Source organism: Nonomuraea sp. NPDC049607 (assembly GCF_040675375.1).
Classification (GTDB): Bacteria; Actinomycetota; Actinomycetes; order Streptosporangiales; family Streptosporangiaceae; genus Nonomuraea.
In genome coordinates, this window is sequence record NZ_JBFAOV010000026.1 from 56,969 (window position 1) to 113,060 (window position 56,092).

At 71.2% G+C, this 56,092-nt stretch carries 53 protein-coding genes, 2 tRNA genes and 1 pseudogene (2 of these 56 cut by a window edge); 17 read left to right on the forward strand and 39 right to left on the reverse strand.

Annotation, left to right across the window (positions count from 1 at the left end):
• A protein-coding gene (locus AB0J97_RS36760) for a cystathionine beta-synthase (protein WP_357708791.1) crosses the window boundary here: on the reverse strand, positions 1-569 show its 5' portion. It extends 802 nt beyond the left edge of the window; the window shows 569 of its 1,371 coding nt (coding positions 1-569); it begins with the start codon at positions 567-569; its stop codon lies off the left edge, out of view.
• Between the two features lie 126 nt (positions 570-695).
• Here AB0J97_RS36760 and AB0J97_RS36765 point away from each other — a divergent pair, with 126 nt between their 5' ends.
• The 3 genes from AB0J97_RS36765 to AB0J97_RS36775 all read left to right on the forward strand — a co-directional run bounded on the left by AB0J97_RS36765 (position 696) and on the right by AB0J97_RS36775 (position 4,447).
• Positions 696-1,679 carry an SGNH/GDSL hydrolase family protein gene (locus AB0J97_RS36765; protein ID WP_357708793.1) on the forward strand — a complete coding sequence of 328 codons (984 nt, stop codon included), beginning with the start codon at positions 696-698 and terminating at the stop codon, positions 1,677-1,679.
• A gap of 147 nt (positions 1,680-1,826) precedes the next feature.
• A complete protein-coding gene (locus AB0J97_RS36770) occupies positions 1,827-3,155 on the forward strand; it encodes a PQQ-binding-like beta-propeller repeat protein (RefSeq protein WP_364097610.1) in 1,329 nt (442 codons plus the stop codon).
• A 74-nt stretch (positions 3,156-3,229) separates the two neighbouring features.
• Positions 3,230-4,447, forward strand: a complete 1,218-nt coding sequence (locus AB0J97_RS36775) for an acetyl-CoA C-acetyltransferase (RefSeq protein WP_364097613.1) — start codon at positions 3,230-3,232, stop codon at positions 4,445-4,447.
• Positions 4,448-4,510: 63 nt separating this feature from the next.
• Here AB0J97_RS36775 and AB0J97_RS36780 read toward each other — a convergent pair whose 3' ends face one another.
• The 20 genes and pseudogenes from AB0J97_RS36780 to AB0J97_RS36875 form a co-directional block, all read right to left on the reverse strand.
• The gene (locus AB0J97_RS36780; protein ID WP_357708800.1) at positions 4,511-4,918 is read right to left on the reverse strand and encodes a PPOX class F420-dependent oxidoreductase; all 408 of its coding nucleotides are present in this window, start codon (positions 4,916-4,918) and stop codon (positions 4,511-4,513) included.
• Between the two features lie 55 nt (positions 4,919-4,973).
• Positions 4,974-5,207 (reverse strand): DUF4287 domain-containing protein, encoded by a 234-nt coding sequence (locus tag AB0J97_RS36785; RefSeq protein WP_357708803.1) that lies wholly within the window; start codon positions 5,205-5,207, stop codon positions 4,974-4,976.
• Between the two features lie 158 nt (positions 5,208-5,365).
• Positions 5,366-6,157, reverse strand: a complete 792-nt coding sequence (locus tag AB0J97_RS36790) for a Bax inhibitor-1/YccA family protein (protein ID WP_357708806.1) — start codon at positions 6,155-6,157, stop codon at positions 5,366-5,368.
• A gap of 366 nt (positions 6,158-6,523) precedes the next feature.
• Positions 6,524-6,599 (reverse strand) — tRNA-Leu (locus tag AB0J97_RS36795).
• A gap of 49 nt (positions 6,600-6,648) precedes the next feature.
• Complete coding sequence (locus AB0J97_RS36800) at positions 6,649-7,173, reverse strand: peptide deformylase (protein WP_357708809.1); 525 nt, start codon at positions 7,171-7,173, stop codon at positions 6,649-6,651.
• Positions 7,170-7,682 (reverse strand): ACT domain-containing protein, encoded by a 513-nt coding sequence (locus AB0J97_RS36805; RefSeq protein ID WP_357708812.1) that lies wholly within the window; start codon positions 7,680-7,682, stop codon positions 7,170-7,172. Before AB0J97_RS36805 ends, AB0J97_RS36800 begins: the two co-directional genes overlap by 4 nt.
• Before the next feature lie 80 nt (positions 7,683-7,762).
• Positions 7,763-9,079 (reverse strand): NAD(P)/FAD-dependent oxidoreductase, encoded by a 1,317-nt coding sequence (locus tag AB0J97_RS36810; protein WP_357708814.1) that lies wholly within the window; start codon positions 9,077-9,079, stop codon positions 7,763-7,765.
• 95 nt (positions 9,080-9,174) lie between these two features.
• Entirely contained in the window at positions 9,175-9,969 is a 795-nt protein-coding gene (locus AB0J97_RS36815) for a uracil-DNA glycosylase (RefSeq protein WP_357708817.1), read from the reverse strand.
• A gap of 18 nt (positions 9,970-9,987) precedes the next feature.
• Complete coding sequence (locus AB0J97_RS36820) at positions 9,988-10,914, reverse strand: hypothetical protein (protein WP_364097620.1); 927 nt, start codon at positions 10,912-10,914, stop codon at positions 9,988-9,990.
• Complete coding sequence (locus tag AB0J97_RS36825) at positions 10,911-11,237, reverse strand: PadR family transcriptional regulator (RefSeq protein ID WP_357708822.1); 327 nt, start codon at positions 11,235-11,237, stop codon at positions 10,911-10,913. The genes AB0J97_RS36820 and AB0J97_RS36825 overlap by 4 nt, the downstream gene beginning before the upstream one ends.
• A gap of 87 nt (positions 11,238-11,324) precedes the next feature.
• Positions 11,325-12,746 (reverse strand): hypothetical protein, encoded by a 1,422-nt coding sequence (locus tag AB0J97_RS36830; protein WP_364097623.1) that lies wholly within the window; start codon positions 12,744-12,746, stop codon positions 11,325-11,327.
• Between the two features lie 187 nt (positions 12,747-12,933).
• Positions 12,934-13,881, reverse strand: coding sequence for a Ppx/GppA phosphatase family protein (locus AB0J97_RS36835; RefSeq protein ID WP_364097626.1), 948 nt, complete (start codon positions 13,879-13,881; stop codon positions 12,934-12,936).
• Positions 13,872-14,360, reverse strand: coding sequence for a DUF501 domain-containing protein (locus AB0J97_RS36840; protein WP_364097629.1), 489 nt, complete (start codon positions 14,358-14,360; stop codon positions 13,872-13,874). Before AB0J97_RS36840 ends, AB0J97_RS36835 begins: the two co-directional genes overlap by 10 nt.
• Entirely contained in the window at positions 14,350-14,760 is a 411-nt protein-coding gene (locus AB0J97_RS36845; protein ID WP_357708832.1) for a septum formation initiator family protein, read from the reverse strand. The genes AB0J97_RS36840 and AB0J97_RS36845 overlap by 11 nt, the downstream gene beginning before the upstream one ends.
• Positions 14,761-14,831: 71 nt before the next feature.
• Positions 14,832-16,109, reverse strand: a complete 1,278-nt coding sequence (gene eno / locus AB0J97_RS36850; protein ID WP_357708834.1) for a phosphopyruvate hydratase — start codon at positions 16,107-16,109, stop codon at positions 14,832-14,834.
• Positions 16,110-16,315: 206 nt separating this feature from the next.
• Entirely contained in the window at positions 16,316-18,190 is a 1,875-nt protein-coding gene (locus AB0J97_RS36855; RefSeq protein ID WP_364097633.1) for a protein kinase, read from the reverse strand.
• Positions 18,191-18,265: 75 nt separating this feature from the next.
• Positions 18,266-19,201: a MazG family protein gene (locus AB0J97_RS36860; RefSeq protein ID WP_364097636.1), complete on the reverse strand. Its 936-nt coding sequence runs from the start codon at positions 19,199-19,201 to the stop codon at positions 18,266-18,268.
• A gap of 4 nt (positions 19,202-19,205) precedes the next feature.
• Positions 19,206-19,805 (reverse strand): annotated as a pseudogene (locus AB0J97_RS36865) (SurA N-terminal domain-containing protein); the annotation flags it as partial.
• A gap of 23 nt (positions 19,806-19,828) precedes the next feature.
• Positions 19,829-23,329 carry a transcription-repair coupling factor gene (mfd, locus tag AB0J97_RS36870; protein ID WP_364097639.1) on the reverse strand — a complete coding sequence of 1,167 codons (3,501 nt, stop codon included), beginning with the start codon at positions 23,327-23,329 and terminating at the stop codon, positions 19,829-19,831.
• A 75-nt stretch (positions 23,330-23,404) separates the two neighbouring features.
• Entirely contained in the window at positions 23,405-23,776 is a 372-nt protein-coding gene (locus AB0J97_RS36875; RefSeq protein ID WP_357708844.1) for a signal peptidase I, read from the reverse strand.
• A 62-nt stretch (positions 23,777-23,838) separates the two neighbouring features.
• Here AB0J97_RS36875 and AB0J97_RS36880 point away from each other — a divergent pair, with 62 nt between their 5' ends.
• The 3 genes from AB0J97_RS36880 to AB0J97_RS36890 are packed head-to-tail and all read left to right on the forward strand — an operon-like array spanning position 23,839 to position 26,734.
• Entirely contained in the window at positions 23,839-24,558 is a 720-nt protein-coding gene (locus AB0J97_RS36880) for a methyltransferase domain-containing protein (RefSeq protein WP_357708846.1), read from the forward strand.
• A gap of 59 nt (positions 24,559-24,617) precedes the next feature.
• Positions 24,618-25,844 (forward strand): adenylyl-sulfate kinase, encoded by a 1,227-nt coding sequence (gene cysC / locus AB0J97_RS36885; protein WP_357708848.1) that lies wholly within the window; start codon positions 24,618-24,620, stop codon positions 25,842-25,844.
• A complete protein-coding gene (locus AB0J97_RS36890; protein WP_364097644.1) occupies positions 25,832-26,734 on the forward strand; it encodes a sulfite exporter TauE/SafE family protein in 903 nt (300 codons plus the stop codon). The genes cysC and AB0J97_RS36890 overlap by 13 nt, the downstream gene beginning before the upstream one ends.
• Positions 26,735-26,745: 11 nt before the next feature.
• On the opposite strand, the gene AB0J97_RS36895 is transcribed toward AB0J97_RS36890, so the two are convergent.
• Positions 26,746-27,765 carry a hypothetical protein gene (locus AB0J97_RS36895; protein ID WP_357708853.1) on the reverse strand — a complete coding sequence of 340 codons (1,020 nt, stop codon included), beginning with the start codon at positions 27,763-27,765 and terminating at the stop codon, positions 26,746-26,748.
• A gap of 356 nt (positions 27,766-28,121) precedes the next feature.
• Between AB0J97_RS36895 and AB0J97_RS36900 the strand changes: the two genes are divergently transcribed.
• Genes AB0J97_RS36900 through AB0J97_RS36925 form a run of 6 tightly spaced genes read left to right on the forward strand, consistent with a single transcriptional unit; the run spans position 28,122 to position 34,572 of the window.
• Complete coding sequence (locus AB0J97_RS36900) at positions 28,122-29,438, forward strand: Wzz/FepE/Etk N-terminal domain-containing protein (RefSeq protein ID WP_364097648.1); 1,317 nt, start codon at positions 28,122-28,124, stop codon at positions 29,436-29,438.
• Entirely contained in the window at positions 29,435-30,700 is a 1,266-nt protein-coding gene (locus tag AB0J97_RS36905; RefSeq protein ID WP_357708857.1) for a hypothetical protein, read from the forward strand. The genes AB0J97_RS36900 and AB0J97_RS36905 overlap by 4 nt, the downstream gene beginning before the upstream one ends.
• Entirely contained in the window at positions 30,697-31,593 is an 897-nt protein-coding gene (locus AB0J97_RS36910; protein ID WP_364097651.1) for a hypothetical protein, read from the forward strand. The genes AB0J97_RS36905 and AB0J97_RS36910 overlap by 4 nt, the downstream gene beginning before the upstream one ends.
• Complete coding sequence (locus AB0J97_RS36915; protein WP_364097654.1) at positions 31,590-32,444, forward strand: sulfotransferase; 855 nt, start codon at positions 31,590-31,592, stop codon at positions 32,442-32,444. The genes AB0J97_RS36910 and AB0J97_RS36915 overlap by 4 nt, the downstream gene beginning before the upstream one ends.
• On the forward strand, positions 32,432-33,685 hold the full coding sequence (locus AB0J97_RS36920; RefSeq protein WP_364097657.1) for a polysaccharide biosynthesis C-terminal domain-containing protein: 1,254 nt from the start codon (positions 32,432-32,434) through the stop codon (positions 33,683-33,685). The genes AB0J97_RS36915 and AB0J97_RS36920 overlap by 13 nt, the downstream gene beginning before the upstream one ends.
• Positions 33,682-34,572: a sulfotransferase gene (locus tag AB0J97_RS36925; RefSeq protein WP_364097660.1), complete on the forward strand. Its 891-nt coding sequence runs from the start codon at positions 33,682-33,684 to the stop codon at positions 34,570-34,572. Before AB0J97_RS36920 ends, AB0J97_RS36925 begins: the two co-directional genes overlap by 4 nt.
• On the opposite strand, the gene AB0J97_RS36930 is transcribed toward AB0J97_RS36925, so the two are convergent.
• The 12 genes from AB0J97_RS36930 to AB0J97_RS36985 all read right to left on the reverse strand — a co-directional run bounded on the left by AB0J97_RS36930 (position 34,562) and on the right by AB0J97_RS36985 (position 46,115).
• Positions 34,562-35,608, reverse strand: coding sequence for a WecB/TagA/CpsF family glycosyltransferase (locus AB0J97_RS36930; protein ID WP_364097663.1), 1,047 nt, complete (start codon positions 35,606-35,608; stop codon positions 34,562-34,564). The two genes, AB0J97_RS36925 and AB0J97_RS36930, sit on opposite strands and share 11 nt — an antisense overlap.
• Positions 35,605-36,510: a glycosyltransferase gene (locus tag AB0J97_RS36935; RefSeq protein WP_364097665.1), complete on the reverse strand. Its 906-nt coding sequence runs from the start codon at positions 36,508-36,510 to the stop codon at positions 35,605-35,607. Before AB0J97_RS36935 ends, AB0J97_RS36930 begins: the two co-directional genes overlap by 4 nt.
• Positions 36,507-37,406: a sulfotransferase gene (locus AB0J97_RS36940; protein ID WP_364097668.1), complete on the reverse strand. Its 900-nt coding sequence runs from the start codon at positions 37,404-37,406 to the stop codon at positions 36,507-36,509. Before AB0J97_RS36940 ends, AB0J97_RS36935 begins: the two co-directional genes overlap by 4 nt.
• A gap of 141 nt (positions 37,407-37,547) precedes the next feature.
• On the reverse strand, positions 37,548-38,810 hold the full coding sequence (cysN, locus tag AB0J97_RS36945; protein WP_357710106.1) for a sulfate adenylyltransferase subunit CysN: 1,263 nt from the start codon (positions 38,808-38,810) through the stop codon (positions 37,548-37,550).
• On the reverse strand, positions 38,810-39,724 hold the full coding sequence (gene cysD / locus AB0J97_RS36950; protein WP_357710103.1) for a sulfate adenylyltransferase subunit CysD: 915 nt from the start codon (positions 39,722-39,724) through the stop codon (positions 38,810-38,812). Before cysD ends, cysN begins: the two co-directional genes overlap by 1 nt.
• Positions 39,725-39,742: 18 nt before the next feature.
• Positions 39,743-40,507: a 3'(2'),5'-bisphosphate nucleotidase CysQ gene (locus AB0J97_RS36955; protein ID WP_357710100.1), complete on the reverse strand. Its 765-nt coding sequence runs from the start codon at positions 40,505-40,507 to the stop codon at positions 39,743-39,745.
• The gene (locus AB0J97_RS36960; RefSeq protein WP_364097730.1) at positions 40,507-41,883 is read right to left on the reverse strand and encodes a sugar transferase; all 1,377 of its coding nucleotides are present in this window, start codon (positions 41,881-41,883) and stop codon (positions 40,507-40,509) included. Before AB0J97_RS36960 ends, AB0J97_RS36955 begins: the two co-directional genes overlap by 1 nt.
• A gap of 227 nt (positions 41,884-42,110) precedes the next feature.
• Positions 42,111-42,695 (reverse strand): aminoacyl-tRNA hydrolase, encoded by a 585-nt coding sequence (gene pth, locus AB0J97_RS36965; protein WP_364097673.1) that lies wholly within the window; start codon positions 42,693-42,695, stop codon positions 42,111-42,113.
• A gap of 59 nt (positions 42,696-42,754) precedes the next feature.
• Positions 42,755-43,384 (reverse strand): 50S ribosomal protein L25/general stress protein Ctc, encoded by a 630-nt coding sequence (locus AB0J97_RS36970; protein ID WP_357710094.1) that lies wholly within the window; start codon positions 43,382-43,384, stop codon positions 42,755-42,757.
• Between the two features lie 97 nt (positions 43,385-43,481).
• Complete coding sequence (locus AB0J97_RS36975; RefSeq protein WP_125636621.1) at positions 43,482-44,459, reverse strand: ribose-phosphate diphosphokinase; 978 nt, start codon at positions 44,457-44,459, stop codon at positions 43,482-43,484.
• On the reverse strand, positions 44,456-45,907 hold the full coding sequence (glmU, locus tag AB0J97_RS36980) for a bifunctional UDP-N-acetylglucosamine diphosphorylase/glucosamine-1-phosphate N-acetyltransferase GlmU (protein WP_364097677.1): 1,452 nt from the start codon (positions 45,905-45,907) through the stop codon (positions 44,456-44,458). The genes AB0J97_RS36975 and glmU overlap by 4 nt, the downstream gene beginning before the upstream one ends.
• Positions 45,908-46,043: 136 nt before the next feature.
• Positions 46,044-46,115: transfer RNA gene (locus AB0J97_RS36985), tRNA-Gln, on the reverse strand.
• A 305-nt stretch (positions 46,116-46,420) separates the two neighbouring features.
• Here AB0J97_RS36985 and AB0J97_RS36990 point away from each other — a divergent pair.
• The 4 genes from AB0J97_RS36990 (at position 46,421) to AB0J97_RS37005 (ending at position 51,243) form a co-directional block, all read left to right on the forward strand.
• A complete protein-coding gene (locus AB0J97_RS36990; protein WP_364097680.1) occupies positions 46,421-47,359 on the forward strand; it encodes an acyl-CoA desaturase in 939 nt (312 codons plus the stop codon).
• 79 nt (positions 47,360-47,438) lie between these two features.
• Complete coding sequence (locus AB0J97_RS36995; RefSeq protein WP_357710114.1) at positions 47,439-48,305, forward strand: TetR family transcriptional regulator; 867 nt, start codon at positions 47,439-47,441, stop codon at positions 48,303-48,305.
• A 54-nt stretch (positions 48,306-48,359) separates the two neighbouring features.
• A complete protein-coding gene (locus AB0J97_RS37000; protein WP_357710085.1) occupies positions 48,360-50,420 on the forward strand; it encodes an RNA degradosome polyphosphate kinase in 2,061 nt (686 codons plus the stop codon).
• Positions 50,413-51,243, forward strand: a complete 831-nt coding sequence (locus tag AB0J97_RS37005) for an NUDIX hydrolase (RefSeq protein ID WP_364097683.1) — start codon at positions 50,413-50,415, stop codon at positions 51,241-51,243. The genes AB0J97_RS37000 and AB0J97_RS37005 overlap by 8 nt, the downstream gene beginning before the upstream one ends.
• 4 nt (positions 51,244-51,247) lie before the next feature.
• Here AB0J97_RS37005 and AB0J97_RS37010 read toward each other — a convergent pair whose 3' ends face one another.
• The 4 genes from AB0J97_RS37010 to AB0J97_RS37025 are packed head-to-tail and all read right to left on the reverse strand — an operon-like array spanning position 51,248 to position 55,065.
• On the reverse strand, positions 51,248-52,423 hold the full coding sequence (locus tag AB0J97_RS37010) for a cytochrome P450 (protein WP_364097686.1): 1,176 nt from the start codon (positions 52,421-52,423) through the stop codon (positions 51,248-51,250).
• Complete coding sequence (locus AB0J97_RS37015; RefSeq protein ID WP_364097689.1) at positions 52,420-53,895, reverse strand: CYTH and CHAD domain-containing protein; 1,476 nt, start codon at positions 53,893-53,895, stop codon at positions 52,420-52,422. The genes AB0J97_RS37010 and AB0J97_RS37015 overlap by 4 nt, the downstream gene beginning before the upstream one ends.
• Positions 53,896-53,947: 52 nt before the next feature.
• A complete protein-coding gene (locus AB0J97_RS37020) occupies positions 53,948-54,298 on the reverse strand; it encodes a VOC family protein (RefSeq protein ID WP_364097692.1) in 351 nt (116 codons plus the stop codon).
• Positions 54,295-55,065 (reverse strand): trans-aconitate 2-methyltransferase, encoded by a 771-nt coding sequence (locus AB0J97_RS37025; protein ID WP_364097695.1) that lies wholly within the window; start codon positions 55,063-55,065, stop codon positions 54,295-54,297. Before AB0J97_RS37025 ends, AB0J97_RS37020 begins: the two co-directional genes overlap by 4 nt.
• A 56-nt stretch (positions 55,066-55,121) precedes the next feature.
• On the opposite strand from AB0J97_RS37025, the gene AB0J97_RS37030 reads away from it, so the two are divergent.
• Positions 55,122-55,625, forward strand: coding sequence for a MarR family transcriptional regulator (locus tag AB0J97_RS37030; RefSeq protein WP_357710067.1), 504 nt, complete (start codon positions 55,122-55,124; stop codon positions 55,623-55,625).
• 37 nt (positions 55,626-55,662) lie between these two features.
• Here the strand turns inward: AB0J97_RS37030 and AB0J97_RS37035 are convergent, their stop codons facing one another.
• Positions 55,663-56,092, reverse strand: the end of a protein-coding gene (locus AB0J97_RS37035; RefSeq protein WP_364097698.1) for an ABC-F family ATP-binding cassette domain-containing protein. It continues 1,388 nt past the right edge of the window; the window shows 430 of its 1,818 coding nt (coding positions 1,389-1,818); its start codon lies beyond the right edge, outside the window; it ends in the stop codon at positions 55,663-55,665.

The window sequence follows — 56,092 nt, forward strand, 5'->3', positions numbered from 1 at the left end:
CCGGTGCCGCTGATCGTGCCGCCGGTGCCGATGCCCGCCACGAAGTGCGTGATCCGGCCGTCGGTCTGCTCCCACAGCTCGGGACCGGTGGAGTGGTAGTGGGAGTCGGGGTTGTTGACGTTGGAGTACTGGTCGGGCTTCCAGGCGTTGGGGATCTCGCGGGCCAGCCGGTCGGAGACCGAGTAGTACGACTCCGGGTGGTCGGGCGAGACGGCGGTCGGGCAGACCACGACCTCGGCCCCGTACGCGCGCAGCACCGCGATCTTGTCCTGGGCCACCTTGTCGGGCACCACGAACAGGCACCGGTAGCCCTTCTGCTGGGCCACGATGGCCAGGCCCACACCGGTGTTGCCGGACGTCGGCTCCACGATGACACCGCCCGGCCGCAGCGCGCCCGACGCCTCGGCGGCCTCGATCATGCGCAGCGCGATGCGGTCCTTGACCGAACCGCCGGGATTGAAGTATTCGACCTTGGCCAGCACCTGGGCGGAGATCCCCGCCGTGACCTTGTGCAGCCGGACGAGCGGAGTGTTCCCCATGAGATCGACCAGGGAATCGTAAACGCGCACCGAGGTGTTCACCTTCTTTGCCGAAGCTTGATCAGCTTGCCCGAGGCCGAGATCCATTGGGGGTGGCAGGCCCTCGGCTAGTTTTCAAGCAAACGCTACCGCCGAGTTCGACCGGGAGGACACTACGTGGTCTGGGCAGCAGGCATGGCACGCGCGGCCAGGAGGATCGCCATGGCGGCCGCGCTCGGAGGTGGCGGGCTGACGGCGCTCGGAGCCACGGCGTACGGCCTGCTGATCGCTGAGGGACTGCTCGCACGCAAGGCCATCGGCCGCCCTCACGGTCTGGACGGACCGCCCTCGGACGGCATCTACGGCGATTTCCACGGAATCCCCCTCAACATGGTCATGCTCGGCGATTCAACCTCGGTGGGCCTGGGCATGACCGATCCCAGCCACACCCCCGCCGTACTCCTGGCCAACGGCGTGGCGGCCGTGGCCGAGCGCCCGGTGCACCTGCTCGTCGCGGGCAAGTCCGGCGCCCCCTCCGCGGAGCTGCCCGAACAGGTGGACGCCGCCCTCGCCATGCGCCCGGACGTGGCGGTGATCTTCGTGGGCGCCAACGACATCATCACCCAGACGCCGCCGGCCGTCGCGGTGCGCCATCTGGCCAAGGCGGTGCGGCGGCTGCGCGAGGCGGGCGTCGAGGTGGTCGTCGGCACCTGCCCCGACCTGGGCACGGTGCGGCCCATCGCCCAGCCGCTGCGCTGGGTGACCCGGCGGTGGAGCCGTCAGCTCGCGGCGGCCCAGACCGTCGCCGTGGTGGACGCGGGCGGCCGGACGGTGGCGTTCGCCGACGTCCTGGGGCCGGAATTCGATACAAATCCGACAGAAATGTTCGGACCGGATCGTTTCCATCCATCTGACCGAGGTTACGCGCAGGCCGCTTACGCGGTGCTACCGTCGGTGTGCGCTGCGTTGGGGCTGTGGCCTGAGCCGCGGCCCGCGCGGGGCGAAGGACTGCAACCGATCTACCTTGCGGCGGCAACGGCCGCGGAGGAGCCCGGCACCGAGGTCAGCGCGACCCGGGTCGACGGGCGGGCGACGGGGCTCCACGGCAAGTGGGCCACGCTGTTCCGCCGGCGACTCGGCGAGACGCCCACCGACGCCTGAGCGCGCCCGGCGGACGACTCGACGCCCCCCACCGACGCGTGAACGTGCGTGGCGGAGGGCTTGACGACCCCTGATCCGGTCACCCTCCGAGCCCTAGCCGTCACTCCTCGTTCTCTTTGGAGTGAATTGTCTGTGCTCCGGCCCCTCATGAAACCTTCCCTGGCCCTCGCGGGGACCCTCGCCCTGACCGCCTGCTCCGGCAGCGACGCCGCCACGGCGAACTTCCCCTCCTGGCAGAACACCCAGGTCAACGCGGTCAGCCGGATCGTGTCCGCGGCCGGTGTGGTGACCACGACGTCCATGAAGCCCGACGGCACGCTGGAGACCGTGGCGCTCGGCCTCGACAACGGGCGGCGCCTGTGGGCGTACCCGGCGACCATGGCGGGCCGCCTGCCCGGCATGGGCGTCTCGGCCCCCGCGATCGTGGAGACGGCCAAGGGCCAGGGGGTGATCGTGGCGCTCGACCCGACCAGGAAGGGGCGCTGGAACGCCACCCTCATCGCCCGCGACGCCCGGTCCGGGGCGCAGAAGTGGACCCGGCCGATGCACTCCACGTTCGGGCCGCAGCGCTGCGGCCCGTACCTGTGCGTGTCGGAGCACACCGCCCTGGCCCACGCCCGCATGGTCGTGCTCGATCCCGCCACCGGCCGGGTGATGTGGAAGCTGCCCGGCATCTCCGAGGTCGAGTGGTCCGACCCGGCCCGGGTCCTGCTGCTGCGGATGGCCGCCAACCCCATGATCGAGTCGTACGACGTCAAGACCGGCAAGCTCCAGTGGCAGCAGCCGATCGAGCAGGCGCTCGGACCGGGCATCGACCTGTCGGGCGGGTGGGCGTTCGGCTCGACCGGCGACAACCTGGTCGGCTACGTCGCCCCCTACACCAACCCCCAGACGAAGAAGGTCTCCACCTTCGGCCTGTTCTCCATCCGGATCGGCGACGGCACGGTCAACTGGATGCGTCCCTCGGTCGTGCGCGTCTACCCGAGCGGCAGCCCCGGCTACGCGCCCGTCGTACGCCCGGTCGACCGCCAGGGCGCCTACGGCGGTTTCGCCAGGCTCGACTCCGAGACCGGCCGGGTGGTCGGCCAGATCACCGCCTCCGACGTCCCCGGCTCGGGCTGGTGGCTGGCCTTCCCCGACCGCATGGACAAACTGGGCTTCCTCAAGCACGACGCCAAGGGCAGCGCCTTCGACCTGGTCTCGGGCAAGCCCGCACAGGTGGGCGAGGAGCGGGGCTGGTCCTTCTGCGTCACCGACCCCAAGCCGCTGCCGCTGCGCGGCCAGGCCCCCGGCTTCTACTCCACGGCCGCCGTCTGCGAGTACGACCTCGGCAGCGGCACCCGCGTCTCCCCCATGAGCGCCCCGCCACCCTGGTTCACCGGCAGCCAGGACGGCTGGCGCCTGTGGCGCGACGAGAAGGGCGCCGTGCACGCCGTCAACGACCACACCGCCACCGCCCCCGGCATGTACGGCTGACGCGGGGCCCCGGGGTGCTTGCGAGGAGGACTGGAATATAGTTCTAATATCAGCGCCGGACACAAGGAGGGGCCATGCCCGAGGCAGTCATCGTCGCAACCGCGCGTTCCCCGATCGGACGAGCCTTCAAGGGGTCGCTCAAGGACATCCGTCCCGACGATCTGACCGTACAGATGATCCAGGCGGCGCTGGCCAAGGTGCCCCAGCTCGACCCGAACACGATCGACGACCTCATGCTCGGCTGCGGCCTGCCGGGCGGCGAGCAGGGCTTCAACATGGCCCGGGTGGTGGCGGTGCTGCTCGGGCTCGACACCGTGCCGGGCACGACCGTCACGCGTTACTGCTCCTCCTCGCTGCAGACGACGCGGATGGCCTTCCACGCGATCAAGGCGGGTGAGGGTGACGTGTTCGTCTCGGCCGGCGTCGAGACCGTCTCCCGGTTCGCCAAGGGCAACTCCGACTCGCTGCCCGACACCCACAACCCGCTCTTCCTCGACGCGCTGGGCCGCACCAAGCAGGCGGCCGAGGGCGGTCAGACCTGGCACGACCCGCGCGAGGACGGCGCCGTCCCCGACATCTACATCGCCATGGGGCAGACCGCCGAGAACCTGGCCCAGCTCAAGGGCGTCAGCCGCCGCGAGCAGGACGAGTTCGGCGTGCGCTCCCAGAACCTGGCCGAGAAGGCGCTTGCCGACGGGTTCTGGCAGAAGGACATCACCCCCGTCACCCTCCCCGACGGCACCGTGGTCGCCAAGGACGACGGCCCCCGGGCCGGCACCACGTACGAGGGGGTGGCCTCGCTGAAGCCGGTCTTCCGCCCCGACGGCACGGTCACCGCCGGCAACTGCTGCCCGCTCAACGACGGCGCGGCGGCCCTGGTCATCATGAGCGACGTCAAGGCGGCCGAGCTGGGCATCACGCCGCTGGCCCGGATCGTCAGCACCGGCGTCAGCGGGCTCTCGCCCGAGATCATGGGCCTGGGGCCGGTGGAGGCCTCGAAGCAGGCGCTGTCCCGGGCCGGGATGGCGGTCGAGGACATCGACCTGGTGGAGATCAACGAGGCGTTCGCGGCGCAGGTGATCCCGTCGTACCAGGACCTCGGGATCGACCTCGACCGGCTCAACGTCAACGGCGGGGCCATCGCCGTGGGGCACCCGTTCGGGATGACCGGCGCGCGCATCACCTCGACGCTGATCAACAGCCTGCGTCACCACGACAAGAGCCTCGGTCTGGAGACCATGTGCGTGGGCGGCGGCCAGGGCATGGCGATGGTGCTGGAGCGCCTGTCCTAGATCGTGCCAGGCGGCCCTGTACCGGTCTCACGGCCGGTGCGGGGCCGTTTCGCGTGGTGCGGGTCAGCCCTGACGGTCCGGGCCCGCCTGGAGCGGGGTCACGCGGACGATGACGCGCCGATCGCGGACCATGGCCTCGCGGTAGCCGTCCCAGTCGGGGTGTTCGCCGGAGATGTCGCGGTAGTAGGCGACGAGCTGGTCCATCGCCTCCGGCAGGGAGACGATCTCGGCCGTCCCGTCGACCTGGAGCCACTGGCCGAAGAAGCCGTCGGCGAGCACGCAGAGGGAGACGCGGGGATCACGGCGGATGTTGTGCACCTTCATCGCCGTCTCGCGCGTGCTGACGACGATGCGACCGTCGGCCACGCCCGCCAGCACCGGCGACATCTGCGGGTGCCCTCCGCGACGGCTGGTCAGCAGGACTGCGTGGTGGTTGGTCTCGATGAAGCCGAGTGCCTTGTCCAGATCCATGTGTTCATGATGACGCGCCCGTGCGGCGAGCACGGGCGCGGGGTGGGGAAGAGCTCTAGATCGAGCCCATCCGGGTACGGCGGTGCCGCTCGTGCTCCAGCACGATCGCGGCGGCGTAGCCGTGGGTCAGCCCGTGCTCGTCGGCGAGCCAGTTGGCCCGCTCGTCACACCTCAGGAAGGACGGGCCGTTGTCGATGGCTTGGAACCACTCGGGGAGTTCGCGTCCCGTTATCGTGGGGACCCTTGCGATGAGCTTCGTCTGCGTCTCCGGTGAGTGGTTCAAGGACATGGGCACCTCCGCGGATTAAGGTCCTTTGCTCGACACTGCAACACCGCGCTGCGAATGGCAACCCCCAAGCCAGGCATCATTCTGTGACGGCAGGTAGATTTCCGGTCGCACAAAGAGAGGGCCCCGCCGTTACGGCGAGGCCCCCAGGAGGTGAACGATCAGTCGTCGCCGGTGAAATAGCTGATGAAGCGGAGCACCTCGAGGTAGATCCAGACCAGGCTCAGCGTGAGGCCGAACGCGCACTGCCAGGCGAACTTCTCCGGAGCGCCCTGGCGCACGCCCTGCTCGATCGAGTCGAAGTCGAGGAGCAGGAAGAAGCAGCCGACCAGGATCATGACGAGGCTGAAGATCCAGCCGATCGGGCTGTCGGTGCGCAGGCCGAGCCCGACGCCGTTGAAGATCCCGACGATCAGGTTGACCAGCACCAGCCCGACCACCGCGATGGCGGCCGCCATGCCGAACTTGACCAGCTTGGGCGTGACGCGTACGACCCGCAGCGAGTAGACGGTCAGCACCGCGCCGAAGGCGAAGGCCGTGCCGAGCACCGCCTGGAAGACGATGCCGCTGATGGCCCCCTCGAAGACCTGGCTGATCTTGCCCAGGAAGACGCCCTCGAAGACCGCGTAACCCAGGATGAGCGCCGGGTTGGTGCTCTGGGTGAACGAGGCGATCAGGCCGAGGATCAGGGCCACGACGGCGGCGCCGATGGCCAGCCCCGGGGGGACGTTGAGCACCCAGGCCGCGGCCGCGGCCACGACGAGCGCTCCGAGGGTGAGGAAGCCCCGGACCACGACGTCGTCGAGGGTCATCGCCCGGTGGGCGGGCGGGGCCGGGGGTGCGTACGACGGGGCGTCGTACATGTTCCGCAGGGTGTCGGGTGACGGGGCGGGGCCGGCCCATCCCGCGTGCTGCTGACGCGTCCTGCTGAAAACGGGGTTCTTGCTCTCCATCGCTGCCTCCTGTGGCGCCGAGCCTACGGGGCCTGGCGGCACCTAGGTCAACTCACGCTGAGATCGAAGTTCGTCGGGGGACTTCGGCAGCGAGGACAACGAACGTGGCCGGGCGGGAGTTCCCAAGGTCGCCGCGGCCGTCCCGGGGGCCGGCGGCCGGGCGGCCAGTAAGTCCGGCGCGGGCAATTGAAACAGTGTTCTGTTGGGTTTCGTGATGAAAACGGAATCTTCCCGACGCCTCACCACACCGGGTCTTCCCGGCAAACGAGAGGAAGCATTGTGTGACGGGTTGATAGCAGTAGTGAACCATCAGCCGCGACAAGATGCTTCACTCGGAGAAAACCCCAGGTCGGGGACACTTAAGAATGGTGCCCCCGGCGGGATTCGAACCCGCACTACAACCCTTTTAAGGGGTTTGCCTCTGCCATTGGGCTACGGGGGCGCCGCAATCATACGAAACGGACCATGCTTCCGAGGAGCACAACTTCGCATCAGGCGTCACAAGTGTGAAGTCTGCGGTGAAGTGATAGCGCCCCTGACACTCTGTCCAAGAAGAGTAGACCGTCCAGATGGTCCAGTTGGTGCTGAATGCAGCGGGCCTCGAACGCGTCCGCCTCGACGGTGACCGGCTCCCCCGTGCCCGGCAAATGCCCATGTACGGTGATACGCGTCGCCCGCCGTACGTCCGCGGTGAGCCCCGCGATGGACGCGCACCCCTCGCGCCCGCCGTCCCAATGGGAGGCACTCGTGAGGCGAGGGTTGACCAGGACGAGCTCACCGGCCCACGACCGGGCCCGGGGGTGGGCCCAGGCGTTGAAGGCGATCAGCCGCCAGCTCAGGCCGATCTGGGGGGCGGCCAGCCCGGTCATGGCGATCTCGCCGCGCAGGGTCGCGAGGAGGTCGGCGGCGGCCGTCACGGTCTCGGGGGCCGCCGGATCGACCGGCTCGGCCCTGGCCGACAGCGCCGGGTGGGGCGCGCCGAGCACCCGGCGCGGGGTGCCTCTGGCGCCCGTCACAGCAGGTCCGGCTCGACGGGACGGAAGGTGATCTCCGAGTCGAGCCCCGCCCCGACGGCCGCCAGCCGGCGCATGAGGGCCGCGACGTCGACGTCCTTGGGCAGCTCGACGTCGGCGATGAGCACGTAGAGGCGGCCGGTGAGCCGGGTGCTCATGCCGGTGATGTTGCCGCCGTCGGCGGCGAGCACGGCGCTGACGGCCGAGATGATGCCCGGCCGGTCGGGGCCGTGCACGGTCAGGACGTAGCCGTGGCCGCCGCCGTCGTCGCAGAAGTGCCGCCGCGCCTCGATCGCCGAGGCGGAGACCACCAGCTCGGGGGCGCACAGCCGCTTCGTCAGCTCGTCGGGTTCGAGATCGCCGGAGACCAGCAGCATCATCGCCACGTAACCGCCGAGCAGCGTCATGGTCGAGTCCTGGATGTTCGCGCCGCAGTCGGCCAGCGAACCGGTGACGGCGGCGATCACGCCGGGCCGGTCCACGCCGAGCACGGTCACCGCTGAGAGCCCCACCCGTGGTACCCCTTCCGCATTTAGTTCAGGGGTGCCGAAAACGCCCCGGCGATGTTCGCCGGGGCGCTGCCGTGCCTGGGCTAGCGGCGGGTCGTCGCCACCGCGGCCCTGAATCCGTCGCGCGGATGCTCCATCTCACCGAGTGAGATGGTCTCTCGCTTGAAGAACAGGGCCAGGGTCCAGTCGACGACGACACGGACCTTGCGGTTCAGCGTCGGCACCCGCGACAGATGGTAGGTGCGGTGCATGAACCACGCAGGGAAACCGCGCAGCTTCACGCCATAGACATTCGCGACGCCCTGATGCAGGCCCAACCCGGCGACCGATCCGACATACTTGTGCCGGTAATCGACCAGTTCCTCGCCACGCAGGTGACGGACGATGTTGTCGGCCAGCACCTTGGCCTGGCGCACGGCGTGCTGGGCGTTGGGGGCGCAGTACTGGCCCGGGTTCGTCACGTCGGGCACACCGGCCGCGTCGCCGGCGGCGAAGGCGTCGCGGGTGCCGGCGACGGTCAGGGCGGCGGTGGTCTTGATCCGGCCGCGCTCGTCCAGGGGCAGGTCGCTGTCGTTGACGACCGGGCTCGGCTTGACGCCCGCCGTCCACACCAGGGTCTCGGCGTCGAACTCGGTGCCGTCGCTGAGCACGACGTGGCCGCCCTCGCACGACTCCAGCCTGGTGTCCAGCTTGACCTCGATGCCGCGCTCGCGGAGCTGCTCCAGCGTCCACTTGCCCATCTCGGGGCCGACCTCGGGCAGCACCCGGTTCGTGGCCTCGACCAGGACCCAGCGCAGGTCGGCCGGGGTGATGTTGCGGTAGTAGCGGGTGGAGTCCTTGGCCATGTCCTCAAGCTCGGCCAGCGCCTCGACGCCCGCGAAGCCGGCCCCGACCACGACGAACGTGAGCGCCCTGCGCCGCACCTCGGGATCGACGGTCGACTCGGCCACGTCGAGCAGGTGCAGCACGCGGTTGCGCAGGGCGATGGCCTCGCCGACGGTCTTGAACCCGATCCCGATGTCGGTCAGCCCGGGGATCGGCAGCGTTCGCGAGATGGACCCGGCGGCCATCACGATCAGGTCGTAGGCCACCTGACGCGGCTCGCCCTCGGCGGGCTGGAAGGTGACGACGCGCTCGGCGTGGTCGACCTTGGTGACCGTGCCGTTGAGAATGCGCACCTTGGGCAGGATCCGGCGCAGCGGGGCCACCATGTGCCTGGGCGAGAGGTTGCCCGCCGCCGCCTCCGGCAGGAACGGCTGGTAGGTCATGTAGGACTGGGGGTCGATGATCGTGATGCTCGCCTCGCCGCCGCGCAGCTCGCTGCGGAGCCGGCGCTGCAGCCGGAGCGCGGTGTACAGGCCGACGTAACCGCCGCCGACGATCAAAATGTGCTTGTTCATCCTGAGGCCCCATCCCTCGTGGAATGCTTGTGAAAGCATTCACAAGCTTACGTCGGGGTCTTCCGGAGAGTCCAACCCGGGGATGGTGGGACGCGTCACACCGCCAGCGACCTGGCCCGGAGGAAGACGTCGTCCAGCATCTGGGCGGTGACGCGGCCGGTGAAGGTGTTCTGCTGGCTCGGGTGGTAGCAGCCGATCAGGGTGACGGGGACGGAGTCGTACCGGACCTCGACCTCGACGCCGTGGCCGAACCGGGGCCGCACGCGCGGCAGCTCGTAGCCGGCGTCCTTGAGCGCGGGCCACATGGCCTGCCAGGCGAACCCGCCGAGCGCCACCACCGCCCGTACGCTCCCCGCCACCATCGCCACCTCGCGCGCCATCCACGGGAAGCAGGCGGCCTTCTCCTCGGGGGTGGGCTTGTTGGCCGGAGGCGCGCAGCGCACCGACGCCACGACCCGGGTGTCGATGAGCTCCTGGCCGTCGCCGGCGTACGTGCTGGTCTCCTTGGCCGCCAGGCCGCAGCGGTGGAGCGAGGCGAACAGCCAGTCGCCGCTGCGGTCGCCGGTGAAGATGCGGCCGGTCCTGTTGCCCCCGTGGGCCGCCGGCGCCAGGCCCACCAGCAGCACCTTCGGCCGCTCGGCCCCCCAACCCGGGACGGGACGGCCCCAGTACGTCTCGTCCGCGAACGCGCGCCGCCTCACGCGCGCCACCTCCTCGCGCCACTCCACCAGACGCGGGCAGGCGCGGCAGACGGACTGCTCGGCCGTGAGCTCCGCGAGGGTGCCGGCGGTGGAGGCGAGGCGGCGCACGTCCGCGGGGTCGTGGGCCACCGGGGTGTCAGGGGTGGCGGGGTCGCCGGGCCAGCCGGTGCCGGGTGGTACGAAGCTCATGACACCGATGGTGCCCGATCATCCGGTCTTCTTCGGCGCGGGCGTGACGGTGGTCGGCGTGGGCGTAGGGGTGGGGGGTGCCGTGGAGGCCGTCGGGCACGCGCTGGGCGGGGCCGTGGGCATGCCGTTCTCCGCCATCAGCTCCTGCTCCTGGATCAGCGGCAGCGGGTAGCGGTTGAGCACCGGCTCCCCGCACGACCGGTCGACCCTGTAGCCGCGGCTCTCGGGGTCGAGCGTGATCGGCTTGCCGTCCTGGTCGTAGAGGTAGACGTCGGTCAGCGGGCTGCCGTCCTTGGCGTACGGCTTGATGTTGTAGATGTCGAGGCCGCCCCCGACGAGCATCACGTCGGCCGGCGCCGACATCATGACCGGCTGGTCGTCCCCGTCGGAGGCCGCCGCCATGCCGGCGAGCAGCGCCAGCCCCGCCAGCACGTTGACGCCCGTCGCCAGCAGCGCGACCAGGCGCCCCCCGCGGGCCCGGCCGAACCACACCGAGACCCATACGGCCACCGCCACGAGCGCCCACTCCGCCGGGTTCGCCGGGACGACGCCGCCGCGCGCCGTGATCGCCAGCAGCAGCATGGCCAGCAGGTAGCCGCGCAGCACCCACCAGCCGGGCCGCAACTCCGGCAGGAAGGCCGCGAAGCTCCGGTACGGCTTGTGGCGCAGCAGCTCCGCGTGCGCCCGCGCCGCCCACACCCCCGGTCGCGGACGGCGCCTCTGACGGCTCTGGGGACGCCCTCCGTAGGCGGCCACCAGTTCCTCCGCGTACGCGGCGGGCGGCCCGAGCCGATCCTCCAGCGGCAGGTCCGACTCGGCCGCGATCTCGGCCAGATGGTCGTCGAGGTCCTCGATCAGCTCGTCCCGGTCGGGGTGACCGGCCAGGGCGTCGCGGACGGCCTGCGCGTACTGTTCCGGCGTGATCGGTGTGATCGGCGCGGTCATGCGTGCCCCTCCTTGAGCAGGGAATCCATGGTGGCCGCGAACGACGTCCACCGCTTGGCGGAGGCGGCGTACAGGGTACGGCCGACCTCGTTGAGCCCGTAGTACTTGCGGTGCGGGCCCTCGTCGGAGGCCACGACGTAGGAGTTGAGCGCGCCGGCCTTGAACAGGCGGCGCAGCGTGCCGTAGACGGAGGCGTCGCCCACGTCCTCCAGGCCCGCCTCCCTGAGCCTGCGCACGACGTCGTAGCCGTAGCCGTCGCGCTCGTCGAGCACGGCGAGGACGGCCAGGTCGAGCACGCCCTTGAGCAGTTGACTGCTATCCACGCAAAGAAGAGTACTGCGCAAAGCGCAGTAGTGGCAACAAGAGAACCGGGCGGCTCCCCTAGGGTGCCGCCCGGTCACATGATCAGCTTAGGCGTCGACCTTCGGGCAGGTCGCCGAGTAGTTGGCGACCCCCGACGAGGCGGCGTTCGGGCTGACGACGACGAGCTCGATGGTGCCCTTCGTCTCCTTGCTGTTGTGCGTGCCACCGACACCCCAGGTCACGGCGACGTCGCCGTTGACCTGACGCTCCAGGACGTTGACGTCCTTGACGCCGTTGACCACCCAGTAGTACTTGACGGTGGTGGGGCCGGTGCTGTGCAGGGTGGCCGAGAAGTCCACGCCGGGACCACGGTTGTCCGCGCACATGTCGTTGCGGTTACCGGTGACCGACACGGCCGACACGGACGCGGTGGGCTTGGGAGCCTCGCACGCCGCGTACGACTGCGTGATCGAGTCGTTGTTGTTCGGGCCGGTGACCGTCAGGGTGATCTTGCCACCCTTGGCGGCCTCGCCGGTCAGCGCCCGCTCGGGGAGCTCGACGGTCTTCGAGCCGCTGCCCGAGAAGTAGCTCTCGCCCTTGGCGACGGACTCGCCGTTGAGGGCCCAGGTCCACTGGACGCGCGCGGCGCCGGTCGCGTTGACGTTGGCGTGCGCGCCGACCTTGCAGCCGTTGTTGTTGGTGGCCGTCACCAGGTCGGTGGCCGACACCTTCGCAGCGGGAGCGGGGGTCGAGTCCTTGCACCACACCTTGTAGTAGGCGCGGTTGGAGCGGGCGCTGTCGGGGCCGACGATCTCAAGCTGCGCCCAGCCACGCTGGCTGTGACGCGGGGAGATGCCGAAGCCGACCTTGCGCTTGCTCGAGACCCTGACCTTGCCGTAGTCGACGACCTCGCCGTTCAGGATCCAGCGGTAGCGGACCCAGCTCGGGTGGTTGACGCTGATCAGACCGGTGAAGTCGATCTTGTCACCAGGGGTGCAGACGCCCTCGTAGGACGAGGGGTTCGCCCAGGCGCGCGCCGAGACCGACACGTCCTTGTCCGTACGGACATCACCGAGGTCGACACACGAGACCGAGAAGTAGCCCTTCTTGGACGTGACCTTCTTCGGACCGAGGACCTGGACGGCCTCCCAGCCCTTGACGTCACCCTTGAAGGTCACCGACTCCTTGACGGTGACCGACTTGGTGCCGTGGCCCTTGAGCTTGACAACCTGGACCTTGCCCTTGGACCCGTCACCGTGGAGCCAACGGTAGGCGAGCTCGGTCTTGCCCTTGACCGGGACCTTGATCTTGGCCGAGAAGTTGACCTTGACCGGGCAGGAACCCTGGTAGTCCTGGTCGGACGCCTTCGGCGCCGTGACCGACACCTTGGCGGACTTGGCCGCGGTGGCCGTGGTTGCCTTGCCGGCCGCGGACGAGGTCGCCGCCTGCGCGGGACTGGCTACCAGGCCCGCCGCCATGGCGGCCAGCACGGCGGCGGAGGCGCCGAACGCCGCCGCCTTACGTGCCAACCCAACAGACATCATGTGAGAGTGCTCCATTCCGTGAGGGAAAAGACGCGCTCGGGAACGGTCGCCACGCCGGCACCTTCCGTGCACAGCAAAATGGCAAAGCCCCCGTTTTGCGCCTTTACCTAATCACAATAGTGATTGCACACTCAACACGGGACATAGATCGGAAATGTCCGGATTTGGTGGTCTAGCCGGCGAGAGACCAGGCGATTCCGTCCAAGATGTCGTGTTCGCTGACGACGACCTGCGAAAACGCGAAACGGCGCACGATCCGGTCAAGAATAAGGGCACCGGCACCAATCACGTCAACACGTCCGGGATGCATCACCGGAACCCGGGCGCGATCACCATGGGTCATCGCGAGCAGCCGCCGCGTCACCTCGTGGACCTGTTCGGCGGAGATCCTGGAGTGATGGATACGCGTGGAGTCGTAGGCCGGCAGGTCGAGCGCGATGCCCGCGATCGTGGTCACCGACCCGGCCAGACCGACCAGCGTGTGCGCCCGCTCGACGGGCACCGCCTCCGCGACCCGGTCGAGGGCCGCCTCGATGTCGGCGACGACGGCCTCCAGCGCCGGGGCCGGCGGCGGGTCGCCGGCGTCGCGCAGGTGGCGTTCGGTCAGGCGTACGCAGCCGATGTCCACCGACAGCGCGGCCTCGGCGTGCTCGGAGCCGACCACGAACTCCGTGGAACCGCCGCCGATGTCCACCACCAGGTACGGGGGCAGCGGGCCCTGCGGCAGCTCGGTCTCCGGCGAGATGCGCAGCAGGCCCCTGGTCGCCCCCGTGAACGACAGCTCGGCCTCCTCCGCCCCCGTCGCCACCTCGGGCGCCACGCCGAAGATCTCGCGGACGCCGTCGACGAACTCCTGCCGGTTGCCGGCGTCGCGGGTCGCGCTCGTGGCCACCACCCTGGTCGCGACCGCGCCATGCCGGTCGATCAGCTCGCGGTAGGAACGCATCGCCTTGAACGTGCGCTCCAGCGCGTCGGGCGCCAGCATGCCGGTGCGGTCGACGCCCTGCCCCAGGCGGACGATCTCCATCCGCCGCTCGACGTCGTGCAGCAGGTCGTCGCGGACGTCGGCGATGAGCAGGCGCACCGAGTTGGTGCCGCAGTCGATGGCCGCTACACGCATGGTCCGTCACTCCACCAGTCGGGGAGCGCGTCGAGCGCCTCCCTGCCGAACGGGTTGCTCCCCGGCACCGCCAGCTCGTGCGCGACCAGGGCGTGCAGGCACTTCACGCGCAGCGGCATGCCGCCGGTGCTCTGCATGTCGCGGGGCAGCGGCTCCATGCCCTCGTCGTGGGCCGCCTTGTCGCGCCTGGCGACGTAGTCGTCGTGGGCTGCCTGGTAGGCGGCCGCCAGGTCGGGGTCGGTCGCCAGCCTGGCCTGCATCTCGCGCATCAGGCCCGAGCCTTCGAGCGTGCCGATGGCCGAGGCGGCCTTGGGGCAGGTCAGGTAGTACAGGGTCGGGAACGGCGACCCGTCGGGCAGCCGCGGCGCGGTCTCCACCACGTCGGGGTTGCCGCACGGGCAGCGATGGGCCACCTCGCGCAGACCTCTGGGCGGACGGCCGAGCTGCCGCTGGACCGCCTCGACGTCGTCACTTTCCACTGCTGCTCTCCACCGCTCTGCGGCCCGTGCCCTTGTCGGCCGCCTCCACCGACTCCCACAGCGTCTGGTACCACGGGGGCACCTCGACGGGCTGCTTCACGGCCGTCTGCTCCTTGCCCTGGTCGGGCTCCATCACCACGTAGCACTTCTCGCCGGGGCCGCAGAAGTGCAGCCGCTCCTTGGCGGTGCGTTTGATCCAGTTGGGATCGTCGCTCTGTCTGTCGCGCGCCAGCAGGGTCTGCCGCTCGGCCTCGACCCTGGCCTTCTCCGCCTGCAGCTCGGCGATGCTGCGGCGCAGGCTGATGTACTCGCGCACAGGGTAGGCCAGGCTCATCGCGATCGCGCACACCACGACCGCGAGGATGGCGGCCCGCCCGGTCAGCTGCGGCCTCTTCGCCAATGCTGCACACCCCCTTCGACGTACGGCTCGCGGCCGTCAGACCTTCCCCGGCCGCGAGCCGTCAGTCGAAACTAGCGTCGGAACCGCGGAAAAGCCGCGCGACCCGCGTAGCGGGCGGCATCGTCGAGAAGCTCCTCGATGCGCAGCAACTGGTTGTACTTGGCCACACGGTCGGACCGCGCCGGGGCGCCGGTCTTGATCTGGCCGCAGTTGACCGCCACCGCCAGGTCGGCGATCGTCGTGTCCTCGGTCTCGCCGGAACGGTGGCTCATCATGCACCGGTAGCCGTTGCGGTGGGCCAGGTCGACGGCGTCGAGGGTCTCCGACAGCGTGCCGATCTGGTTGACCTTGACCAGCAGGGCGTTGGCGGTGCCCTCGTCGATGCCGCGCGCCAGCCGCTCGGGGTTGGTGACGAACAGGTCGTCGCCGACGAGCTGGACCTTGTCGCCGAGAGCCTCGGTGATGGCCTTCCAGCCCGACCAGTCGTCCTCGTCGAGGGGGTCCTCGATGGACACGAGCGGGTAGTTGGCGACCAGGTCCTCGTAGAAGGCGATGAGCTCCTGCGCCGAGACGCCCTTGCCGTCGATCGTGTAGACGCCGTCCTTGTGGAACTCGGAGGCGGCCACGTCGAGGGCCAGCGCCACGTCTTCGCCCGGCACGTAGCCGGCCCGCTCGATCGCGACCAGGATCAGGTCGAGGGCGTCGCGGTTGGAGGGCAGGTTGGGGGCGAAGCCGCCCTCGTCGCCCAGGCCCGTCGCGTAGCCCTTCTCCTTCAGCACGCCCTTGAGCGCGTGGTAGACCTCGGTGCCCATGCGCACGGCCTCGCGGAACGTCTCCGCGCCGATCGGCGCGATCATGAACTCCTGGATGTCGACGTTGGTGTCGGCGTGCGCGCCACCGTTGAGGATGTTCATCATCGGGACGGGCAGCACGTGGGCGTTGGGGCCGCCGACGTAGCGGAACAGGGGCAGGTCGGCGCTGTCGGCCGCGGCCTTGGCGACGGCGAGCGAGACGCCCAGGATGGCGTTGGCGCCCAGCTTGGCCTTGTTGGGCGTGCGGTCGAGGTCGATCATGATCTGGTCGATGATGCGCTGGTCCTCGGCCTCGACCCCGTTGATCTCCTCGAAGATCTCGTCGGTCACCGCGAGCACGGCCTTCTCCACGCCCTTGCCGCCGTAGCGCTTGCCGCCGTCACGCAGCTCGACCGCCTCGAACTGGCCGGTGGACGCCCCGCTCGGCACGGCGGCCCGGCCGCTGCTGCCGTCGTCGAGCACGACCTCGACCTCGACCGTGGGGTTGCCCCGGGAGTCGAGGATCTCGCGAGCGTAAACGACCTCGATGGTAGCCACGGGTAGCGCTCCTTAAGCGAAAGGCAATATGCCATCAGAGCCTATCGGTACCCCGGTGCACCGGTACGGCACGGTCGCCCCCACGGCCCGGCCGCCGGAACGCGAGCTCGGGCCCGTCGCGGGTCAGCCGGTCTGAGCCCCGGCGCGGACCGGGCGGTCCGTCGCGGGTCAGCCGGTCTGAGCCCCGGGCGCGGGCCCGTCGTGGGTCAGCCGGTCGAGGACAGGCTCCAGGCCTGGAGGCGGCTGCCCGTCGCGACGACCAGCAGCCCGTCGCCCACCGCCAGCCCGGTGACCTTCCGGCCCGGCGCCAGGTCGCCCAGCCGCTCGCCGCGGTCGGCGTTCCACACGGTCACCCCGTCGCCGCCGCCGGCGATCATCCGGCGCCCGCCCGCGGCCGTGACGCCGACGTCCGCCGCGCCCGTGCTGAAGCCGCGCTCGAAGGCGCCGCTGTCCAGGTCGTACACGGCGGTCGAGCCGCCCGTGGTGACGGCGGCCCGGCCGTCGCCCAACGCGGCGACCGAACGCACCTCGCCCTTGCCGAGCAGCCCGGCGGGCGCCCCGACCAGGCCCCGGCCGGTGCCGACGAGGGCCTTGCCGGTGGACTCGTCCCAGGCCAGGGCGGTGACCGGGCCGGTCGCGAGGCGGTCGCTGGCGACGATGCGGTTGGAGGTCAGGTCGAGCGTCACGACCTGACCGTCGGGGCAGCCGATCACCACCGCGGGCTGCTTGCGCCACTGGCCGGACGCCAGCCGGGCCTCCGACCGGCACACCTGGTGCCACACGCCGGGGCGGGCGTCGCCGATGCGCCAGCGCCGCACGATTCCGTCCGTACCCGTCCAGACGGCGGTCTGCCTGCCGCCCACGGGGATCAGCACGAGGGAGCGCACCGGCGTGGGGCCCGCGTCCGGGAGCCGGTCGAGCGGCTCGCCGACGCGCGGGTCCCACACCTCGATCGACCTGCCGGACCTCTCGGCGTAGGCGACGACGGGCGCGCCCTTGTGGTGCCCGATGGCCATCGCCGCGACGTCCGCCCCGGACGCGGGCCCGAACTCGGGGCCGAGCTCGACCCCGAACGCCGCCGGCGCCCCGTTCTGGCCTTCGACGGCGGGAAGACCGGCGTTCCGCCAGAACATGCCGGCCCCCACGCCCAGGACGACGAGCACGCCCACCCCGGCCGCCGCCCACCGCATCCCCTGCCGCGCCTCGGAAGCCGCCGCCCGCACACCCCGCGGCTCATGCGGCGCCCTCCTGGGGGCGTGGCCGCGCGGCGCCGCCGCCGTACGCCCCGCCAACCACGCCAGCACGTCGTCGGCCGACGGCCGCGCCCCCGCCTCCTTGGCCAGGCACGCGCGCAGCACGCCCCGCAGCGGCTCGGGCACCTCGCGCAGGTCGGGCTCGGCGTGCAGGATGCGGTTCATGACTGCGGGGATCGAGTCCCGGCCGAACAGCGGCTGCCCGGTGGCGGCGAACCCGACGGTGGACGCCCAGCTGAAGACGTCGGACGCGGACGTCGCGCTTTCCCCCGCGATCTGCTCCGGCGACATGTACCCGGGCGTGCCGACGACGCTGCTCGCGGTGGTGGAGAGGTCCATGTCCCTGGCGATGCCGAAGTCGATCACGCGGGGGCCGTCCTGGCCCATCAGCACGTTGCTCGGCTTGAGGTCGCGGTGGACGATGCCCGCCCCGTGGACGGCGGTCAGCGCCGTGATCGTGCCGACCGCCAGCCGTTCCAGCTCCGCGCCGGTCAGGGGGCCGCCGTCGAAGACCAGGTCGTGCAGGGACGGCCCGTCGATGAACTCGCTGACGATGTACGGCCGCCCCTCGGCCAGCCCGCTGCCGTAGATCCTGGCCGTACGCGATCCCGCCACCTTGGCCGCGGTCACGCTCTCGCGCAGGAACCGGCGGGTGGCCCGCTCGTCGCCCAGCAGCCGCGGATGCAGGACCTTGACGGCCGCGTGTCCGCCGTCGGCGTCGCGGCCCAGGAACACCGACCCCTGCCCGCCGTCGCCCAGCCGGCCGAGCAGGCGGTAGCCCGCCACCTCCCGCGGCTCCCCCGAGCGCAGCGGCCTCAGCTCCACCACCAGTCCCCCTCGGCTCGCCGGTTCAAGCCCCTCAGGATCCTGGCATTTGGCGACTTGTTCCGACAACCAGGGCGGTCAGGCGTTCGACTCCCACGCGCGTACGCGGTCGCGGTAGGCGCGGGCCGCGGCCCGCAGCTCGGCCTCGGGGTCCAGCCCGGCCTCCTGCGCCCGGCGTACGAGGTCGAACAGCTCCCGCGCCACGCCCTGGCCGATCGCGGCCGCCAGCGCGTCGGGCGCGCCGGCCCGCTCGGCCCGGCGCAGCAGCTGGGCGGCCAGCGCGAGCGCGGGCTGACCCATGGGGACGCCGTCGAGCACCGACGACGACTCCTCGCCCTTGGCCGCCCGCTCGGCCGCCTTGATCGCCTCCCAGTTGTCGCTGACCTGGTCAGCGCTCTCCGCCCGCACCGACCCGAACACGTGCGGGTGCCGCCGGACGAGCTTCTCGACGATGCCGGCGGCCACGTCGTCCATGTCGAACGTCTCGGCCACGCGGGCGTGGAAGACCACCTGGAGCAGCAGGTCGCCGAGCTCCTCGCGGAGCGCCGCGTGGTCGCCCTGCTCGATCGTCTCCAGGACCTCGTACGCCTCCTCCAGCAGGTACGGCACCAGCGACTCGTGCGTCTGCTTGCGGTCCCACGGGCACTCGGTGCGCAGCCGGTCCATCACCGCGACCAGGTCGAGCACCCGCGAGCCGGGCAGGTCGTACGAACCGGGTACGACCTCGATGAGCGGCGGCTCGTCGAGCGCGATGGCCGCGCGCCCGATCGCGCGCATGAAGTCCTCGTCGTCACCGGCGAGCCAGACCACCCGCTCGCGCACCGCCCGCCTGGACAGCGCGACCGCGTCGGGCACGACGACCTCCGCCTCGACCCCGGCGGCGGCCAGATAGGGAAGCTGCGGGTGGGCGTCGGAGCCGGTCAGGACGGGCCCCGAGCGCAGCGCCTGCCAGGCCTGGTCGCTCAGCAGGCCCGGCGCGACCCTGGGCGAGGTGGTGACGACGATCAGCGGCATCGGGCTAGCCCTGCTGCGGCTGCTGCTGCGCCTGCTGGGAGGACTTGCCGAACCGGCCCGGGTCGACGAAGCCCTGCTGGGTGAACTCGCCGTAACGCGGGCTGTAGATCGGCTTGATGCTCGTCAGCTCCTTGACGAACTTCTCCTGGGCCGCCTGGTCCTGGGCGTTGCCGAGCTGGTTGCGCACCTTGACCGCGCCCAGCTCCGCACGCAGGTAGCCGCGCGCGTCGGCCGGGCTGACGCCCCTGGCGATGAGGTTGATCTCGGGCGACTGGTACTGGCCCGGGTCCTTGAGCGCGGCGTCGATCTCGCCCTCGCTGACCTGCACGTTGTGCTTGGCCGCGAGCTGCCTGAACGCGCTCTCGTTCGCCATCCGGTAGAGCACGAACTGGGTGACGGGCACCCCGAGCTGCTCGGCCGAGACGTTGGCGCGCTTGAGCGCGGTCTCGTACTCCTGAACGTTCCTGGTCAGGTCGCGGGCCGAGATGCGCTCGCTCCCGACCACGGCCGCTGCTCCGGCCTCCATGGGCGAAGAGCAGGCGGTCAGCGCGGCGAGTCCTACCGCGCCGGCGGCCACAGCCACTCGAATCGACTTCACATGCGTCCCTTTCCGAACAAAAACCGCGCTTAGCTTACCCGCGCGGGCTCAAGAAACATCGCCTCGACCAGGTCGCCGCACCATTTGAGCAGATCGAGGTCGCGCAACGGCTGCCCGCCCAGCGGCTTGGTCTTGGGAACCGGCACGAGCAGGGTCTCGGCCGCCTGCTTGTAGATGGCCTTCTTGTACAGCCGGTCGAGCCTGACCTGCTGCGACTCCCGCAGCCGCGCCGGGCCGAACTTGATGTTCTGCCCCTGCAGCGTGACGTCGGTGAGCCCGGCCGCCCGCGCCCTGATCCGGAAGCGGGCCACCTCCAGCAGGTTCTCCACCTCCACCGGCGGCTTGCCGTAGCGGTCGGTGAGCTCCTCGCGCACCTCGTCGATGTGGATCGGCGCGACGATGGCCGCGATCCGCTTGTACGCCTCCAGCCGCAGCCGCTCGGAGGTGACGTAGTCGTGCGGGATGTGGGCGTTGATGGGCAGTTCGACCTTGACGTCCTGCTGCTCCTCCTGGACCTCGGCCCCGGACAGCTTGGCCTTCTGCTCCTGCACGGCCTCGGACATCAGGCGCACGTAGAGGTCGAAGCCGACGCCCGCGATGAAGCCCGACTGCTCGGCGCCCAGCACGTTGCCCGCGCCGCGGATCTCCAGGTCCTTCATCGCGACGTACATGCCCGCGCCCATCTCGGTGTGCTGGGAGATGGTGGCCAGGCGCTCGTGGGCGGTCTCGGTCAGCGGCTTCTCGGGCGGGTAGAGGAAGTAGGCGTAACCGCGTTCCCTGCCTCGCCCGACCCGGCCCCTGAGCTGGTGGAGCTGCGACAGGCCGTAGTTGTCGGCCCGGTCGACGATGAGCGTGTTGGCGTTGGGCACGTCGAGGCCGGACTCGACGATCGTGGTGGAGACGAGCAGGTCGTACTCGCGTTCCCAGAAGCCGACCATGATCTTTTCGAGCTGGTGCTCGTTCATCTGGCCGTGGGCCACCGCGATGCGCGCCTCGGGGACCAGCTCGCGCAGCCGCGCCGCCACCCGGTTGATGGAGGCCACCCGGTTGTGCACGAAGAAGATCTGGCCGTCGCGCATCAGCTCGCGCCGGATCGCCGCCCCGATCTGCTTCTCCTCGTACGGCCCCACGAACGTGAGGATCGGATGCCGCTCCTCGGGCGGGGTGAGGATCGTGGACATCTCGCGGATGCCGGTCAGGCCCATCTCCAGCGTGCGCGGGATCGGCGTCGCCGACATGGCCAGCACGTCGACCTGCGTGCGCAGGTGCTTCATGGCCTCCTTGTGCTCGACGCCGAACCGCTGCTCCTCGTCGATGATGATCAGCCCGAGGTCCTTGAACCTGACCTCCGGGCTGAGCAGCCGGTGGGTGCCGATGACGACGTCGACCGCGCCCGACCTGAGCCCCTCCATCGTGCCCTTGACCTCGCCGTCGCTCTGGAAGCGCGAGATCGGCCTGATCGCGATGGGGAAGCTGGAGAAGCGCTCGGTGAAGGTGGACATGTGCTGCTGCACCAGCAGCGTGGTCGGCACCAGCACGGCCACCTGCTTGCCGTCCTGGACGGCCTTGAACGCCGCCCGCACCGCGATCTCGGTCTTGCCGTAGCCGACGTCGCCGCAGATCAGCCGGTCCATCGGGATGCCGCGCTCCATGTCGCGCTTGACCTCGTCGATGGCTTCGAGCTGGTCGCCGGTCTCGGCGTAGGGGAAGGCGTCCTCCATCTCGCGCTGCCACGGCGTGTCGGCGCCGAAGGCGTGGCCCGGCGAGGCCATGCGGGCCGAGTAGAGCCTGATCAGCTCGCCGGCGATCTCCTTGACCGCCTTCTTGGCCCTGGACTTGGCCTTGGCCCAGTCGGCGCCGCCCATGCGGTTGAGCGTGGGCGCCTCGCCGCCGACGTAGCGGGTGACCTCGTCGAGCTGGTCGGTGGGCACGTAGAGGCGGTCGCCCTTGGCGTACTCGATGACCAGGTACTCGCGGGTCGCGCCCTGGACCGTGCGCTGGACCATCTCGACGTAGCGGCCGACGCCGTGCTGCTCGTGCACGACGTGGTCGCCGACCTTGAGCTGGAGCGGGTCGACCATGTTGCGGCGGCGCGAGGGCAGCCGGCGCATGTCCTTGGTGGACGCCTTCTGGCCCACCAGGTCGAGGTGGGTGAGCACGGCCAGGCGCGGCGTGATGAACCCGTGCTCGATCAGGCCGGTCGAGACGTGCACGACCTTGGGCTCGGGCGCCTTGTCCAGGTAACGCTGGAGCCTGGCTGGCACGTCGACGCCCTTGAGCAGCTCGACCATGCGCTCGGCCGGCCCATGGCCCTCGCTGAGCAGCACGACCGCCTTGTCCTCGGCCAGCCAGCCCTTGATGTCGCCCAGCGCCTTGGCGGTGTCGCCCCGGTACGCCTCGGAGTCCTGCGCGTCGAGCTCGACGCCGTTGCCGAAGGGCGCCATCGTCCACCACGGCTGGCCCAGCGAGTCGGCGTGGCCGCGGATGTCCTCCAGCGTGCGGAAGGCCGCCGCGCCCAGGTCGATCGGCGCCTCGCCGCCGGCCGCCGCGTTGATCCAGGACGCCTCCAGGAACTCCTGCGAGGTGCGTACGAGCTCTTCGGCCCGGCCCCTGATGCGCTCGGGGTCGCACACGAACACCGCCGACCTGATCGGCAGGTGGTCGAGCAGCAGGTCCATCTCCCCCGCCAGCACGGGCGCGAACGCCTCCATGCCCTCGACCGGCAGGCCCTCGGCGAGCTGGTCGAGCACCTCGGCGAGCGCCGGGTGCTCCTGGGCCAGCTCCCGCGCCCGCGCCCTGACCTCGCCGGTCAGCAGCAGCTCGCGGCACGGCGGCGCGAACAGGCCGTCCTCGGCCGCCTCCAGCGAGCGCTGGTCGGCCACCTTGAACCAGCGGATCTCCTCGACGGTGTCGCCCCAGAACTCCAGCCGCAGCGGATGCTCCTCGGTGGGCGGGAACACGTCGAGCAGCCCGCCGCGCACGGCCACCTCGCCGCGCTTCTCCACCATGTCGACCCGGTGGTAACCGTTGGTGACCAGCCGCTCGACCACCGCGTCGAGGTCGGCGTCGTCGCCCGCCCTCAGCCTGATGGGCTCCAGGTCGCCGAGCCCCTTGACGATCGGCTGGAGCAGCGCCCTGACCGGGGCGACCACCACGCCGAGCGGGCCGGCGGCGGTGTCGCCCTTGACCGGGTGCGCCAGCCTGCGCAGCACGGCCAGGCGCTGGCCCACGGTGTCGCTGCGCGGCGAGAGCCGCTCGTGCGGCAGCGTCTCCCAGGCCGGGAACACCGCGACCGAGCTGGGTTCGACGAGGCTGGTCAGCGCCGCCGCGAGGTCTTCGGCCTCACGCCCGGTGGCGGTGACGGCCAGCACGGTGCGCTGATCGTGCGCGGCCAGCGCGGCCACGCCGAACGGCCGCAGCGCCGAGGGCGCGATCAGTGAGACGTCGCCGCCCTCTTCGAGCGCGGCGGTCAGCTTCGGGTCGGCCCCGGCCCCCAGGGCAACAAGGTCAAGCAGTCCGGAAAGACTCATCAGATACGCCCACAGCCCCACGACGGCAACACAACTACCCCCGGCCGGGTAAGGTCGCGGGGGTCTCCACCAAGCCTACTCGGGGTGCGGCACCCGGTAACCGGGGACCGACGGCCAGCGTACGGTGAGCACCACCGACTCCTCCTCGGCGACCCACGAGTGGTCCACGCCCTTGCCCCACACCACATAGTCGCCGCGCTCGGCCAGCAGCACGCTGCGCCCCGGCAGCTCCACCCGGAACCGGCCGCTGATCAGGACGAGCAGGGCGGTGCGCTGCTCACCCCTGACCCACTGGGCACGCTCGTCGCCCGCCGGGTGCACACCCCACTTGATCTCGACTTCTTCACTGTGCCGTGGGTCGCCGAGGGGTTTGAAGTGACCGAGCAGCCAGCCGCGGTCGCCCGCGGCGTCGATGTCGGCGTTCCCCACGTAAACCTGCTCGTCCACGGGGCAGGACGCTAGCAGGGAAGTGCGTAACCGAGACCGCTCGATTGATTACTGTAGGTGACATGTCTGAGGTGCGATCAGTCGCCCAGCGAGGCGACATCTTCGGTCAACGGATCCGCGAGCACTGGGCCGGGCGGTTCAGCCGGCGGCTCGACCTGCTCGTCGCGGGGTGCGCCCACGACGAGCCGCTCGACGTGGAACCGCTGGAGGCCAGGGCCACGGGCGCCGACGAGGACCACCCGGTCATCAGAGACGTCGTGGAGGAGCGCGCCGACCTGGTGGCCTGGTCGCTCGGCGACCTGCGCTGCGTGCCGCTCCAGCACCGCGCCTACGACGTGATCCACCTGTCCTTCCTGCTCGAACGCGTCCAGCACGCCGAGCTGGTGTTCGACCGCCTGCTCCAGTCGCTGCGCCCGGGCGGCCTGGTGCTGCTGCGCATGCGCGACAGGAAGTCGGCCTACGGGGTGCTCGACCGGCTCACGCCGTCGTGGCTGCGGCGGCTGCTGTGGCGCGCGCTCGTCACCCCCGGCACGCCGGGTCCGCTGCCCGTCGTCTACGAGCCGCTGGCCTCCAGCGACGGCATGCACGCCTTCTGTCTCAGCCGCGGCCTGATGATCATCGACGACGAGCGCCGGATCAGCGGCCCGGCCCGCGCCGGCCGGCTCGGCTCCGCCGCCGTCAGGCTGGTCGACCGGCTGAGCGGCGGGCGCTACACCGCCTCCCACGACGAGATCACCATGGTGATCAGGAAGCCGCAACATCACTTCGCCCGCCTGCTCTAGCGACACGGCCCCATGAGTGAGTAGACTCCTTTCCTACCAATTCAATCGGAATAGTTGGGATGTCGGAAACCGTGGAGTGGACCCCGGACGCGCACGAGCTGGCCGACCTTGAGCTGCTGCTGTCCGGGGCCTTCGAGCCACTGACCGGCTTCCTGGGCCACGACGACGTCCACGCCGTGCACGAGCGCGGCACGCTCGCCGACGGCACTCCGTGGCCCGCGCCCGTCACCCTCCACCTTCCCGCCGAGGTCTCGCCCGGCGACGAGGTGCGGCTGCTCGACCCCGAGGGCCTGCCACTGGCCGTGCTCACCGTGGCCGCGCGCGAGGCCGACGGCCTGACCTCGGGCCCGCTCAAGGCGCTCGGCACGCCCGAGCACGGCCCGTTCGCCCGGCTGCGCCGCACTCCGGCCGAGGTCAGGGCCGAGCTCGGCGGCCGGCCCGCGCTGGCCGTCACCATGCGCGGGCCGCTCGACGACCTCACCGAGATCACCGCCACCGCCAAGGAGCTCGACGCGGTGATCGTGCTGCTCCCCCTCGCGTACGGCGAGGCGGGCCCCGGGGTCGTCCGCGCCGCGCTCCGCGCCGGGGAACGCCTGCCCGAGGGCACCCTCGTGGTCCCCGTCCCGCTGGCGCCGCGGGCGGAGCCGGAGATCGACCTCGAACTGCGCGAGCACGTCGCCACCGCCTACGGCGCCACCGAGCACTACGCGGGCCCCGAGCCCGTCACGCTGCCCGGCCCGCCCCACCGCCGTGGCCTGGTCGTCTTCTTCACCGGCCTGTCCGGCTCGGGCAAGTCCACCATCGCCCGCGGCCTGCGCGACGCGCTGCTGGAGCTCGGCACCCGCACGGTCACCTACCTCGACGGCGACGTCGTGCGCCACCTGCTGTCCAAGGGCCTGACCTTCTCCAAGGCCGACCGCGACCTGAACATCCGGCGCATCGGCTTCGTCGCCGCCGAGACCGCCCGCCACGGCGGCCTGGCGATCTGCGCCCCCATCGCCCCCTACGCGGCCACCCGCGAGGAGGTGCGCGAGGGCGTCGAGTCCGTCGGGGCCGACTTCCTGCTCGTGCACGTCGCCACGCCGCTGGAGGAGTGCGAGCGGCGCGACCGCAAGGGCCTGTACGCCAAGGCCCGCGCCGGCCTGATCCCCGAGTTCACCGGCGTCTCCGACCCGTACGAGGAGCCGGACGACGCCGACCTGGTGATCGACACCACGCACATCTCGATCGAGGCGGCCGTCTCCCAGGTCCTGGGGGCGCTGCGGTCCGGAGGATGGGTACGTTGATCGACTTCGCGCTGGTAGCCGGGTCCTTCGTCGTCGCCGTCGTCGTCGGTCTGACCGGCATGGGCGGCGGGGCGCTGATGACCCCGATGATGATGTTGTTCTTCAACGTCCCGCCGCTGGCCGCGGTCTCCAGCGACCTGGTCGCCTCGGCGGTGATGAAGCCGGTCGGCAGCGTCGTCCACCTGCGGCGCGGCACGGTCAACCTGCGGCTGGTGGGCTGGCTGTGCGCGGGGTCGGTGCCGGCCGCGTTCTGCGGGGTGTTCCTGGCCCGCGCGTTCGCCGTCACCGACGCGGTCAAGTACGCGCTGGGCGTGGCGCTGCTGCTGGCCGTCGCGGGCATGGCGGTCAAGGGCTGGCTCGGCGCGAGGGGCGGCTCGTCGAGCGCCCACGACATCGTCGTGCGCCCAATTCCGACCCTACTGGTCGGTACGGTAGGCGGGCTCGTGGTGGGCATCTCGTCCGTGGGTTCGGGTTCGCTGATCATCGTGGCCCTGCTCGTGCTCTATCCGGCGCTCAAGGCCAACCAGCTCGTCGGCACCGATCTCGTGCAGGCCGTGCCTCTGGTCGCGTCGGCCGCGCTCGGCCACCTGCTGTTCGGCGACTTCAAGCTGGAGCTCACGCTCTCGCTGCTCGTCGGCTCGATCCCCGGCGTCTACCTCGGCGCGCGGATCTCCTCACGCGCTCCGGGCGGCCTGATCAGGGCCCTGCTGGCGATCGTGCTGCTCGCCTCCGCGCTCAAGCTCCTGGACGTCGGCAACGCCCTCACCGCCTGGCTCCTCGTCGCCGCCTGCGCGGTCACGTTCGCCGGCTGGCGACTGCGCGGCGGCCTGCTCGCCCGGCGCGGCGACGCGAACGCGGCCGTCGGGCGGCCCCTGGAGGCGCGGCGCTAGAAGGCGCGGCGTCAGGGCCGCGGCACGCGGGTCGAGCGGAAGTAGCGGTCGCGGGCGAGCTGGGTGAAGGCGCGGGCCGCACCCGGATCGGAGTCGAAGCTCGTGTTGCCGCGCGGCGCCCGCGGCGAGTCGAAGTACAGCAACGCCTTGATCTGCGGATACCGCTTGATCTGTCTCAGCACCGACTCGAAGAACCGCCGTTTGAAGGCCCGGTCGGCCGGCCGCTCGAACACCCCCCACTCGGCCACCATGACCGGCTTGCCGGGGAAGCGGGCCTGCATCCACCGGTAGAACCCCGGCCACTGCCCGTACTCCTTGCGGGTCTTGTTCACCAGCCCGTCGAAGTCGTGCACCCGGTCGTCGGCGTACGGGTCCATGGCCACCCAGTCCACCACGTCGTCGCCCGGATAGAGGTCCTCGAACCAGGGTTTGGCCGCCCAGTTGGGCGCCCCCATGTACGTCATGACCGTCACGGCGTTCTTCACCCCCTGCGCGCGCAGCCGGAGCACGACGTGCCGGTACATCGCCGCGTAGTCGGTGGCCTGCATGCCCGACCCCGAGCGGGCGTTCACGTCGTTCTCCGGCTCGTGGTGGAGGGTGAGGAAGAAACGTTCGGGGAAGGTGCGCCTGAGGTAGGCGGCCAGGCGGTCGATGCGGCGGTCGAGCGCGCCGTCGGCGATCTCGGCCCAGGTGCGGTCGAAGGACGGCTTCCAGTTGATCATGAGCAGCCTGGGCCGGCCGGGGTCGCGGGCCAGGCCGATCTCCTGCGGGGTGGGGAACAGCTCGCTGCCGCGATGGTAGACGTGCAGCACGTCGGCGCCGGCGCCCATGCGGGACTCGGCCCCGCGCAGCGCCTCGGCCACGGGAGCGCCGGTGAAGACCTCGGGCGCCACGCCCCACCAGGCGCCGCAGGAGGGGATGAGCCTGGCGGTGACCGCGCAGGAGGGCGCGCCGGCCAGCTCGGCCGTGCTGGTGTCGACCCGGGCGGGCGCGCCCTCGGCCGTCGAGCAGGCGGCCGGGAGGGCGAGCACCGCGCAGATGATTGCGGTTTTCGTCGCGAAAGTCGCGAAATGAGAAAAGCCCCGAATCTGCAACGCCTTCCAACCCCCTTGTCGACGGACCCCGCCTGTCAAACCTGAACCTTGCCATGCCATTCCTCGAACTTCAGCCAGTGTGCTCGTCTGCCCAGCTCAAGGCACCCGTCCATCCACCCAGCTTTTTGTGAAATATCCTTTCAAAAAGGGGCATCTTGGCGGCCGTACCGGAAAAAATCTTCAGTATTCGACTTGGGTAATATCCGTCCGGCCTATAGTGGGCGCACACTGCGGCAAGTGACGCAGCGTTGCCCACTCGCGACAGCGCGCATCCCCTCCAGGAGACCGTCCCCATGAGCCCGTCGCCGGATCTCCAGGCGCGCCGCCCGCCGGGCGCCGACCTGGACGAGCACCTCTCGCTGCTGCGCAGGCGCTGGCTGCTCCTCGTCGGTTGCGTGGTGGTCGGCGGCACCGCCGGGCTCGCCCTGATGCGGGCCACACCGCCGGCCTACACCGCGATCACCCAGGTCCTGGTCACGTCCGTCGACGGCCAGGACCAGGGCAACCAGGTGAGCAACCGGCAGCGGGAGCCGCTCAACCTCGACACCGAGGCCCAGATCGCCCAGTCGGCGGTGGTCTCGGCCCGGGTCGCCCAGACTCTGCGGATCACCGCGCCCCGGCCGGTCGAGGTCTCCGTGCCGCCCAACTCCGCGGTGTTGTGGATCTCCGTGACCGACACCGACCCCGTGGCCGCCGCCGCTCAGTCCCGGGCCTACGCCGACGCGTACCTGGCCAACAGGCGCGAGAGCGCGAAGGCCGCGATGGCCGAGCGGCAGCAGGCGGTGCTGGCCAAGCTCAAGCAGGTCGACACGGGCCTCGACGCGGCCATCAAAGAGGTCGGCCGGCTGCCCAAGGGCAGCGCCGAGCACGCCATCGCCACCCAGCGCCAGAGCGTGCTCAACCGGCAGGCCGCCAGCCTGACGCTCAAGTACGACGCGCTGCGCACGATCGCGGTGACCCCCGGCTCGGTCATCAGCGAGGCGCTGCCGCCGACCCGGCCCAGCTCGCCCAGCCTGCCGCTCTTCCTCGGCACCGGCCTGATGGCCGGCCTGCTGCTCGGCGCGGCGGCGGCCTACACCCGCGACCGGCTCGACACCCGGCTGCGCACGGCCGCCGACGTCGAGCGGCTGACCGGGCTGCCCGTGCTGACCGACCTGTCGGCCTCCCGCGAGCACGGCGTGCTGCACGAGCTGGCCTGCGCCGTGGTCGCGGCCTGTCCGGGCCAGCGGCTGCTGATCCGGTCGCTGCCCCCCGACCTCTACGCCTCCTCGCTGGCCGAGCCGCTGGCCATCAGCGCGCCGCTGTCGGTGCTCGACGGCTCCGACGTCCGCGACCTGGCCAGGGCCGACGCGGCGCTGCTGCTGGTCGGGCTGGGCCGGGTCAGCGCGCCCGAGGTGACGGCGGCCGCCCGCCATCTGGAGCGGCACGACGTGCCGATCGTCGGCGTGGTGACGGCCACCGACGCGGTGCCGGAGTTCGTCCCGCTGCTGGAGCCGCGTACCCACACCTCGCTCGGCAAGCTCGTCGCCACCGGCGAGCTGGAGGTGAGCCTGGCGGCCGAGACCACGCCCATGCCGTCGTTCCACCACCGGCAACGCAAGCAGACGTGACAGGACCAGCCTGGCCGATCGCGGCGCTCCTGCTCGGCTACCCGGTCTGGTGGGCGCTGGGGTTCGGCGGCCTGTCGGTGATCGTGCTGGCCGCGCCGATGGCCGTGATCCTGTGGCGGCGCCGGCCGGTCCGGGTGCCCCACGGGTTCGGCCTGTGGCTGCTGCTGCTCGCCGGCTACCTGCTGAGCGCGATGATGCTGGACGAGCTGCCGCCCGGCACGTACGGCGAGTTCAGCTCCGGCCGCCTGATCGGCTGGGCCATGCGCCTGGCCCTGTACGTGTCCGTCCTGGTCATGGTGCTCTACCTGGGCAACCTGACCGAGCGCGAGCTGCCGCAACTGCGCCTGGTGCGCTGGCTCGGCGTGCTGTTCCTCACGACGGTCGCCGGCGGCCTGCTCGGCATGGTCTTCCCGCACTTCGGCTTCACCTCGCCGGTGGAGATGCTGCTGCCCGGCTGGATCAGCGAGAACTCCTTCGTCCAGAACCTCATCCATCCCACGGCCGCCCAGACCCAGAAGGTGCTCGGCTACTCCGCGCCCAGGCCGGAGGCGCCCTTCGAATGGGCCAACGCGTGGGGCAGCAACGCGTCGGTGCTGCTGATCTGGTTCGTCGTCGGGTGGTGGACGTACGGCGGGCGGGGACGCCGGGTGCTGGCGGTCCTGGTGATCGCGCTGGCCGCGGTCCCCGTCGTGTACTCGCTCAACCGCGGCCTGTGGATCGGGCTGGGGCTGGCGGTGGCGTACCTGATCGTGCGGGTGGCGGGCCGTACCAGGGTCGCGCTGTGCGGGGCGGTGGCCGCCGGGCTGGTGGTGTTCGCGCTCAGCCCGCTGGCCTCGGTGTTCGCCCAACGGCTGGACAAACCGCACTCCAACGACGTCAGGGCCTTCACCATGACCGCCACGGTCGCCGCGGCCCGTCACTCGCCGGTCATCGGCTACGGCAACACCCGCAACTCGCTCGGCAACCACCGCTCGATCACCACCGGCAAGACCCAGTGGTGCGCGGCCTGCGGGCACCCGCCGCTCGGCAGCGACGGGCAGCTCTGGCTGCTGCTGATCACCCAGGGCTTCACCGGGGCCGCCCTCTACGTGGCCTTCTTCCTCGGCGCCATCCGCCGCCACTGGGCCGACCGCTCCCCGATCGGGCTGGCCGGGGTGCTGGTGATGGGTCTCGTGCTGCTCTACATGTTCGTCTACGACGGCCTGGTGACGCCGCTGAGCCTCTATCTCATCTCGTTCGCCCTGCTGTGGAGGAACGCATGAAGGACGCCTCCGCGCGGCTCGGATACCTCCGCGAGACCGTGCGCCTGCTGTATCCGGGCACCGGGTCGCCGCGGCCGTACTCGGTGCTGCCGCACCGGGTGCTGCCCCGGCGGCTGGCCCCGCGGCGCTGGTGGCACGTGGGGGGCGCGGTCACCGTGCCGGTCGAGGACTCCATCGCGGCCTACCTGGGCGAGGTGTTCGACGCGCCCGTGGAGACCGTACTCCACGTGCGTCCCGCGCTGCGGCCCAATCGCAAGCCCGTGCTGGAGGCCCGTACCGGGGGGCGGCTGCTGGCGTTCGTGAAGGTCGGTGACGGCCCGCTGGCCCGCGAGCTGGTCGGCCGCGAGGCGGCCGCGCTGCGCGGCCTGGCCGGGGCGCCGCTGAAGACCGTCGTCGTGCCCGACGTGCTGCACCACGGCGAGTGGCGCGGTCTGCCGGTGCTGGCGCTCTCGCCGCTGCCCGTACGGCGCGGCCGGGTGCCCCCGTCCCTGCTGCACGCCGCCGTCAAGGAGATCGCCGCCACCGGCGGCCCCTCGCCGGCCTGGCACGGCGACCTGTCCCCGTGGAACATCTGCCCGTCCGCCGATGGCCGGCTGCTCGTCTGGGACTGGGAGCGGTACGAGACCGGCGTGCTCTACGGCCTCGACGCCGTGCACCACTTCTTCCAGCGCGCGCTGCGCAGGATGGACCCGCCCACGGCGGCCCGCGCCTGCGTGGCCAGGGCGGCCCGCGAGCTGGCCCCGCTCGGCCTGTCGCCGGCGGAGGCCAAGCGCACGGCGCTGCGCTACCTCATCGCGCTGGCCGACCGGCACGCCGCCGACGGCCACCACCCGCTCGGGCCGCCCGAGACCTGGCTCAACCCGGCCGTCGACCACGAGGAGCTGCTGCCATGAGGACGATGAAGCGGCCGGTGCTGTCCATCTCGCGCCTGGCGGGCCGGTTCACGTCCAGCGCGCGGGTGTTGCCGTCGTTCCTCATCGTGGGGGCGCAGCGGTGCGGCACGACCTCGCTCTACCGGGCGCTGGCCCAGCACCCGCTGCTGCTCAAGCCCGTCCTGCACAAGGGCGTCCACTACTTCGACGTCGGCTACGACCGGCCGATGGCCTGGTACCAGGCGCACTTCCCGCTGCGGGCGGGCGCGGCGCTGCTCGCCCACCGGTACGGCGGCCGGGCCCACGCGTTCGAGTCGTCCCCCTACTACCTGTTCCATCCGCTGGCCGGGGAGCGGATCGCCGCCGACCTGCCCGGGGTCAAGCTGATCGTCCTGGTCCGCGACCCGGTCGCGCGGGCCTCCTCCGCCCACGCCCACGAGCTGGCCAGGGGCTTCGAGTCCGAGTCGCACTTCGAGTCCGCCCTGGAGCTGGAGGCCGAGCGGCTGGCCGGGGCGGAGGAGAGCCTGCGCGTGTCGCCGTTCGCCGAGCACCACTCCCACCGCCACCACGCGTACGTGGCCCGCGGCCGGTACGCCGACCAGCTCGACCGCCTCGAACCGCTCTTCGGCCGCGACCGTCTCCTGGTGCTCGACAGCCACCGGTTCTTCGCCGAGCCCGAGACCGCCTACGACCGCGTCCTGGAGTTCCTGACGGTGCCGCACCTGGGCTATCCGGCCTTCGAGCGGCACAACGGCAGGCCGCTGCCCCGGCCGGTGCCCCGCGTGCTGGAGCAGGCGCTCAGGGACCATTTCGAGCCCTACGACGCGCGGCTGACGCGCTGGCTGGGCGGTGAGCCGTCGTGGCGCCGGTGATGGTCCGGCGCGGGATCGCCGGGCTGACCGGGGCCGGGGTCAGCGCGCTGGCGCAGTTCCTGGTGGCCGTGGTGGTGACCAGGGCGTTCAGCCCGGCGCAGGCCGGGGCGTTCTTCAGCGTGACGGCCCTGGCCCTGATGGCGGCCGGCATCGCCAAGCTGGACGCCGGCAACGGGCTGGTGTACTTCATCGCGCGAGCCAAGACGTACGACTATCGCGGTATTTCTGGATATTTCCGGGCGGCCCTGGTGCCGTGCGGGCTCGCCGCCTGCGCGGCCGGCGTGCTGCTGGAACCGCGCATCGGGCTGCTGGCCTGGGCCCTGCCGGTCATCGTGCTCGGCGACGTCGCCCTGGCCGCCACCCGCGGGTTCGGCTCGATGCGGCCCACCGTGCTGCTGGACGGCGTGCTGCTGCCCGCCGCGCAGCTCGTGCTCGTCACCTGGGCGGCTCTCGCACACGCGCCGCAATGGCTGCCGGCGGCCTGGGCGCTGCCCTTCCTGCCGCTGCTCGTCCTGGCCCTCGCCGGTCTGCGCGGACGGGCGCCGCGCACGCCGTACCTGCCGGGGACCGGGCGCGACCTGTGGCGGTACACCGCGCCGCGGTCCGTCGCCGGGGCCATCCAGGCCGTGTTCCAGCGGCTGGACATCGTGGTCGTCGCCTGGCTGGGCGGGCCGGCCCAGGCCGCCGTCTACACGGCCGCCACCCGGTTCCGGGTCGTCGGGCAGCTCGCCAACCAGGGGCTGGCGCAGGCCGTACAGGAGCGGCTGGTCCGGGCGCTGGCCGACGGCGAGCTGGGCCGGGCGCGCGAGCTGTACCAGGCCACCACGATCTGGCTGGTGCTGCTGACCTGGCCGGTGTGGCTGGGCTACGCCGTCCTCGCGCCGTGGCTGCTGCGCGTCTTCGGCCCCGCGTACGGCGCCGCCGCCCCCATCGCCATCGTCCTGGCCGGGACGATGCTGGTGGCGACCGCCTGCGGCATGGTCGACGTCGTCCTGACCGCCGCCGGCCACACCCTGACCAGCCTGCTCAACCTCCTGGCCGCGATCACCTGCACGGTCACGCTCGACCTGGTCCTGATCCCCTCCCACGGCGCGTTCGGCGCGGTCGTCGGCTGGTCGGGCGGGGTGATCGTGAAGAACCTGCTCCCCCTGTGGCAGCTCCACCACCGCTACGGCCTGCGCCCGTTCGGCCGCCACACCCTGCCCGCCCTGCGCCCGCGCACCTGGGCGACGGCCGCGTGAACGCGCCCGTCCTGGTCACCGGCCTGCCGAGGAGCGGCACGAGCTGGGCCGGCAAGATGCTCACCGCCGGGGGCGGCCTGGTCTACGTCAACGAGCCGCTCAACCCGCAGCACCCGCCCGGCCGCTGCCCCGGCGTGCTGCGGGCCGAGGTCACCCACAGGTTCCAGTACATCTGCGACGACAACGCCGCCGACTTCCTGCCCGCCTTCCGCGACACGGTCGCCCTGCGCTACCACTGGCTGCCCGAGCTGCGCGCCAACCACTCCCCCTACGACCTGGCCCGCCTGACGCGGTACGGCACGGCGTTCGCGTTCGGCCGCCTGACCGGGCGCCGGGCGCTGCTGGACGACCCGTTCGCGGTGTTGTCGGCCGGGTGGTTCGCCCGGCGGCTAGGCTGCGCGGTGATCGTCCTGGTGCGCGATCCGGTGTCGTTCGCGGCGAGCTGGCGGCGGCTCGGCTGGCGGTTCGACGTCCGCGACCTGCTGGGCCAGCCGCTCCTCGTCCGCGACCATCCCGGGCTGCTGGACCTGCGTCCGCTGCTCGGCTGCGCCGACGACCTGGCCACGACCGCCGCCCTGTGGCGGGCCGCCCGGTCGGTGCTGGCCGCCACGCCCGGTGTCCTGGTCACCTCGTACGAGTCCCTGGCCGAAGACCCGGTCACCGGCTTCAAGGCCCTGTACGCCCACGCGGGGCTGCCCTGGACGCCGTCCGCCGAACGCCGGATCGTCCGGGCCTGCACCACGCCGTCCCGCCGGTCGGCGGCCTTCGCCTGGTCGGGCCTGTCGCGTACGGCCTTCCGCCCGATGGACTCCCGTCACGCCGTGGCCACGGCGGCCCGCGGGCTCACCCCGCAGGAGGCGGCCCGCGTCCGGGCGCTCACCGCCTGAGCCTGGTCAGCAGGCAGCCGGCGAGCAGGCGTACCGCGAAGGGGAGGTCGTCCACGAGGTAGCGCCGCGCCAGCCGTCCGGGCTCGCTCATCAGCCGGAACGCCCACTCCAGCCCGGCCCGGCGCATCCAGTGCGGCGCCCGCTGGACCGTCCCGGCGGCGAAGGCGATGGCCGCCCCGCAGCCCACGAACCACGCCTCGGGCAGCTCCTCGCGCAGCTCCGCGATGAGCAGGTCCTGCCGAGGGAAACCCAGCCCGACGAACACCAGGCGGGGACGCGCCGCGACCACCCTGCGCCGCACCCGCTCCCTCCCCTCGGCCGTGTCGTCGAAGCGGTACGGCGGTGCGTGCACCCCCGCCACCTTCAGCCCGGGACGGCAGCTCCTGAGCTCGTCGGCGGCCAGCTCGGCCACCCCCGGCGGCCCGCCGAGCAGGTAGACCGGCCAGCTCCGGGCCGCGGCCACCTCGCTGAGCGACCAGATCAGGTCGGCCCCGGTGACGCGCTCGGGCAGCGGGGTGCCGAGCAGCCTGGCCGCCCACACCAGCGGCATCCCGTCGGCCACCACGATGTCGGCCGAGCGCACGAGCTCCTGGAGGGCGGGGTCGCGGGCGACGGCCCGGCAGATGTCGACGTTGGGCGTCACGATGCGTCCGCCCCGGCCGGCCGCCGCCTCCGCGGCCACCCAGCGCACGACGTCGGCCTCGGAGACGACGTCCACGCCGACCCCGCCGACCTGCACCCGTTCCCCGACAGCGGCCGCCCCGCGACCGGCCGGGCCCCCGGACGGCCGGGTGACCACGGAACCGGAACGCCGGGCCCTGCCGACACCGGCCTCGGGCCCCCGGCTCCGCGCGGACGCGGCTTCGGAGGCGTGGGTCCTGGCCGCCGCTGCCTCGGAGGCGTGGGGCCGCGCGGGTTCGGGAGCGTGGGTCCTGGCCGCCGCCGTGTCGGGGGTGGAGGGGTGGGTGGGGGTGGGTTTCGGGGTCGGGGGGCGTTGGGCGGGGACGGCCGGGGTGCGGGTTCTCGGCGGGGTCATATGCCGCGCCCCCGCCCGTGCAGCAGCCCGAGCACGGTCGCGGCCGGGACGAGCCCCGCGGCCACGGCGAGCGCGATCGGGGCGCGCGGCTCACCCGGCCGCGCCCCGAACGTCCGCAGCGCCCAGCGGACCGCCGCGCGCCGCCGTCCGAGTGCCGCGTGGGCGAAGGCGAGCTGGCCGTAGACGCGCGCCGCGCCGCGCCGGTCGGCGGCCAGCTCGGGGTGGCGGGCGAGCATCCAGTCGAGCCCCGCGATCCGGTCCGCCCAGTGGGCCGCGTAGTGGGAGGCGCCGCCCCACCGCACGCGGACGAGCGGCCGGTCGACGTGCGTGATCGGCCGCCGCCGGGCCGCGCGCAGGGCCAGGTCCCAGTCCTCGTTCTGGCCGCCGGGGGCGCTCTCGTCGGCCCACAGGGCCCCGCGGCGGAACAGGAACGTCGAGGAGTGGACCATCACCATGCGCGACCGTACGAGATCGGCCACGGTGACCGTGTCCGTGCCCGCGAGCCTGGTCACCCGGCGCCGCCCGTGCTCGACCTCGATGGCGCAGCTCGCGAACTCGCCACCGGCGGCGGCCAGCGCCCGCGCCTGGGCGGCGAGCTTGCCCGGCAGCCAGAGGTCGTCGTCGTCGCAGAAGGCGACGAGGTCGGTGTCGAGCGCCGCGATGCCGGTGTTGCGCGCCCCCGGAAGCCCAGGGGTACGGCTGTTCGCCAGGACGGGCACGCCCAGCGCCGGCAGCGGATCGCGGCGACCGGGCGCCCCGTCGGCGACCACGACCACGGCGAGCCGCCCCGGATACTCCTGGGCCAGCACGCCCGCCACGGCCCCACGCAGCAGCGCGGGCCGGTCGCCGCAGGTCGGGATCACCACGCCCACGGACGGCAGGACGGACGGCAGGACCGTCATGCGGCCACCTCCCGGTAGCCGTACCGGACGCGCAGCGGCCAGGTGAGCGCGGTGACCAGCCGCCGGTCGCGGACCGGCAGCCCCGAACGCCACGAGTCGTCGCACCGCAGCCGAACCCCGCCCACCTGGAAGCGCATCGGGTTGCCGGACGCGGTGTGCGCGGGCCCGAGCCGCGCCGTCGTGCCCTCCAGGAACGGCAGCCCGGGGACGTCGAGCCCGAGGAAGCCCGCCAGCGCGGTCAGCGTGGGCTCCGGGGCGGCGACCAGGTCTTCGTAGCGCACCCGGGTCACCAAAGCCCCCTGGCGGGCGAGGAGCTCAAGGCCGGCGTTCTGGGCCGTCCAGTGGAGTGCCGTGCGCAGCGGCCCCCAGCGGGTCATGGGACGCCCGTCCTCGGGCCGCTCGACGATCCTGCGCCAGGAGTGGGCCACCGCCCGCGGGTCCCGGACGACGTGCACGACGCGTACGTCCATCCCGGCCGCGACCAGGCAGTGGGCGAGCGAGGCGTGCTTGCTGGAGTCGATCACGGCGGGCGCGCCGGTCGCCTCGTAGATCCGCCGGTAGGCCCGCGCGTACTCGGCCAGGTCGGGATGGGCGATGCGCCCCATCCGGTGGGTGCGGTCGACCCGCTGCCGCAACGTGAGCATGCGCTCGGCCAGCGACGGCCGCCATCCGCCGAACGCCGTCCTGCCCACCTGCCGCCAGAAGTCGCAGGCGGCGAAGGCCGCGCCGCAACCGCACGGCTCCCCGGCCAGCACCCCCCTCGACCACAGGTGGACGACCTCGCCGAGCGCCACCACGTCGGGCAGCTCCGCGAGCAGCCGCTCCAGCAGAGTCGTGCCACTACGGCCGAGGCCCCCGAGGAAGATCACTCGGGTGGCGGATGCGCGGTCGGTCACAGGGGGAGGGCCTTCACGTCGCCGATACGGAACGCGACGACCCTAGCGCGGAGGGTAATCAGATGGTCAGGAAACCGCGCAAAGATCTACCGAGAAGACGGACGGCCCGGCGGAGTGTCGCCGGGCCGTCCGAGAACGGGTTCAGCTGGCGTCGATGATCATCCCGGCGCCGACCGTGCCGTTGGTGGCCTCGTCCACGAGGATGAAGCCGCCGGTCAGGCGGTTGCGGGCGTAGTCGTCGACGAACAGCGGCTGGGTGACCCGCAGCGACACCCGGCCGATCTCGTTGAGGCCGAGCGCGGTGGCCTCCTCGTCGCGGTGCAGGGTGTTGACGTCGAGCCGGTAGTGCAGGTCGCGCACCAGCGCCCGCGCCGTACGGGTGGTGTGCTTGATCGTCAGCTTGGTGCGCGGGGCCAGCTTGAGGCCGTCGGCCATCCAGCAGACCATGGCCTCCAGCTCCTGGGCCGCGTGCGGCTGGTTGTTGGGCCTGGCGATCATGTCGCCGCGCGAGATGTCGAGGTCGTCCTCGAAGCGCAGCGTGACCGACATGGGCGGGAACGCCTCCTCCACCGGCCCGTCGAACGTGTCGATCGAGGCGATGCGCGTGGTCAGCCCGGACGGCAGGTGCGTGACCTCGTCGCCCGGCTTGAGCACCCCGCCCGCGACCTGGCCCGCGTAGCCGCGGTAGTCGTGGAAGGCGTGGTCGGTGGCCTTCTGCGGACGGATCACGTACTGGACGGGGAAGCGCACGTCGACCAGGTTGCGGTCGGAGGCGATGTGCACGTTCTCCAGGTGGTGCAGCAGGGAGGTGCCGAGGTACCAGGGCATGTTCTCCGAGCGCGAGACGACGTTGTCGCCGTTGAGCGCGGAGATCGGGATGAACGTCAGGTCGGTCACGTTGAGCTTGGAGGCGAAGGAGGTGAACTCCTCCCGGATCTCCTCGAACCGCTCCTGCGAGTAGTCGACCAGGTCCATCTTGTTCACGGCCAGCACCAGGTGCGGCACCCGCAGCAGCGAGGTCAGGAACGCGTGCCGGCGCGACTGCTCCAGCACGCCCTTGCGCGCGTCGATGAGGATGATCGCCAGGTCGGCCGTGGAGGCCCCGGTGACCATGTTCCTGGTGTACTGGATGTGGCCGGGCGTGTCGGCGATGATGAACTTGCGCTTGGGCGTGGCGAAGTAGCGGTAGGCCACGTCGATCGTGATGCCCTGCTCGCGCTCGGCCCGCAGGCCGTCGGTCAGCAGCGACAGGTCGGTGTACTCGGTGCCGCGGTCGCGGGAGGTGCGCTCGACCGCTTCGAGCTGGTCCTCGAAGATGGCCTTGGAGTCGAAGAGCAACCGTCCGATGAGGGTGGACTTGCCGTCGTCGACGCTTCCCGCAGTGGCAAAGCGAAGAATGTCCATCAGAAGTAGCCCTCTCGCTTGCGGTCCTCCATGGCGGCCTCGGACGAGCGGTCGTCGGCCCTGGTGGCCCCGCGCTCGGTGATCCGGGTGGCCGCGATCTCCTCGATGATCTCCTCGACCGTGGCGGCCTTGGACTGCACGGCGCCGGTGCAGGTCATGTCGCCAACCGTGCGGTAGCGCACGACGGCCTCGAACAGCGGCTCGTCGTCGCCGCGCGACACGACGTCGGAGTCGGGCAGCAGCATGCCGTCGCGCTCGAACACCTTGCGGGTGTGCGAGAAGTAGATCGAGGGGATCTCGATGCCCTCGCGCCGGATGTAGTCCCAGATGTCGAGCTCGGTCCAGTTGGACAGCGGGAAGACCCGGATGTGCTCGCCCTTGCGGATGCGGGAGTTGTAGAGGTTCCACAGCTCGGGGCGCTGGTTCTTCGGGTCCCACTGGCCGAAGTCGTCGCGGAAGGAGAACACGCGCTCCTTGGCGCGGGCCTTCTCCTCGTCGCGCCTGGCTCCGCCGAACACGGCGTCGAACTCGTGCTCCTCGATCGCGTCGAGCAGCGTGGTGGTCTGCAGGCGGTTGCGCGAGGCGCGCCGCCCGGTCTCCTCCACCACCCGGCCGCTGTCGATCGACTCCTGCACGCTGGCCACGATCAGGCGCGCGCCCAGCTCCTCGGAACGGCGGTCACGGAACTCGATGACCTCGTCGAAGTTGTGCCCGGTGTCGACGTGCATCAGCGGGAAGGGGATGGCCGCGGGCCAGAACGCCTTCTCCGCGATGCGGAGCATGACGATCGAGTCCTTGCCGCCGGAGAAGAGCAGACACGGCCGCTCGAACTCCGCCGCCACCTCGCGCATGATGTGAATGGCCTCGGCCTCTAGTACGTCGAGCTGCGACGTCGTGTAGTCGCGCTGGAGCATGGGCGCTTCCTCCGGCGGTTAGCGATGCAGGTCCCGAATTCCGGCGAGCAGGGATGTCGCCAGCTCCGGTAGGGAAACCAGGATATCCGGTAGTGACGGGTCGGCTTGGTTGTAGGTCAGCTCCGAACCGTCGACGCGGCTGGCGAACGCCCCGGCGGCCTGCGCGACGGCGACGGGGGCCGCGGAGTCCCACTCGTACTGGCCGCCGGCGTGCACGTACGCCTCGACCTCGCCGGTGAGCACCGCGGAGATCTTCGCCCCCGCCGAGCCGATCGGCACCAGGTCGGCCCCCAGCAGGAAGGCCAGCTTCTGGACGAACTCCGGCGGCCGCGTACGGCTCACCGCGATGCGGAAGCGCCCCTTCTCGAACTCCGGCAGCGCGGGCGGCTCGGCGGTCGTCAGCGTACGGCCCTGCGCGGGTAGCGCCACGGCTCCCGCGGTCAGCTTGCCGCGCTCCCACAGCGCGACGTGCACCGCCCAGTCGCTCCGGCCCTCCTCGGCGAACTCGCGCGTGCCGTCGAGGGGATCGACGATCCACACGCGCTCGGCGCTCAGCCTGCGCGGGTCGAGCCGCTCCTCGCGGGTGGCCTCCTCGGACAGGACACTGTCACTGGGACGCAACCGCGCCAGCGCCTCCATGAGGAACACGTGCGCGGCCCGGTCGCCCTCCGCGCGCAGTGCGGCGGAGTCGCCGAACCCGGTGCGCTCGCGGACCCGCAGCAGCCTCTCACCCGCCTCTGTCGCCAGGTCGCCGGCTACGGCGTGGTCGTCGCGAATCGTCATCAATATGCTCCTTGCCCGCGGGCGACGGCCGACCAAGTCTTCCACAGGATCTGGAGGTCCAGCGTGAGGGACCAGTTCTCCACGTAACGCAGGTCGAGACGGACAGATTCCTCCCACGACAGGTCAGATCGCCCGCTCACTTGCCACAGCCCGGTCAGCCCCGGGCGCACCAGAAGCCTTCTGCGCACGTCGTCACCGTAGCGCGCCACCTCCTCCGGAAGCGGCGGGCGGGGGCCGACCAGCGACATGTGTCCGAGAAGCACGTTGATGAGCTGGGGCAGCTCGTCGAGGGAGTGGCGGCGCATCAGCGTGCCGAGCGGGGTCACCCGCGGATCGTTGCGGATCTTGAACAGCACCCCGTCGTGGTCGCTGACCAGGGTGATCTTCTGCTGCTCCGAGCCGCGCCGCATGGTACGGAACTTCAGAATCGTGAACGGCCTGCCGCCCTTGCCCACCCTGACCTGCCGGAACAGCGCGGGCCCCGGGCTCGTGCCGCGGACGGCCACGGCCAGGGCCGCCAGCAACGGCGACAGCAGCACCAGCAGCGCGGCGGCGACGACGCGGTCGAAGACGTTCTTGACCAGTTGCCGGGCGCCGGTGAGTTCGGGGTGCTCGACGTGCAGCAACGGCAGCCCGGCGGCCGGCCGGATCATCGTGCGGGGGCCGGCGACGTCCATCAGGGCGGGGGCGACCACCAGCTCGGTGTGGGTGCGCTCCAGCCGCCAGGCCAGCCGGCGCAGCGCGTCGCCGTCCATCTCAGGGCAGGCCAGCACCGCCACGGTGTCGGCGCGCACCTGGTCGACGACCAGCGGCACGTCGCCGAAGTCGCCCGCGACGGGCACCTCGGTCAGCACCCCGGGCGGCTCGCCGTAGGGCAGGCAGGCGGCCACGACGTCCATGCCGTGGTGGCGTTCCCTGCGGAAGAGGTGGACCAGCTCGGCGATCGAGGCCGGGTGGCCGACCGCGACCACCCGGCGCATGCAGGCCCCGGCCGCCCTGCGCCGGTTGAGCGAGCGCCGCAGCAGGTAGCGGGCGACCAGGGTGAGCAGCGTGACCAGGGGCAGCGCGAGCACGACGTAACCGCGGGCGACGTCGGTCTTGGTGACGTACGAGCCGATCGCGGTGGCCGCGGTCAAGGCCACGCCGGCGTGCACGACGCGGCGGAACTCCTCGGAGCCGACGCCGATCATGCGGGGCTCGTAGGCCCGGTTGAGGGCGACCGCGCAGACCCACACCCACGGCAACGCCACGCTGACCAGCAGGTACGGCAGCACGTACGGGGTGAACCCGCCGAACCTGCCGCAGAAGGCGGCGGCGGACCCGATGCCCGCTCCGCACAGATCGCCCACGACGGCACGGAACCGGTAAGAACGCATCCACGCCGGAGTCACCGGGCTGACCCGCCACGAGAGGGCCTCGCCGGTCTTCACGGGCTCTCCTGCCTCACTGCGTGAGGCGGCCTCGGTCGCCAAATGCCGTCTTCCCCCGCTCCCGCCGCTGCTCAGGGCGGTGAAGCGCCCCTGCGTGCCCGTTCCCGTACGGACAGTCACAGATGGTAGCCGCGCGTGCGCGGCGACAGGCGGTGAACGGTGCTATGCGGCGATCAGCGTGGAGGGCCGGAGATGTGCAGATCAGCCCGATGGAAGTCGTTCTGGGTGGCTTCCAGGCCGCGGGCCATGAGCGACTCGACGACGTCGGCGCCCCGGTCGACGAGGAAGGGCAGATCTTTGCGCTCGACGGTGGCGAAGTCTCTGAGCACGAAGGTGGCCGGGTCCATGCGGCCGGGCGGCCGGCCGATGCCGAAGCGTACCCTCAGGTAGTCGCGGGTGCCGAGGACCTTGGTGATGGACTTGAGCCCGTTGTGGCCGTTGTCGCCGCCACCGAGCTTGGCGCGCAACGCGCCGTAGGGGACGTCGAGCTCGTCGTGGACGACGATCAGCCGGTCAGGGCCGATCTTGTAGAAGTCGGCGAGCGCCTTGACCGGGCCGCCCGACAGGTTCATGTACGTCAGGGGCTTGGCCAGCACAGCGGCCCGCGTCTCCAGCACCTCGGACCTGCTCTTGTGCGCCTTGAAGCGCCCGTCGGCCCGCGCGGCCAGCTCGTCGAGCACCATGAAGCCCGCGTTGTGCCTGTTACCCGCGTATTCGGGCCCCGGGTTGCCCAGTCCGACGATCAGCCAGCGGTCCATGTGCTCCCCTTGCAGCGGAACGGGGGCGGCCTCGCGCCACCCCCGTTCGCGGGACGTGCTTACTCGGCGGCGGCCTCGGCGGACTCGCCCTCGCCCTCGGCCTCGGCGGTCTCGCCCTCGACGGCCTCCGCGGCCTCGGCGGCGGGCTCCTCGGTCGGCTTGGCGATGACGTGGAGGACCACGACCTCGGGGTCGGCGGCCAGCGTGGCGCCCGACGGCAGCTTGAGCTGCGCGGCGGTGATCACGGTGCCGACCTCCATGCCCTCGACGTCGACCTCGACGCCGGTCGGGATGTGGGTGGCCTCGGCCTCGACGGCCACCGAGACGAGCTGCTGGTCGAGCAGGCCCTCGGAGTTGACGTCGCCGGTGGTGGTGACCGGGATCTCGACGGTGACCTTCTCGCCGCGCTTGACCAGGAGCAGGTCGACGTGCTCGACGAAGCCCTTGATCGGGTCGCGCTGCACGCCCTTGGGCAGGGCCAGCTCGTCGACGCCCTCACCCTGGAGGCGGATCAGCACGTTGGGCGTGCGGAGGGCGAGCAGCACCTCGTGACCGGGCAGGGTCAGGTGCTTGGGGTCGATGCCGTGCCCGTAGAGGACGGCGGGCACCTTGTCGGCGCGGCGGATCTTGCGGGCGGCGCCCTTGCCGAACACCGTGCGCGACTCGGCGGCGATACGTACTTCAGACATGACATCTCCTAGGGATGCAGAGATCGGATTGTGGCGCGCTCCCCCTCACCCGCCCTAGCGGAAGGCGTTACGAGCGCAACCCGTACAGCTTACTCGCTCAGGTGTCGCCCTCGAACAGGCTCGTGACGGAGCCGTCGGTGAAGACCTCGGTGACGGCGCGGGCGATCAGCGGGGCGATCGAGAGCACCGTCAGCTTGTCGAACCTCTTGGTCTCCGACAGCGGCAGCGTGTTGGTCACGATGACCTCGGAGATGCGGGAGTTCTTCAGCCGGTCGACGGCGGGGTCGGAGAAGACCGCGTGGGTGGCGGCGACGATCACGTTGGTGGCGCCCTGCTCGTAGAGGGCGTCGGCGGCCTTGCAGATCGTGCCGGCGGTGTCGATCATGTCGTCGATCAGCACGCAGGTGCGGCCGCTGACCTTGCCGACGACCTCGCTGACCTTCACGGAGTTGGCCACGTCGAGGTCGCGGCGCTTGTGGATGAAGGCCAGGGGCGTGCCGAGGGTGTCGGCCCAGCGCTCGGACAGGCGGACGCGGCCGGTGTCGGGCGAGACGACGGTCGTGTTCGCCAGGTCGAGCTTGTTCTTCAGGTAGCTCTCCAGGACCGGCATCGCGAACAGGTGGTCGACGGGTCCGTCGAAGAAGCCCTGGATCTGCGAGGTGTGCAGGTCGATCGACATGAGCCGGTCGGCGCCCGCGGTCTTGAACAGGTCGGCCATCAGCCGGGCCGTGATGGGCTCGCGACCGCGGCCCTTCTTGTCCTGGCGGGCGTAGCCGAAGAACGGCATGACCACGGTGATGCGCTTGGCGGAGGCCCGCTTGAGCGCGTCGACCATGATGAGCTGTTCCATGATCCACTTGTTGATGGGACCGGTGTGGCTCTGGATCACGAACGCGTCGCAGCCGCGGACGGACTCAAGGTAGCGGGCGTAGATCTCGCCGTTGGCGAAGTCGATCAGTTTGGTGGGGGTGAGCGAGACGCCGACGTGCTCGGCAACCTCTTCGGCCAGCTCTGGATAGGCCCGGCCGGAGAAGAGCATGAGGTTCTTCTCGCCCGGCTGTTTGATGCTGGTCACTGTTCGTTCTCCTGCTGTGCTCGCTCGGCCAGCGCCCGTTCGGCGGCGGCGGCCGACTTCGTGCCCGCGCGCTTGCGCAAGACCCATTTCTCGATGTTGCGCTGTCGCGCCCTGGCCACGCCCATCGCCCCTGGGGGTACGTCGTTGACGATCACGGATCCGGCCGCGGTGTTGGCGCCGTCGCCGATCGTCACGGGAGCGATGAGCATGGTGTCGCAGCCGACGAACGCGCCGTCGCCCACGGTGGTGTGGTGTTTGTCGACCCCGTCGTAGTTGACGAAGACGGTGGAGGCGCCGATGTTGACGTCTTCCCCGATGGTGGCGTCGCCGGCGTAGGTGAGGTGGGGCACCTTGGAGCGCTCGCCGACCTTGGTGTTCTTCATCTCGACGAACGTGCCCGCCTTCGACCTGCGGCTGAGCACGGTGCCGGGGCGCAGGTAGGCGTAGGGGCCGACGTTGGCCTCCGGGCCGATCTCCGCGTTGTCGCAGACCGCGTTGCGCACGACGGCGCGCTCGCCGACGCGGGTGTCGGTCAGCGTGGTGGCCGGGCCGACCTCGGCGCCTGCGCCGACGACCGTGCGGCCGTGGAGCTGGGTGCCGGGGTGGATGACGGCGTCGGGCTCGATCTCGACGCCCACGTCGACCCACGTGGCGGCCGGGTCGATGACGGTGACGCCGGCGCGCATGTGCTCCTCCAGCAGCCGCCGGTTGAGCACCTTGCGGGCGAAGGCGAGCTGGACGCGGTCGTTGACGCCCTCGACCTCGACGTGGTCGGCGGCCACGCAGGCGCCGACCCGGTGGCCGTCGCCGCGCAGGATGCCGAGGACGTCGGTGAGGTACTCCTCGCCCTGGGCGTTGTCGGTGGACACGCGCTTGACGGCGTCGGCGAGCAGCAGGCCGTCGAAGGCGTAGATGCCGGAGTTCATCTCCTTGATCGCGCGCTGCTCGTCGTCGGCGTCCTTCTCCTCGACGATCTCCAGCACGGCGCCGGAGGGGTCGCGGATGATCCGGCCGTAGCCGGTCGGGTCGGGCACCTGGGCCGTCAGCACGGTGACCGCGTTGCCGTCGGCGGCGTGCTTGTCGAGCAGGGTGGCGAGGGTCTGGGCGCGCAGCAGCGGCACGTCGCCGTAGGTGACCAGGATCGTGCCGGCGATCGTGCCGACCTCTTCGAGCACGGTGCGGACGGCGTGGCCGGTGCCGCGCTGCTCACGCTGGACGACGGCGCGCGCGTCGGGGCTGGTGGCGGCCAGATGGCCGCCGACCTGTTCGAGCGCGTGGCCGATGACGACGATGAGCCGCTCGGGACCGAGGTCGCGGGCGGCGGCGAGCATGTGGTCGACCAGCGCGCGGCCGCACAGCTCGTGCAGGACTTTCGGGGTCTGGCTCTTCATCCGGGTGCCCTCGCCCGCGGCGAGGACGATGACGGCTGCCGGGCGCGGCACACTCACGGACTGAGGCTCCCTGTGACTGGACGGATCAGGGTCGTCGGCGCGGCTACCGCACCGCAACCCCCCCGACACCGTGAGGATACCTGCCCGCTTCGGAACTCTCTCGCGCGGGGAGCCGCTGGGATGACACTCAAGGCTCCCGGAAGAGGACTCGAACCCCTACAAAGTGGACCAAAACCACTTGTCCTGCCGATTAGACGATCCGGGATGGACCGGACACCGTGGCGTCCGACACACAGCCCCTACGATACCGAGCCCGCACGGGCGTATGCGCCCTCAATTCTCTCGCACATCTCCAGTGTCCGCGAATACCAGGGCCATGGACGGGTAGTCGGCGCGCTGCGCGCATAACAGAGCACCCCAAAAGCCGCAAGGTAGGAAACCCACTCACCTCGACGGACCGGCCGTCAGCTATGTGACATCCACAGCTTAGGGCTTCCTTACTTACGATGGCGTAGGTTACGGTGGCGTAGCCCGGACATTCGTCCTCATACATGTCGTTGGAGGTAGCCCATGACCGTTCTCGCCGAGCGTTCCTCCCCCACGCCGAAGCCCGACTTCGAACCCGACCCGAAATCCAAGGCAGAGCTCGTCACGTTCGGACTCGTGGTGGGTCTGCCCCTGATCGCGATCGCGGCGGCGGTTCCCCTGGCGTGGGGATGGGGACTCGGCTGGACGGACATCGTCATCGCCTTCGTCTTCTACGTCGTCTCCGGGCTCGGCGTCACCGTCGGGCTCCACCGCTACTTCACGCACGGCTCGTTCAAGGCCAAGCGGCCGCTGAAGATCGCGATGGGCATCGCGGGCAGCCTGTCGCTGGAGATGTCCGTGCTGGACTGGGTGGCCACGCACCGCAAGCACCACAAGTTCTCCGACAAGGAGGGCGACCCGCACTCGCCGTGGCGCTTCGGCCCCGGCTTCAAGTCGATGTCCAAGGGCCTGCTGTACGCCCACATGGGCTGGCTGTTCGAGAGCGAGCGCACCAACCGCGAGAAGTACGCCCCCGACCTGTGCAAGGACGAGGACATCCAGAAGCTGCACAAGTGGTTCCCCACGCTGGCCCTCGTCTCGGTCCTGCTGCCCGGCGTGCTCGGCCTGCTGCTGACCTGGTCCTGGCAGGGCGGCCTGACCGCGCTGTTCTGGGGCTCGCTGATCCGCATCGGCCTGCTGCACCACGTGACCTGGTCGATCAACTCGATCTGCCACGTCTTCGGCGAGGAGTCCTTCCAGACGCGCGACAAGTCGCGCAACGTCTGGTGGCTGGCCATCCCGTCGTTCGGCGAGTCCTGGCACAACCTGCACCACTCCGACCCCACCTGCGCCCGGCACGGCGCGCTCAAGGGCCAGATCGACCTCAGCGCCGGCCTGATCCGCCTGTTCGAACGGGCGGGCTGGGTGTACGACGTGCGCTGGCCGACGCCAGAACGCCTGGCGGCGAAGCGCATTGCCTGATGAGAATCAGCCGATGAACGGCCATTCGTCCGTGGCCGTCATTATGGAACCCGTGACCGAACCCCGATCTCGCAGGCGCATGTCCGGTAGAGAGCGCAGAGAGCAGCTGATCCTGATCAGCCGCACGCTGTTCGCCGAGAAGGGGTTCGACGGGACCTCCATAGAGGAGATAGCCGCCACCGCGCAGGTGTCGAAGCCTGTGGTGTACGAGCATTTCGGCGGCAAGGAAGGCGTCTACGCGGTCGTCGTCGACCGCGAGATGCAGAAGCTGCTCGGCATGATCACCTCGGCCCTCGCCGCCTCCCACTCCCTCATCAAGCTGGAGCGGGCCGCCCTGGCCCTGCTGCAGTACATCGAGGAGAGCAGCGAGGGCTTCCGCATCCTGGTGCGCGACTCGCACGCGGCCTCGGGCACGGGCACGTTCGCGAGCCTGATCAGCGAGATCGCCAGCCAGGTCGAGGACGTCCTGGCCGACGAGTTCGTGGAGCGCGGCTACGACCCCAAGCTCGCCCCGATGTACGCCCAGATGCTGGTCGGCATGGTCGCGCTGACCGGCCAATGGTGGCTGGACGTGCGCAAGCCGGGCCGCGAGGAGGTCGCCGCGCACCTGGTGAACCTGGCCTGGAACGGCCTGACCGGGCTGAACCCGAGCCCGGTCATCTCCGTGGCCACCCGCAACCAGGCCGCCGCCGCCAAGCCGCGCGTCAGCGACAAGGAGCTGCGCGACTTCGAGAAGGCGCGCGAGAAGGAGCTCAAGGAAGCGGAGAAGCTGCGCCAGCGTGAGCTGCGTGACGCGGAGAAGGCCAGGGTACGAGAACTGAAGGAGCGCGAGCGGGTGCTGAAGGAGGCGGAGAAGGCCCGCGAGCGCGAGGAGAAGATCCGTCAGCGGGAGGCCAGGCTCGCCGAGCGCGCCGCACGCCTGGAGCAGGCCGACCATCCGGAGTGAGTCGTTGCGGCTACGTTAACGTTCCGTTCAACCAATCGGGGCAATATAGGCCATATGTCCGCGGAACCGCTGCAACCGGGAAACGATCTGCCCCTGCCACAGGAGCGGTTCCTCAACCGTGAGGAAAGCTGGCTCCAGTTCAACGAGCGCGTACTCGAACTGGCCGAGGACCCGTCGCTCCCGCTGCTCGAACGGGTCCGCTTCCTGGCCATCTTCGCCAGCAACCTCGACGAGTTCTTCCGCGTACGGGTGGCCGGCCTGAAGCGGCGCATGGCCACCGGACTGCTGCTGCGCACCAAGAGCGGGCTCAAGCCGCGCGAGGAGCTGGCCAGGATCGCCACGATCGCCGACTCCCTGGCCAAGCGGCACGCCGCCGCCTTCCACGACCGGCTCTGCCCCCAGCTCGCGACCGAGGGCATCGAGATCGTCCGGTGGGACGACCTGGGCCGCGAGGAGCGTACGGAGCTGCGCAAGCTGTTCAGGGAGCGGATCAGGCCGGTGCTGACGCCGCTGGCGGTCGATCCGGCCCACCCGTTCCCCTACATCTCCGGGCTCAGCCTGAACCTGGCCGTGCTGGTGCGCAACCCCATCACCGACCACACCGTGTTCGCCCGGGTCAAGGTGCCCTCGCAGCTCCCCCGGTTCGTGCCGGCCTCCAAGGACCGGTTCGTGCCGCTGGAGGACGTCATCGCGGCGCACCTCGGGCAGCTCTTCAAGGGCATGGAGATCCTCCAGCACCACGTCTTCCGCGTCACCAGGAACGAGGACCTCGACGTCGACGAGGACGTCACCGAGAACCTCATGCAGGCGCTGGAGAAGGAGCTGCTCAAGCGGCGGTTCGGGCCGCCCGTGCGGCTGGAGGTCGAGGAGACGATCACGCCGGAGGTGCTGGCCCCGCTCGTCGAGGAGCTGGAGCTGGCCCCGCACGAGATCTACCGGCTGCCCGGCCCGCTCGACCTGACCGGCCTGCACGCCATCGCCGACCTCGACCGCGGCGAGCTGAGCTTCCGCCCGTTCGTGCCGGCCGAGGTGATCAACGCCGAGGACGACGTCTTCACCACCCTGCGCGAGCGCGACGTGCTGCTGCACCACCCGTACGACTCGTTCGCGACCAGCGTGCAGCGGTTCATCGAGGAGGCCGCGGCCGACCCCCGGGTGCTGGCGATCAAGCAGACCCTCTACCGGACCAGCGGCGAGTCGCCCATCGTGGACGCGCTGATCGACGCGGCCGAGGCGGGCAAGCAGGTCGTCGTGGTCGTGGAGATCAAGGCCCGCTTCGACGAGCACGCCAACATCTCCTGGGCCAGGAAGCTGGAGCGGGCCGGCTGCCACGTGGTCTACGGCGTGGTCGGCCTCAAGACCCACTGCAAGCTGGCCCTCGTCGTCCGCCAGGAGCCCTCGGGCGAGCTGCGCCGCTACTGCCACATCGGCACCGGCAACTACAACCCCAAGACGGCCCGCCAGTACGAGGACTTCGGCCTGCTCACCGCCGACCCGCTGGTGGGCGAGGACGTCACCGACCTGTTCATCCACCTGACCGGCTACTCCAACCACTCGGCGTACCGGAGGCTGCTGGTCGCGCCGCACTCGATGCGCAGCGGGCTGCTGGCCAGGATCGACCGGGAGATCGCCCACCAGCAGGCGGGCCGCCCGGCCCGGATCAGGATCAAGACGAACTCGCTGGTGGACGAGCCGATCATCGACGCGCTCTACCGGGCGTCCAGGGCGGGGGTGCCGGTGGACCTGTGGGTGCGCGGGATCTGCATCCTGCGCCCCGGAATCCCCAATTTGTCGGAAAATATCCGCGTAAGGTCGGTTTTGGGGCGCTTTCTTGAGCACTCCCGCGTGTACGAGTTCGGCCTCGGCAGGCGTCCCGAGGTGTGGATCGGCAGCGCCGACCTGATGCGCAGGAACCTCGACCGCCGGGTCGAGGCCCTGGTCAAGGTGACCTCCCAGCAGCACAAGGCGTACCTGATCGAGCTGATGGACCTGGCCATGGCCGACACCACGAACGCGTGGTGGCTCAACTCCGACGGCAACTGGATCCGTCACCACGGCGAGGACCTGCAGAGCCATCTCGTCAGCACCAGGCGTTGGAGGACCGTTGATGACTGACCTGCTCCGGGCCGCCGGAGCCGTCGTCTGGAGGGGCGAGGAGAGCAGCCCCGAGGTGGCGGTGATCCACCGCCCGCGCTACCGCGACTGGACCTTCCCCAAGGGCAAGCTGGAGAGCGGCGAGCACGTGATCGCCGCCGCCCTGCGCGAGGTCGACGAGGAGACCGGCCTGACGGTCGTCCTGGGCCGGGCCCTGCCCCCGATCCACTACCTCAGCGGCGGCCGGCTCAAGCGGGTCGACTACTGGACCGCGCGGGTCGCCTCCGACGCCGGCTTCGAGCCGGGCGAGGAGGTCGACGAGCTGCGCTGGCTGCCGCTGGACCAGGCCCGCGAGCTGCTGACCTACGAGTGGGACGCCGGGCTGCTGCGCGCCCTGAAGGCCGCGCCGCTGGCGACCGTGCCGCTGGTGCTCGTACGGCACGGCACGGCCGGGTCCAGGAGCGAGTGGGACGGCGACGACGCGCTGCGCCCGCTGGACGCGCACGGCGGCTCCCAGGCCGCCGCCCTGGCCACCGCGCTGCCCGCCTACCGGCCCGAGCTGCTGGTCAGCTCGCCCAGCCGGCGGTGCGTCCAGACGCTGGAGCCGTACGGAACCCCGATCAGGACCGAGCCGCTGCTCAGCGAGGAGGGCCAGGACCCGCGCAAGACGCCGGACCTGGTCGGCGAGCTCGCCGTGCCCGCCGCCGTGTGCAGCCACGGAAAGGTCCTGCCGCACCTGATCCACGCGCTGAGCGGCAAGGACGTGCACCTGCGCAAGGGCGCGTTCGCGGTGCTGCACCGGCTGGACGGGCACGTCGTCGGCGTCGAGCGCTACGCGACCTGACGGCTCACCAGGTGACGGGCAGGCGGGCGAAGCCCTGGGTCAGCCTGCCCTCGTTGCGCGGCAGCTCGGCGAGCGGGACGGCCAGGCTCAGCCCGGGGAAACGCTGGAAGAGCCGGCCGAACACCGCCTCCAGCTCCACCCTGGCCAGGCTCGCGCCGACGCAGAAACGCGGGCCGTACCCGAAGGCGAGGTGCGGGTCGGTGGGCGGACGCCCGATGACGAAGGTGTCGGGATCGGGATAGACGCGCTCGTCCCGGTTCGCCGGGCCCGGGTTGAGCACGACGGCCTCGCCGCGGCGGATCGTGCGGCCGTCGATCTCGATGTCCTCGTGGGCGTACCTGGGCAGTCCGTGCAGGCTCGGCACGGCCATGCGCAGGATCTCCTCGACCGCGGCGGGCGCGAGCGCGGGGTCGGCCCGCAGCAGCGCGAGCTGGCCGGGGTTGGCCAGCAGCAGGAGCACGCCGTAGTCGATGCGGTTGACCGTGGTCTCGTGCCCGGCGAACAGCAGGCCGGCGGCCAGTTCGGCGATCTTGCCGTCGTCGTCCAGCTCGCCGGCCAGGTCCGACAGGACGTCCTCGGCCGGCTCGCGCCGCTTGCGCTCGATCAGCCCGGCCATGTACGCGCTCAGCTCCGCCCGCGCCGCCTGGCCGGCCGCCTCGTCCCGGAGGTCGGCCATGCCCGCGGACAGGCCGCTGAAGTACTCCCTGTCCTCGTACGGGACGCCGAGAAGCCGGCAGATGACCAGCACGGGCAGTGGGAAGGACAGCTCGGCGTGCAGGTCGGCCGGCGGCGTCAGCCCGGCCATGTGGTCCAGCCGCTCCTCGACCAGGGAGCCGACGTGGCCGGCGAGCCTCCTCATCCGCCGGGCCGAGAAGGCGGGCGTGAACAGCTTGCGCAGGCGCTCGTGGTCGGCCTTCTCGGTGGCGACCTCGCCCTGCGGACCGCCGAGGAGGACGGAGTTCGACACGCGCGCCGCCCGCTCGGGCTCGGGGTGGGAACGTCCGAGCCGGCTGTCGGTGAACAGGCTGCGTGCCTGCTCGTAACCGGTGACCAGCCAGACCTCGTCGCCCACCGAGGTGCGCACCCGCGCGATGCCCTCCTTCTCCCGCAGCTCCCGGTAGGCCGCCGGGACTTCGAGGGGGTCGCTGCGCGCGAAGGGGATTGCCGGAAGGTTCGTCATAGAACCTTCTTAACCGCCTTCACGGTTTCCGCCCAGACTCTGGGGAAATCGGCCTGGGCACGTTCTGCCGTGTTGCGTTCGATCCCGATCAGCAGCCCGTACGTGAAGGTGTCCTCGCCCGCCTGCCGGGCGACCTCGGCCAGCTCGGCCAGCGTCTGCTGGGCGAGTACGCCGTCCCGGTGTGCTCCCAGGATCTCCTGGACGTTCTCGGCCAGCTCGGCGAGCCTGGCCATGTCCTTGCCGAGGGTGGGTTCGAGCGCTTCGGCGGTGTAACGAGCGCGTTTGGCCGCCTTGCGGACGTCGTGCAGGGCGATCTCGCGGCGTTCGGCGTCCTCGACGGCCTGCGCGGCCTCGTACGCCCTGGTCACGCGGTCCCAGCCCGCGGAGGCCAGGGCGGTGAGCTTCTCCTTCGCCGGTTTGGCGGCGGCCTTGCCCAGGTCGGGGGTGGCGATCAGCGCGTCGAGGGCGTCCAGGAGGGTGTAGTAGCGGTCGCCGCTGAGTGCGTCCTTGATGCGCTCGTACGCCTCCTGCTCGCGTTCGTGCAGATCCGAGCCTAGACGGGTGCGGATGGGGCCGGTGACCAGCTCGGGGGCGAGGCCGGCCAGCTCCCCGGCGAACCTGGCCCTGGTCACCTCAAGGTCGCGGGCCTCGCCGAGGACCGTGCCGAGCCATCGCAGCTCGTCCTGGATCGTCTTCGTACCGGTCACCACCGACTTGAACGCCTTGAGCGCGCTGCGCAGCCTGCGCGAGGCCACCCGCATCTGGTGGACGGCGTCCTCCTCGGCCCTACGCACCCGTGGATCCTGGCCGAGGAGGGCGGCGACCTGGCTCGACAGGTAGTCGATGACGGTGTCGGCGGCCGTACCGGGCTCGGTGGCGACTCTGGCGGGCGGGGTGGGGTCGAGGAGCCGGGCGAGCTTGCTGGCGCTCCCGGCCGGGCTCGCCCCCGCCTTGCGCAGCCGCTTGCCGACCTTGGCCAGCAGGTCCCGCCGGTCCTCGGCCATGAGCTCGGCCTCGACCTCACGCCACCGCAGCACCTTGCCGTCCCGGTGGACGGTGCCCTTCACCCGGTCGTCGGCGATCTCGACCAGACCGGTACCGCCGTCGTGCAGCAGGGTGACGCTGCGACGGGTGTCAAGCTCCGCGACGACCTGAAGCTCCGCCCCCCTGGCATAGGCCCGGACGAGTTCGGCCAGCTCCGGCGGCACGATCTTGGTGCTGCGGGTGAGCGGGCACGTGATCTCCTGGCGCACGCCCTTGGCCTTGGGCAGCTTCAGGTGCCAGCCCGCGTCGTCGCCGCCGCGCCTGCGTCTGAGCGTGACGCCCCGCGCGGCCAGCCGCAGATCGGGCGTGTCGTAGTAGAGCGCCACGAGCTGATGGCTGCGCGGGCCCGTGACCTGGGCCAGGCCGCTCAGGTCCGGGATCGTGTAGTCGGATGGAACGTCGAACTTGTCCTCGATCTCGATGCCCACTGCACCTCACAAGTGTCCGATTTCGGCCCATGATGCCACCTGGAGGTGAACATCACACGGCTTGCAGGAGCTCGATGCGGTTGCCCACCGGGTCCGTGACGTAGATCCGGCGGTAGCCGGGGAACAGGTCGTCGGGCACGGCGTCGGGGATCTTCGCGGCGTACGCGTCGAGGTCCTCGACCAGGAAGGCCGGGTGGGCCTTGCGCGCGGGCCTGAAGTCGTCCTCGATGCCGACGTGGATCTCCACACCGTCGCCGCGGAACCAGGCGCCGCCGCGTCTGGCCAGCTCCGGGGGCTTGGGGACCTCGCGCAGCCCGAGCACGCCCTCGTAGAAGGCGCGGAGTTCGGGCTCGCTGCCTCGGGGCGCGGCGAGCTGGACATGGTGCAGGGCTTTGATCGTCATTTCTGGGCCACCACGAAGATCCGTCGGAAGGGGAAGGGGGTGCCGTAGCTCCTGGCCGGGTAGGCCTCGGCGAGCGGCCCGGCGAGGTCGGCCTTGAACTGCCGCTGCTCCTCCGGGCCGAGCCGGTCGAAGATCGGGCGCAGGGCCGTGCCGGAGACCCAGTCGAGCACCGGGTTCTCGCCCTGGAGCAGGTGCACGTACGTCGTCTCCCAGGCGTCCACCTGGCAGCCGCCGTCGTTGAGGAAGTCGAGATACCGGACCGGGTCGTCCACCGGGTTGCTTCTGTTGAGATCACTGAGCCGGTCGGCCCAGGCGCGGGAGGCGCACAGCTCGCGGATGGCGACGTGGCTCGGGGCGTCGAAGTTGCCGGGCACCTGGAAGGCCAGCCAGCCGCCGGGGGCCAGCTCCTCCAGCCAGTGTTCGAGCACGTCGTGGTGGGAGGGCACCCATTGCAGGACAGCGTTGGAGACGATCACGTCCATGGGACGGTCGGGGTGCCAGGTTTCGACGTCGGCCACGGCGAAGTGCACCGGGGTGTCGAGTTTGCGGGCCTTCGCGATCATCGCGGGCGAGGCGTCGAAGCCTTCGACGGTGGCCCCCGGCCAGCGTTCGGCGAGCATCACGGTCAGTTCGCCGCTGCCGCAGCCCGCGTCCACGACATAATCGGGAGCCACCGCACCGACTCTGGATATCAGCTCGATGAACGGCCGCGACCGCTCGTCGGCGTAGACGGCGTAGGTCACCGGGTCCCAGATATCTCTTGACATAGAGATAATTGATATCGAGAGAGATATCTCGATGTCAAGACAGTAGACTCTGTGTCATGACGCCACAGGATGACGAGGTCGACCGGCTGGTCGCGGCATGGCGGATCGAGCGGCCCGACCTCGACGTCGAGCCCCTCCAGGTCCTCTCCAGGGTGTCACGGCTGGCCAAACATCTCGACCGCGCCAGGCGGGCGGCGTTCGCCGAACATGATCTGGAGCCGTGGGAGTTCGACGTGCTCACCGCTTTGCGGCGGGCCGGGAAGCCGTACGAGCTGAGCCCCGGGGCCCTGCTACGGGCCACACTGGTCACGTCCGGGACGATGACCAACCGCATCGACCGGCTCGCCCAGGCCGGGCTGGTACGGCGGCGGCCCGACCCCGAGGATCGGCGCGGCGTGCTGGTGTCGCTGACGGAGACAGGGGTGGCCCAGGTGGACGCGGCGTTCGCCGGCCTGCTCCGCCGTGAGCGCGACCTGCTCTCCGGCCTCCAGCCCGCCGACCAGCGCTCCCTGGCCGCCCTCCTGCGCCTCCTCCTCGCCCCCTTCGACTCCCCCCAGTGACCGCACTTCTCGGGGTGCCGCCTGGGCTGAGGTGAGGTCAGTCGCCGAGGCGGTCGGCCACTTCAAGCCATTCCGCCTCGACGGTGTCCTTCTGGGCCAGGACGTCACGTAGCTGGGCATCGAGGGAGCCCAGCTTGGCGTAGTCGCTGGCGGCCTCGGCCATGGCGGCGTGGAGGCGGGCCTCCTGGTCGCCGAGCTTGTCGAGCTGGCGTTCCAGGCGGTTGAGTTCCTTGCGGAGCTCGCGTTCCTCCTTGGCCGACAGCCCGGTCTCCGGCTGGGCGCCGGAGGCAGCCGCGGCAGGAGCCGCAGCGCCGGACGCCGGGGCAGGGGTGCTGCCGAGGCGGGCGGTCACGGCCGTGCCGGCGCTGCGGCGTTCGAGGTATTCGTCGACCCCGCCCGGCAGCAGCGCGAGCTTGCCGTCACCCAGCAGCGCCACGCACCGGTCGGTCACCCGCTCCAGGAAGTAG

Bases quoted from the DNA above. Each gene is read 5' to 3' on its own strand.
- AB0J97_RS36890 (WP_364097644.1), top strand. From the start codon at position 25,832: ATGGGTACGTTGATCGACTTCGCGCTGGTAGCCGGGTCCTTCGTCGTC.
- AB0J97_RS36995 (WP_357710114.1), top strand. From the start codon at position 47,439: ATGTCCGGTAGAGAGCGCAGAGAGCAGCTGATCCTGATCAGCCGCACG.
- AB0J97_RS36835 (WP_364097626.1), bottom strand. From the start codon at position 13,881: ATGCGTGTAGCGGCCATCGACTGCGGCACCAACTCGGTGCGCCTGCTC.
- AB0J97_RS36930 (WP_364097663.1), bottom strand. From the start codon at position 35,608: ATGACCCCGCCGAGAACCCGCACCCCGGCCGTCCCCGCCCAACGCCCC.
- AB0J97_RS36775 (WP_364097613.1), top strand. From the start codon at position 3,230: ATGCCCGAGGCAGTCATCGTCGCAACCGCGCGTTCCCCGATCGGACGA.
- AB0J97_RS36900 (WP_364097648.1), top strand. From the start codon at position 28,122: ATGAGCCCGTCGCCGGATCTCCAGGCGCGCCGCCCGCCGGGCGCCGAC.
- AB0J97_RS36820 (WP_364097620.1), bottom strand. From the start codon at position 10,914: ATGACCGCGCCGATCACACCGATCACGCCGGAACAGTACGCGCAGGCC.
- AB0J97_RS37025 (WP_364097695.1), bottom strand. From the start codon at position 55,065: ATGTCAAGAGATATCTGGGACCCGGTGACCTACGCCGTCTACGCCGAC.
- cysC (WP_357708848.1), top strand. From the start codon at position 24,618: ATGTCGGAAACCGTGGAGTGGACCCCGGACGCGCACGAGCTGGCCGAC.
- AB0J97_RS36915 (WP_364097654.1), top strand. From the start codon at position 31,590: ATGAGGACGATGAAGCGGCCGGTGCTGTCCATCTCGCGCCTGGCGGGC.
- AB0J97_RS36955 (WP_357710100.1), bottom strand. From the start codon at position 40,507: ATGACGATTCGCGACGACCACGCCGTAGCCGGCGACCTGGCGACAGAG.
- AB0J97_RS36910 (WP_364097651.1), top strand. From the start codon at position 30,697: ATGAAGGACGCCTCCGCGCGGCTCGGATACCTCCGCGAGACCGTGCGC.
- AB0J97_RS36880 (WP_357708846.1), top strand. From the start codon at position 23,839: ATGTCTGAGGTGCGATCAGTCGCCCAGCGAGGCGACATCTTCGGTCAA.
- mfd (WP_364097639.1), bottom strand. From the start codon at position 23,329: ATGAGTCTTTCCGGACTGCTTGACCTTGTTGCCCTGGGGGCCGGGGCC.
- AB0J97_RS37030 (WP_357710067.1), top strand. From the start codon at position 55,122: ATGACGCCACAGGATGACGAGGTCGACCGGCTGGTCGCGGCATGGCGG.
- AB0J97_RS36810 (WP_357708814.1), bottom strand. From the start codon at position 9,079: ATGAACAAGCACATTTTGATCGTCGGCGGCGGTTACGTCGGCCTGTAC.
- AB0J97_RS37005 (WP_364097683.1), top strand. From the start codon at position 50,413: ATGACTGACCTGCTCCGGGCCGCCGGAGCCGTCGTCTGGAGGGGCGAG.
- AB0J97_RS36960 (WP_364097730.1), bottom strand. From the start codon at position 41,883: ATGCGTTCTTACCGGTTCCGTGCCGTCGTGGGCGATCTGTGCGGAGCG.
- pth (WP_364097673.1), bottom strand. From the start codon at position 42,695: ATGGACCGCTGGCTGATCGTCGGACTGGGCAACCCGGGGCCCGAATAC.
- AB0J97_RS37020 (WP_364097692.1), bottom strand. From the start codon at position 54,298: ATGACGATCAAAGCCCTGCACCATGTCCAGCTCGCCGCGCCCCGAGGC.
- AB0J97_RS36770 (WP_364097610.1), top strand. From the start codon at position 1,827: ATGAAACCTTCCCTGGCCCTCGCGGGGACCCTCGCCCTGACCGCCTGC.
- AB0J97_RS36790 (WP_357708806.1), bottom strand. From the start codon at position 6,157: ATGGAGAGCAAGAACCCCGTTTTCAGCAGGACGCGTCAGCAGCACGCG.
- AB0J97_RS36990 (WP_364097680.1), top strand. From the start codon at position 46,421: ATGACCGTTCTCGCCGAGCGTTCCTCCCCCACGCCGAAGCCCGACTTC.
- AB0J97_RS37000 (WP_357710085.1), top strand. From the start codon at position 48,360: ATGTCCGCGGAACCGCTGCAACCGGGAAACGATCTGCCCCTGCCACAG.
- AB0J97_RS36860 (WP_364097636.1), bottom strand. From the start codon at position 19,201: ATGCCGCTGATCGTCGTCACCACCTCGCCCAGGGTCGCGCCGGGCCTG.
- AB0J97_RS37010 (WP_364097686.1), bottom strand. From the start codon at position 52,423: ATGACGAACCTTCCGGCAATCCCCTTCGCGCGCAGCGACCCCCTCGAA.
- cysN (WP_357710106.1), bottom strand. From the start codon at position 38,810: ATGGACATTCTTCGCTTTGCCACTGCGGGAAGCGTCGACGACGGCAAG.
- AB0J97_RS36780 (WP_357708800.1), bottom strand. From the start codon at position 4,918: ATGGATCTGGACAAGGCACTCGGCTTCATCGAGACCAACCACCACGCA.
- AB0J97_RS36785 (WP_357708803.1), bottom strand. From the start codon at position 5,207: ATGTCCTTGAACCACTCACCGGAGACGCAGACGAAGCTCATCGCAAGG.
- AB0J97_RS36935 (WP_364097665.1), bottom strand. From the start codon at position 36,510: ATGACGGTCCTGCCGTCCGTCCTGCCGTCCGTGGGCGTGGTGATCCCG.
- AB0J97_RS36970 (WP_357710094.1), bottom strand. From the start codon at position 43,384: ATGTCTGAAGTACGTATCGCCGCCGAGTCGCGCACGGTGTTCGGCAAG.
- cysD (WP_357710103.1), bottom strand. From the start codon at position 39,724: ATGCTCCAGCGCGACTACACGACGTCGCAGCTCGACGTACTAGAGGCC.
- AB0J97_RS36815 (WP_357708817.1), bottom strand. From the start codon at position 9,969: ATGAGCTTCGTACCACCCGGCACCGGCTGGCCCGGCGACCCCGCCACC.